55 protein-coding genes and 1 tRNA gene (2 of these 56 running past the window's edge) are annotated in these 57,671 nt (G+C 45.7%); 27 read left to right on the plus strand and 29 right to left on the minus strand.

Annotation, left to right across the window (positions count from 1 at the left end; genetic code table 11):
• The 6 genes from AZI86_RS11345 to AZI86_RS11370 form a co-directional block, all read left to right on the plus strand.
• Nucleotides 1–704: the 3' end of a tail fiber domain-containing protein gene (locus AZI86_RS11345; RefSeq protein ID WP_061835304.1), read on the plus strand. The gene continues 3,427 nt to the left of window position 1, outside the view; only the last 704 of its 4,131 coding nucleotides appear in the window; its start codon lies off the left edge, out of view; it ends in the stop codon at nucleotides 702–704.
• A gap of 64 nt (nucleotides 705–768) precedes the next feature.
• Nucleotides 769–4,371: a tail fiber domain-containing protein gene (locus AZI86_RS11350; protein ID WP_081111899.1), complete on the plus strand. Its 3,603-nt coding sequence runs from the start codon at nucleotides 769–771 to the stop codon at nucleotides 4,369–4,371.
• Nucleotides 4,372–4,481: 110 nt separating this feature from the next.
• Entirely contained in the window at nucleotides 4,482–9,338 is a 4,857-nt protein-coding gene (locus AZI86_RS11355) for a tail fiber protein (RefSeq protein WP_061835306.1), read from the plus strand.
• 119 nt (nucleotides 9,339–9,457) lie between these two features.
• Nucleotides 9,458–11,386, plus strand: coding sequence for a hypothetical protein (locus AZI86_RS11360; protein WP_061835307.1), 1,929 nt, complete (start codon nucleotides 9,458–9,460; stop codon nucleotides 11,384–11,386).
• Nucleotides 11,387–11,540: 154 nt separating this feature from the next.
• On the plus strand, nucleotides 11,541–12,104 hold the full coding sequence (locus AZI86_RS11365) for a hypothetical protein (protein WP_061835308.1): 564 nt from the start codon (nucleotides 11,541–11,543) through the stop codon (nucleotides 12,102–12,104).
• Between the two features lie 14 nt (nucleotides 12,105–12,118).
• Nucleotides 12,119–14,911 (plus strand): hypothetical protein, encoded by a 2,793-nt coding sequence (locus AZI86_RS11370; RefSeq protein WP_061835309.1) that lies wholly within the window; start codon nucleotides 12,119–12,121, stop codon nucleotides 14,909–14,911.
• Nucleotides 14,912–14,993: 82 nt separating this feature from the next.
• Here the strand turns inward: AZI86_RS11370 and AZI86_RS11375 are convergent, their stop codons facing one another.
• Both AZI86_RS11375 and AZI86_RS11380 read right to left on the minus strand, forming a co-directional pair.
• A complete protein-coding gene (locus AZI86_RS11375; protein ID WP_061835310.1) occupies nucleotides 14,994–16,817 on the minus strand; it encodes a hypothetical protein in 1,824 nt (607 codons plus the stop codon).
• Between the two features lie 141 nt (nucleotides 16,818–16,958).
• Nucleotides 16,959–17,417, minus strand: coding sequence for a hypothetical protein (locus AZI86_RS11380; protein ID WP_061835311.1), 459 nt, complete (start codon nucleotides 17,415–17,417; stop codon nucleotides 16,959–16,961).
• A gap of 249 nt (nucleotides 17,418–17,666) precedes the next feature.
• Between AZI86_RS11380 and AZI86_RS11385 the strand changes: the two genes are divergently transcribed.
• On the plus strand, nucleotides 17,667–18,500 hold the full coding sequence (locus AZI86_RS11385) for a TIGR02147 family protein (protein ID WP_061835312.1): 834 nt from the start codon (nucleotides 17,667–17,669) through the stop codon (nucleotides 18,498–18,500).
• Nucleotides 18,501–18,555: 55 nt separating this feature from the next.
• Here AZI86_RS11385 and AZI86_RS11390 read toward each other — a convergent pair whose 3' ends face one another.
• Both AZI86_RS11390 and AZI86_RS11395 read right to left on the minus strand, forming a co-directional pair.
• Nucleotides 18,556–18,891 carry a hypothetical protein gene (locus AZI86_RS11390; RefSeq protein WP_061835313.1) on the minus strand — a complete coding sequence of 112 codons (336 nt, stop codon included), beginning with the start codon at nucleotides 18,889–18,891 and terminating at the stop codon, nucleotides 18,556–18,558.
• Between the two features lie 158 nt (nucleotides 18,892–19,049).
• Nucleotides 19,050–19,379: a KH domain-containing protein gene (locus tag AZI86_RS11395; protein WP_061835314.1), complete on the minus strand. Its 330-nt coding sequence runs from the start codon at nucleotides 19,377–19,379 to the stop codon at nucleotides 19,050–19,052.
• A gap of 191 nt (nucleotides 19,380–19,570) precedes the next feature.
• On the opposite strand from AZI86_RS11395, the gene AZI86_RS11400 reads away from it, so the two are divergent.
• The 3 genes from AZI86_RS11400 (at nucleotide 19,571) to AZI86_RS11410 (ending at nucleotide 20,949) form a co-directional block, all read left to right on the plus strand.
• Nucleotides 19,571–20,314 carry a cellulase family glycosylhydrolase gene (locus AZI86_RS11400; protein ID WP_061835315.1) on the plus strand — a complete coding sequence of 248 codons (744 nt, stop codon included), beginning with the start codon at nucleotides 19,571–19,573 and terminating at the stop codon, nucleotides 20,312–20,314.
• 42 nt (nucleotides 20,315–20,356) lie between these two features.
• A complete protein-coding gene (locus AZI86_RS19325) occupies nucleotides 20,357–20,563 on the plus strand; it encodes a hypothetical protein (protein ID WP_061835316.1) in 207 nt (68 codons plus the stop codon).
• Nucleotides 20,564–20,688: 125 nt separating this feature from the next.
• Nucleotides 20,689–20,949 (plus strand): hypothetical protein, encoded by a 261-nt coding sequence (locus tag AZI86_RS11410; protein ID WP_061835317.1) that lies wholly within the window; start codon nucleotides 20,689–20,691, stop codon nucleotides 20,947–20,949.
• Between the two features lie 218 nt (nucleotides 20,950–21,167).
• Here the strand turns inward: AZI86_RS11410 and AZI86_RS11415 are convergent, their stop codons facing one another.
• Complete coding sequence (locus AZI86_RS11415) at nucleotides 21,168–21,962, minus strand: YrzE family protein (protein WP_061835318.1); 795 nt, start codon at nucleotides 21,960–21,962, stop codon at nucleotides 21,168–21,170.
• 279 nt (nucleotides 21,963–22,241) lie between these two features.
• Here AZI86_RS11415 and AZI86_RS11420 point away from each other — a divergent pair, with 279 nt between their 5' ends.
• The 3 genes from AZI86_RS11420 (at nucleotide 22,242) to AZI86_RS11430 (ending at nucleotide 25,614) form a co-directional block, all read left to right on the plus strand.
• A complete protein-coding gene (locus AZI86_RS11420) occupies nucleotides 22,242–23,702 on the plus strand; it encodes a methyl-accepting chemotaxis protein (RefSeq protein ID WP_061835319.1) in 1,461 nt (486 codons plus the stop codon).
• Nucleotides 23,703–23,929: 227 nt separating this feature from the next.
• Nucleotides 23,930–24,793: a TIGR02147 family protein gene (locus AZI86_RS11425; protein ID WP_061835320.1), complete on the plus strand. Its 864-nt coding sequence runs from the start codon at nucleotides 23,930–23,932 to the stop codon at nucleotides 24,791–24,793.
• Nucleotides 24,794–25,026: 233 nt separating this feature from the next.
• A complete protein-coding gene (locus AZI86_RS11430) occupies nucleotides 25,027–25,614 on the plus strand; it encodes a hypothetical protein (protein ID WP_061835321.1) in 588 nt (195 codons plus the stop codon).
• A gap of 15 nt (nucleotides 25,615–25,629) precedes the next feature.
• On the opposite strand, the gene AZI86_RS11435 is transcribed toward AZI86_RS11430, so the two are convergent.
• From AZI86_RS11435 to AZI86_RS11445, 3 genes are all read right to left on the minus strand, one after another.
• Nucleotides 25,630–28,158, minus strand: coding sequence for a response regulator (locus tag AZI86_RS11435; RefSeq protein WP_367613531.1), 2,529 nt, complete (start codon nucleotides 28,156–28,158; stop codon nucleotides 25,630–25,632).
• 59 nt (nucleotides 28,159–28,217) lie between these two features.
• Entirely contained in the window at nucleotides 28,218–28,523 is a 306-nt protein-coding gene (locus AZI86_RS11440; RefSeq protein ID WP_061835323.1) for a hypothetical protein, read from the minus strand.
• 790 nt (nucleotides 28,524–29,313) lie between these two features.
• Nucleotides 29,314–30,300, minus strand: coding sequence for a trypsin-like serine protease (locus AZI86_RS11445; protein ID WP_061835324.1), 987 nt, complete (start codon nucleotides 30,298–30,300; stop codon nucleotides 29,314–29,316).
• Between the two features lie 210 nt (nucleotides 30,301–30,510).
• Between AZI86_RS11445 and AZI86_RS11450 the strand changes: the two genes are divergently transcribed.
• Entirely contained in the window at nucleotides 30,511–30,867 is a 357-nt protein-coding gene (locus AZI86_RS11450) for a nuclear transport factor 2 family protein (RefSeq protein WP_061835325.1), read from the plus strand.
• A gap of 124 nt (nucleotides 30,868–30,991) precedes the next feature.
• On the opposite strand, the gene AZI86_RS11455 is transcribed toward AZI86_RS11450, so the two are convergent.
• The 5 genes from AZI86_RS11455 to pheS form a co-directional block, all read right to left on the minus strand.
• A tRNA-Pro gene (locus tag AZI86_RS11455) sits at nucleotides 30,992–31,068 on the minus strand.
• Nucleotides 31,069–31,084: 16 nt separating this feature from the next.
• On the minus strand, nucleotides 31,085–31,651 hold the full coding sequence (locus tag AZI86_RS11460; protein WP_253715898.1) for a MerR family transcriptional regulator: 567 nt from the start codon (nucleotides 31,649–31,651) through the stop codon (nucleotides 31,085–31,087).
• Nucleotides 31,626–31,961, minus strand: a complete 336-nt coding sequence (locus tag AZI86_RS11465; RefSeq protein WP_041869158.1) for an integration host factor subunit alpha — start codon at nucleotides 31,959–31,961, stop codon at nucleotides 31,626–31,628. The genes AZI86_RS11460 and AZI86_RS11465 overlap by 26 nt, the downstream gene beginning before the upstream one ends.
• Nucleotides 31,962–32,050: 89 nt before the next feature.
• A complete protein-coding gene (gene pheT, locus AZI86_RS11470) occupies nucleotides 32,051–34,492 on the minus strand; it encodes a phenylalanine--tRNA ligase subunit beta (protein WP_061835327.1) in 2,442 nt (813 codons plus the stop codon).
• Entirely contained in the window at nucleotides 34,489–35,514 is a 1,026-nt protein-coding gene (gene pheS / locus AZI86_RS11475) for a phenylalanine--tRNA ligase subunit alpha (RefSeq protein WP_061835328.1), read from the minus strand. Before pheS ends, pheT begins: the two co-directional genes overlap by 4 nt.
• Before the next feature lie 113 nt (nucleotides 35,515–35,627).
• Here pheS and AZI86_RS11480 point away from each other — a divergent pair, with 113 nt between their 5' ends.
• The 5 genes from AZI86_RS11480 to AZI86_RS11500 are packed head-to-tail and all read left to right on the plus strand — an operon-like array spanning nucleotide 35,628 to nucleotide 39,228.
• Complete coding sequence (locus AZI86_RS11480; RefSeq protein ID WP_061835329.1) at nucleotides 35,628–36,512, plus strand: 16S rRNA (guanine(527)-N(7))-methyltransferase RsmG; 885 nt, start codon at nucleotides 35,628–35,630, stop codon at nucleotides 36,510–36,512.
• Nucleotides 36,509–37,636 (plus strand): winged helix-turn-helix domain-containing protein, encoded by a 1,128-nt coding sequence (locus tag AZI86_RS11485; protein WP_061835330.1) that lies wholly within the window; start codon nucleotides 36,509–36,511, stop codon nucleotides 37,634–37,636. The genes AZI86_RS11480 and AZI86_RS11485 overlap by 4 nt, the downstream gene beginning before the upstream one ends.
• Nucleotides 37,633–38,079 carry a hypothetical protein gene (locus AZI86_RS11490; protein ID WP_061835331.1) on the plus strand — a complete coding sequence of 149 codons (447 nt, stop codon included), beginning with the start codon at nucleotides 37,633–37,635 and terminating at the stop codon, nucleotides 38,077–38,079. Before AZI86_RS11485 ends, AZI86_RS11490 begins: the two co-directional genes overlap by 4 nt.
• Complete coding sequence (locus AZI86_RS11495; RefSeq protein WP_061835332.1) at nucleotides 38,076–38,840, plus strand: TrmH family RNA methyltransferase; 765 nt, start codon at nucleotides 38,076–38,078, stop codon at nucleotides 38,838–38,840. The genes AZI86_RS11490 and AZI86_RS11495 overlap by 4 nt, the downstream gene beginning before the upstream one ends.
• 25 nt (nucleotides 38,841–38,865) lie before the next feature.
• On the plus strand, nucleotides 38,866–39,228 hold the full coding sequence (locus AZI86_RS11500) for a hypothetical protein (RefSeq protein WP_061835333.1): 363 nt from the start codon (nucleotides 38,866–38,868) through the stop codon (nucleotides 39,226–39,228).
• Between the two features lies 1 nt (nucleotide 39,229).
• Here AZI86_RS11500 and AZI86_RS11505 read toward each other — a convergent pair whose 3' ends face one another.
• Together AZI86_RS11505 and AZI86_RS11510 are read right to left on the minus strand one after the other, a co-directional pair.
• On the minus strand, nucleotides 39,230–40,162 hold the full coding sequence (locus AZI86_RS11505; RefSeq protein ID WP_157684692.1) for a methyltransferase: 933 nt from the start codon (nucleotides 40,160–40,162) through the stop codon (nucleotides 39,230–39,232).
• Between the two features lie 12 nt (nucleotides 40,163–40,174).
• Complete coding sequence (locus tag AZI86_RS11510; RefSeq protein ID WP_061835335.1) at nucleotides 40,175–41,134, minus strand: dimethylarginine dimethylaminohydrolase family protein; 960 nt, start codon at nucleotides 41,132–41,134, stop codon at nucleotides 40,175–40,177.
• Nucleotides 41,135–41,278: 144 nt separating this feature from the next.
• Between AZI86_RS11510 and AZI86_RS11515 the strand changes: the two genes are divergently transcribed.
• On the plus strand, nucleotides 41,279–42,220 hold the full coding sequence (locus AZI86_RS11515; protein ID WP_081111910.1) for an iron-containing redox enzyme family protein: 942 nt from the start codon (nucleotides 41,279–41,281) through the stop codon (nucleotides 42,218–42,220).
• 18 nt (nucleotides 42,221–42,238) lie between these two features.
• Here AZI86_RS11515 and AZI86_RS11520 read toward each other — a convergent pair whose 3' ends face one another.
• Nucleotides 42,239–42,916 carry an RBBP9/YdeN family alpha/beta hydrolase gene (locus AZI86_RS11520; protein ID WP_061835336.1) on the minus strand — a complete coding sequence of 226 codons (678 nt, stop codon included), beginning with the start codon at nucleotides 42,914–42,916 and terminating at the stop codon, nucleotides 42,239–42,241.
• Nucleotides 42,917–43,143: 227 nt separating this feature from the next.
• Here AZI86_RS11520 and AZI86_RS11525 point away from each other — a divergent pair, with 227 nt between their 5' ends.
• Together AZI86_RS11525 and AZI86_RS11530 are read left to right on the plus strand one after the other, a co-directional pair.
• Complete coding sequence (locus tag AZI86_RS11525; RefSeq protein ID WP_061835337.1) at nucleotides 43,144–43,386, plus strand: DUF4258 domain-containing protein; 243 nt, start codon at nucleotides 43,144–43,146, stop codon at nucleotides 43,384–43,386.
• 10 nt (nucleotides 43,387–43,396) lie between these two features.
• Nucleotides 43,397–43,837: a hypothetical protein gene (locus tag AZI86_RS11530; RefSeq protein ID WP_061835338.1), complete on the plus strand. Its 441-nt coding sequence runs from the start codon at nucleotides 43,397–43,399 to the stop codon at nucleotides 43,835–43,837.
• A gap of 44 nt (nucleotides 43,838–43,881) precedes the next feature.
• On the opposite strand, the gene AZI86_RS11535 is transcribed toward AZI86_RS11530, so the two are convergent.
• Genes AZI86_RS11535 through AZI86_RS11545 form a run of 3 tightly spaced genes read right to left on the minus strand, consistent with a single transcriptional unit; the run spans nucleotide 43,882 to nucleotide 45,145 of the window.
• Nucleotides 43,882–44,256, minus strand: a complete 375-nt coding sequence (locus tag AZI86_RS11535; RefSeq protein WP_157684693.1) for a hypothetical protein — start codon at nucleotides 44,254–44,256, stop codon at nucleotides 43,882–43,884.
• Between the two features lie 58 nt (nucleotides 44,257–44,314).
• Nucleotides 44,315–44,767, minus strand: coding sequence for a GyrI-like domain-containing protein (locus tag AZI86_RS11540; protein ID WP_061835340.1), 453 nt, complete (start codon nucleotides 44,765–44,767; stop codon nucleotides 44,315–44,317).
• 18 nt (nucleotides 44,768–44,785) lie between these two features.
• Nucleotides 44,786–45,145 carry a hypothetical protein gene (locus AZI86_RS11545; RefSeq protein WP_061835341.1) on the minus strand — a complete coding sequence of 120 codons (360 nt, stop codon included), beginning with the start codon at nucleotides 45,143–45,145 and terminating at the stop codon, nucleotides 44,786–44,788.
• 434 nt (nucleotides 45,146–45,579) lie between these two features.
• Here AZI86_RS11545 and AZI86_RS11550 point away from each other — a divergent pair, with 434 nt between their 5' ends.
• The gene (locus AZI86_RS11550; protein WP_061835342.1) at nucleotides 45,580–46,524 is read left to right on the plus strand and encodes a glycoside hydrolase family 16 protein; all 945 of its coding nucleotides are present in this window, start codon (nucleotides 45,580–45,582) and stop codon (nucleotides 46,522–46,524) included.
• Between the two features lie 183 nt (nucleotides 46,525–46,707).
• Complete coding sequence (locus AZI86_RS11555) at nucleotides 46,708–47,202, plus strand: GNAT family N-acetyltransferase (RefSeq protein WP_061835343.1); 495 nt, start codon at nucleotides 46,708–46,710, stop codon at nucleotides 47,200–47,202.
• Nucleotides 47,203–47,227: 25 nt separating this feature from the next.
• Here the strand turns inward: AZI86_RS11555 and AZI86_RS11560 are convergent, their stop codons facing one another.
• Genes AZI86_RS11560 through rpmI form a run of 8 tightly spaced genes read right to left on the minus strand, consistent with a single transcriptional unit; the run spans nucleotide 47,228 to nucleotide 53,850 of the window.
• Nucleotides 47,228–48,055, minus strand: a complete 828-nt coding sequence (locus AZI86_RS11560; RefSeq protein WP_061835344.1) for a hypothetical protein — start codon at nucleotides 48,053–48,055, stop codon at nucleotides 47,228–47,230.
• 35 nt (nucleotides 48,056–48,090) lie between these two features.
• A complete protein-coding gene (locus AZI86_RS11565; RefSeq protein ID WP_061835345.1) occupies nucleotides 48,091–48,975 on the minus strand; it encodes a mevalonate kinase family protein in 885 nt (294 codons plus the stop codon).
• Complete coding sequence (gene mvaD, locus AZI86_RS11570; protein ID WP_061835346.1) at nucleotides 48,975–49,955, minus strand: diphosphomevalonate decarboxylase; 981 nt, start codon at nucleotides 49,953–49,955, stop codon at nucleotides 48,975–48,977. The genes AZI86_RS11565 and mvaD overlap by 1 nt, the downstream gene beginning before the upstream one ends.
• Nucleotides 49,952–50,851 (minus strand): hypothetical protein, encoded by a 900-nt coding sequence (locus AZI86_RS11575; protein ID WP_061835347.1) that lies wholly within the window; start codon nucleotides 50,849–50,851, stop codon nucleotides 49,952–49,954. Before AZI86_RS11575 ends, mvaD begins: the two co-directional genes overlap by 4 nt.
• Before the next feature lie 11 nt (nucleotides 50,852–50,862).
• On the minus strand, nucleotides 50,863–52,173 hold the full coding sequence (locus AZI86_RS11580) for a hydroxymethylglutaryl-CoA reductase, degradative (protein ID WP_061835348.1): 1,311 nt from the start codon (nucleotides 52,171–52,173) through the stop codon (nucleotides 50,863–50,865).
• Nucleotides 52,170–53,243 (minus strand): type 2 isopentenyl-diphosphate Delta-isomerase, encoded by a 1,074-nt coding sequence (gene fni / locus AZI86_RS11585; RefSeq protein ID WP_061835349.1) that lies wholly within the window; start codon nucleotides 53,241–53,243, stop codon nucleotides 52,170–52,172. Before fni ends, AZI86_RS11580 begins: the two co-directional genes overlap by 4 nt.
• A gap of 16 nt (nucleotides 53,244–53,259) precedes the next feature.
• Nucleotides 53,260–53,607 (minus strand): 50S ribosomal protein L20, encoded by a 348-nt coding sequence (gene rplT / locus AZI86_RS11590; RefSeq protein ID WP_061835350.1) that lies wholly within the window; start codon nucleotides 53,605–53,607, stop codon nucleotides 53,260–53,262.
• A 51-nt stretch (nucleotides 53,608–53,658) separates the two neighbouring features.
• Nucleotides 53,659–53,850 (minus strand): 50S ribosomal protein L35, encoded by a 192-nt coding sequence (gene rpmI / locus AZI86_RS11595; RefSeq protein WP_061835351.1) that lies wholly within the window; start codon nucleotides 53,848–53,850, stop codon nucleotides 53,659–53,661.
• Nucleotides 53,851–54,033: 183 nt separating this feature from the next.
• On the opposite strand from rpmI, the gene AZI86_RS11600 reads away from it, so the two are divergent.
• The gene (locus AZI86_RS11600; protein ID WP_061835352.1) at nucleotides 54,034–55,074 is read left to right on the plus strand and encodes an alpha/beta hydrolase; all 1,041 of its coding nucleotides are present in this window, start codon (nucleotides 54,034–54,036) and stop codon (nucleotides 55,072–55,074) included.
• Here AZI86_RS11600 and AZI86_RS11605 read toward each other — a convergent pair.
• Both AZI86_RS11605 and AZI86_RS11610 read right to left on the minus strand, forming a co-directional pair.
• The gene (locus AZI86_RS11605; protein ID WP_061835353.1) at nucleotides 55,051–55,809 is read right to left on the minus strand and encodes a beta-sandwich domain-containing protein; all 759 of its coding nucleotides are present in this window, start codon (nucleotides 55,807–55,809) and stop codon (nucleotides 55,051–55,053) included. The two genes, AZI86_RS11600 and AZI86_RS11605, sit on opposite strands and share 24 nt — an antisense overlap.
• Nucleotides 55,810–55,943: 134 nt before the next feature.
• A complete protein-coding gene (locus AZI86_RS11610) occupies nucleotides 55,944–56,135 on the minus strand; it encodes a hypothetical protein (protein WP_061835354.1) in 192 nt (63 codons plus the stop codon).
• A 251-nt stretch (nucleotides 56,136–56,386) separates the two neighbouring features.
• Between AZI86_RS11610 and AZI86_RS11615 the strand changes: the two genes are divergently transcribed.
• Nucleotides 56,387–57,157, plus strand: coding sequence for a TIGR02147 family protein (locus AZI86_RS11615; RefSeq protein WP_061835355.1), 771 nt, complete (start codon nucleotides 56,387–56,389; stop codon nucleotides 57,155–57,157).
• Nucleotides 57,154–57,671: the 5' portion of a hypothetical protein gene (locus AZI86_RS11620; protein ID WP_061835356.1), read on the plus strand. 505 nt of this gene lie beyond the right edge of the window; the window shows 518 of its 1,023 coding nt (coding positions 1–518); the start codon lies at nucleotides 57,154–57,156; its stop codon lies off the right edge, out of view. Before AZI86_RS11615 ends, AZI86_RS11620 begins: the two co-directional genes overlap by 4 nt.

Below are 57,671 nucleotides of genomic sequence, written 5' to 3' on the forward strand. Positions count from 1 at the left end.
ATAATTTTGTCATCGACAGTTATTTAGCCGGCGCCAATCAGCTTCTTAGACTGCGCAGTACGACTAATAATTCTATTCTTAATTTATCTAAAACTGGGAACGTAGGTTTTGGTACGGCCACACCCAAAACCCGCATGCACCTGAAACAAGTCGCTGATAACTATACCGGCGGATTTGTGATGGAGGCCAGTGGATCTTCATCCGGCTGGAATATGTTTAGCAATGGCGCAGGGACATCCTTAATATTTAGTTACGCCGGTGACGTATCTAACATAGATAACTTCGCAGGACAGCACAAAATGTATGTCACCACCGGTGGCAATATGTGGATCGCGGGAACTTTAAGCCAAGCCTCGGACATCAGACTTAAAAAAGATATTACTCCGATCAGTGATGCCTTAAATAAAATCACGCAGCTCAACGGTGTCACTTACAACTGGAAAAACCCGGCCGCGGATCAAGACCTCCAAATGGGTCTTATCGCCCAAGAAGTGCAAAAAGTATTTCCGGAGGCGGTGAAGGAAAATAGTGACGGCTTCTTATCCGTGAGTTATTCAAATTTAGTGGCGCCGATTATTCAAAGTATCAAAGAGCTTTTCAGTCGCTCTCAAGAGCAAGAACGTGAAATCGCCTCCCTTAAAGAGGATAATAAGGAAATGAAGAAAGCCTTGTGTGAGTTAGGCAAAACTGCGTTCTGCAAATAGACTCTCGTATTGTTTATGTGCCCTAAACATAATAGGTCTCATATATCGACAACGCCCCTGTATTATGACTCAAAAAATACCGATAAGTTCTTTGATGGGACGTCTTCTGATCACTCTTATTTTTGTTCTAAACGTGTCACATGCCTTCGCCACGCCGGGGACTTTAACATATCAAGGTCGTATCGTGAGATCCGACGGTATTCCTCTTGAACACTCTAGCGTCTCTTTTGAATTTAGAATCACGAATCCTAGCGGCTCGTGCGTAATTTATCGCGAACAAAAAAATGGTTTGGATATGACTAACTCCAAAGGAGTGTTCGACACCCCGATTGGGGATGGCACTGTTTTATACCCGACCGATCCCAGTTTTAATTTACAAAAATCTTTTGAGAATAGCGGGACCTTAAACTGTGAAGGTGGCACGACGTACTCGCCTGTTAATACCGACGGGCGACTTCTTCGCGTCAAATTTCATGATGGTTCTGGTTGGAAATCCATTTCACCGGACAACATCATTCGCACGGTCCCCTATGCCGCTTATTCCGCCAAAGCGGTATCGGCCACCTTACTGGGCACCAAGGCTGAAACTGATTTCGTTTTAAAAACCGGCATCCCTACTTGCGGCACAGGTTATGTCTTAACTTCCACATCGGCGGGAGTATTAACTTGTACTTTGGATACGGGCGGCTCGTTGAGTACCGTGAACTCGATCACGGGCGTGCCACCTCTTTCTGCTGTCGACTTAGGGGCCGGGGCTTACTCGATCTCTGCAAGCATCGGGACGTCCGCAGGAACTTTAGCCGCAGGCAATGACACACGCATCGTGAATGCCTTGCAAAGTGGCGCGACAGCCGGTGGGGATCTTTCAGGAACTTATCCAAATCCCTCGGTGGCAAAAATTCAGAATGTCGGAATAGACTTTTCAACGGCACCCACGACCGGCCAATTTTTAAAATTTGATGGTACAAATTGGGTGGCTAGCAGTACGCTGCCTAATTCTATTAGTAATAATCTTTGGAGTGGGAACGGCACGAATATTTATCGCGCAACGGGTTTGGTAGGTATCGGAACCAACTCCCCCACTGAGACCCTTGACGTCCACCAAAACATTGGCAACACACCTTTAAGCGCGACTTTTGCCAATGATGCCACAGGAGCCACCGCCCACAGCGTTTTATTTCTTAAAACGGCAAGTTCTGGTGGTGATACTTTTATCCGCTACCAGCCCGATGATGCCAGTCATATTTGGACGACGGGTGTGGATGTCAGCGATGGCGGTAAATTTAAAATCGCGGCCGATTCGTCTAATATCGGCCCGGGTTTCGGGGATATTTTAACGGTCACCACCGCAGGAAGTGTCGGCATCGGCACGACCACTCCCAGTGCCAAGCTTCATGTCGCAGGATCGGTGATCGTCGGTAACGGCGGGGAAACTTGTTCAGCCTCTTTAGCCGGCGCTCTTCGCTATTCTTCTAGTTCGATCCAATTTTGTAACGCTTCGACTTGGGTGACACTTGGTACGGGCTCTTCAAGCGGAACAGTGACTTCCGTGACTGCGGGCACAGGTCTTAATGGCGGAAATATCACGACCTCGGGGACGATTTCCATTGCGGACGGCGGCGTTGGCACCACTCAACTGGCGGATGGTGCTGTGACTTCGGCAAAACTTGAAACCGTGTCCGGGCTCTCCGCGGGAAGTTACGGCAGTGCCACAGCTGTACCGGCCATCACGGTGGATGCCAAAGGACGCGTGACGGCGATTTCCACTAACGCGATCACCGGTTTGCCGACCGCCAGTGGTGTCAGCGGGAAATTTTTAAAATCAAATGGAACTATCTGGTCCGGACAAGACATTTTATTTAGTGATATCAAAAATTCTGTCGGTGGTTCGGCGTTTAACGTGGCCACGTGTGCCGCCAACCAAACCGTCGCTTGGTCTTCACTGACGGATTCATTCACTTGCCAAAATATCGGGTTGTTGAACGCTTCAACCATCACCGCCGGAACTTTAGACATCGCTCGCTTACCATCTTCCGTGACTGACGGCATCTGGAGTGGTTCTAGTGGCAACGTCTATCGCACCAGCGGCAACGTGGGTATTGGCATCTCTGCCCCCACCCGTCGTCTGCATATTATTGGCGACGGAACTGATTACGGCGACGATCTATTTTTCGAAGGCACTAATTCCGAAACGGCCGTTCCTCAAATTAACCTTGTGCGCGCTCGCGGAACAACAACCACTCGCAACGCGGTTCAGGCCGGAGATGATTTAGGCGTTGTCGCCTTCCGGGGATACGATGGGACCACCCACGCCTATGGCAGCCGCATCTCAGGAAGTGCCGAGACGACATTTTCGACGGCAGTGAATGGCTCTTTAAGATTTCTAACCACCGCCGCGGGCACCGAAGCGGAGCGCATGAGACTTTCTTCCACCGGAAATCTCGGTATTGGCACGACAACTCCTCAAGTGAAACTGGAAGTGTCGGACGATGTTTCTGGCGGCACAGGCGGAAAGTTTCTTTTAAGAAATCCGTCCGAAGCCGTGAATTCAAGCTCGACGCTTTATTTTGGCACGGGAATTGGTGGGCCCACGGTCAATAATCTTCAAGCCTTTATTCGCGGCACGGTCGTTCAAGCCGATCCCAATCCGCTTAAAGGGGAGCTTCAATTTTGGATTAATGGTGGAGATTCCACCGCGCAAGCGATGACCATCAAGGACAACGGGAATGTTGGTATTGGCACGACAACAGCCCCCTCTCCGTTAACGGTGGCTACGGGCTCAGCTCAGTTCACCTCAGGAATTTCCATCATGCCCAGCACACATTCCACATCACGACGCTCTTCGATCTTGCTGGATGATTGGAACATAGGCCAAGACCTCCAAGGCAACGGAACCAAAGATTTATACTTCTGGCAAGGCTCTACCGGTGTAACGCGGTTTATGATTAATCCGAGCGGTAACGTCGGCATCGGGACGGCAAGTCCCCTCTCTAAGTTACATGTTACCGGTGGATCCATCACTCTAGATACCGGGCAAGGAATTCAGATTGGCAACTGGTCCGCGTTCGCCGCAAGTTCCAACACCGCTTTTGTTCGCGGTGACAATATCGCCTTTCAAAGCAGTGCCGCGAACTCGACATATATGTATATGAACAGTGCGGGGAATATCGGCGTGGGCACTATTTCTCCGGGCTATAAACTCGATGTCATTGGCAACATGCGTGCGTATGGAATCACGGATTCTTCAGACGTTCGTTTGAAGCGTGACATTCAACCGCTGACAAATGATTTAGATAAAATTCTAAATCTTCAAGGGGTCAGCTATTTTTGGAAAGACAATGAGACACACGGGTCTCGGAAACAAATTGGGGTTATCGCCCAAGATATTGAGAAAGAATATCCAGAGCTCGTTGAAACCGACAAAGAAGGTATGAAATCGGTCAACTATTCACATTTCATTGCTCCTTTGATTGAGTCTATTAAAACGCTCTACAAACAGGTCGTCGGCATTAAAGACCATCAGGTGACTTTAGAGCGACAAATCGCTTCTAAGGCTGACCAGAGCGAAATAGACGCCCTTAAAGCTAAAAATCTGGAGCTTGAAAAACAGAACGCGGAACTGAAAATTCGACTGGATAAGATCGAAGAAATGCTCAAATCAAAATAGGTTTTCATTCGCAGCCTAAAGATTTTTTTCGTTTATGCGAGATAAACGAATCATCTTTACTTTACGTCAAATTTGCTAAAACTTTCTCAAAGTAAGCCGATAAGTAAAGCATGGAATGTTCTGGGTTTTCGTTCTATTTTTTCGTCCTTTCGGCATTGCTCTCTTTGCTAGGTCCTCAGAGGGCTTCAGCTTCTCCACCGACATTTTCTTATCAAGGTCGCATTTTAAAATCTGACGGCGCTCCCCTTCAATATAACAACGTATCCTTTGAATTTCGTATCACCAGTCCCGATGGATCTTGCATCCTTTATCGCGAACAAAAAAATGGCGTTGATATGACCAACTCCAAAGGGATCTTTGACACACCGATTGGCGCTGGCACTAAACTTTTTCCGGCCGATCCTCTTTTTACTTTGATTGACGCTTTTGAAAACTCAGGAACTTTGAACTGTGAAGGTGGCGCGACTTACAATCCCATTAATACCGATGGCCGCCTTTTAAGAGTGCAATTCCATGACGGCGGAGGATGGAAATCTATTTCGCCGGATAATATCATTCGTTCGGTTCCATTTTCTTCTTACGCCGCCAAAGCCGCTACGTCCAAACGCTTGGGAACGAAAACGGAAACGGATTTTGTTTTAAAAAGTGCGATTCCTGTTTGCGGCACCGGTTACGTTTTAACTTCAACAACCTCCGGCGTTTTAACATGCGCGCTAGACGGCGGAACTCAACTTGCTGACGGTGCAGTCACCCCAAACAAACTTGAAACCGTCTCGGGCCTCACCGCGGGAAGTTATGGTAACTCATCCACGGTTCCGGTGATCACTGTTGATACCAAAGGACGTATCACCGCAATTTCCACAAACACAGTCACAGGCTTGCCTGTGGCCAGTGGTGTTAGCGGAAAATTTCTAAAATCAAATGGCACTGCGTGGTCAGGCCAGGATATTTTATTTAGCGATATTAAAAATTCCTCCGGGACATCGGCTTTCAATGTGGCTGCTTGCGGAGCGAATCAAACTGTCGCTTGGGCTTCTTTGACAGACTCATTTACGTGTCAGAGTATCGGGTCATTAGATGCTTCGGCTATTTCATCCGGAACGCTCAATGTCGCCCGTCTTCCCTCCTCTCTCACCAATGGCGCATGGAACGGCGATGGTACCAATGTCTATCGCACCACGGGCCGAGTCGGTGTCGGAACAAACACTCCGTCACAAGAATTAGATGTCGTCGGTAAAGTGAACGCCACCGAGTTTTGTATTGCCGGATCTTGTATTAGTTCTTGGCCTTCGGGCGGAGGTGGTACGGTCACAAATATCGCGACTGGCACGGGCTTAACCGGCGGACCGATCACGGCCACCGGAACCATCTCAATTGCCAATGGCGGTGTCGGCACAACTCAGATCGCCGATGGTGCGGTCACTCAAAACAAACTTGAAACCGTGACGGGACTTACTGCAGGTGCTTATGGCAGTGCGACGGCTGTTCCTTCAATTACCGTTGATGCCAAGGGTCGCGTGACGGCTATTTCTACAAATTCGATCACAGGTTTACCCGCGGCCAGTGGTGTGAGCGGGACATTCTTAAAATCAAACGGCACGACGTGGTCAGGGCAAAATATTTTATTTAGTGATATCAAAAATTCTGTCGGTGGGTCAGCCTTTAATGTGGGTTCTTGTGCTGCGAACCAAACTGTCGCTTGGTCTTCACTCACGGATTCATTCACTTGCCAAAACATTGGGTCCTTAGATGCTTCAGCCATCACCGCGGGAACTTTAGATATCGCCCGTCTTCCATCGGCTGTGACCGACGGGATGTGGGGAGCTTCCACCGGAAACGTCTATCGTTCCACGGGCAACGTGGGAATCGGCACCTCGTCGCCGGCCTTAAAATTAAGTGTTAATGGTGAAGTGCAATTAAGCTCCACCGGTGCAGTTTGTAATAGCACTAACGCCGGCGCTTTGCAGTACGCTTCGGGAACTCTGCAGCTGTGTAACGGAACAAATTGGACCTCACTCAGTGGCGCGCCTGCGGGTTTAGTGAGTGCTTTTTCAGTGAACACCTGCCCTGCGGGATGGCTTGAAGCCAACGGCGCGACTGTGTCTCGCACGACGTACTCGGCTTTGTTTTCTGCAGTCGGAACGACTTTTGGTGCCGGTGATGGATCCACCACGTTCCAACTGCCCGATCTGCGCGGCGAATTTATTCGTGGTTGGGATCATGGACGTGGTGTCGACAGTGGTCGCACATTTGGTTCATGGCAAGTCGGAAGTTACTTTATCCAACGTGACGCTAATAATGCTGGGAACGGCATTCAGCCTGAATTTTCTGACGATGCTTTCGGCAGCAATGCCAGCTGGGATGGTGGTGGTGGACGTGTGAGCGCACCGTACACCATTCCCGGAACTTCGATTACAATTGCGGCCCGTGCGGCCACCGCGTTATCAACCCAAGGAGCTACTGTTGCCACCAACAATCTTCTGGTGATGAGAGGCGCGCGTCCCCGTAATATCTCGCTGATCTATTGTGTTAGCACCGCCACAAATACTTCAAGCACGGTGGCAAGTACGGGAACCGGAACCACAAATTACATTCCGAAGTGGACTAGCACCACAGGACTTGGCAACAGCATTTTATTTGATGCCGGAACAGGTATCGGGATTGGCACGACCACTCCCTCTCAAGCTCTAGATGTTGCGGGTAAAGTGAATGCCACAGAGTATTGCATCGCCGGATCTTGTATCAACTCTTGGCCATCCGGTGGCGGCAGTGGCACGGTCACAAATATTGCAACCGGCACAGGCTTAACCGGCGGACCTATCACGGCCACGGGAACTATTGCAATTGCCAATGGGGGTGTGGGCACGACCCAACTTGCAGATGGCGCCGTCACTCAAAGCAAACTTGAAACAGTAAGTGGTCTTACCGCAGGTGCTTATGGAAGTGCGACGGCTATTCCGTCAATCACAGTTGATACCAAAGGTCGCGTCACCGCCATTTCAACAAACACCATCACAGGGCTGCCTTCTGCGGGTACGAGTGGTAAATTTTTAAAATCCAATGGCACCACTTGGTCCGGCCAAGATATTTTATTTAGTGATATCAAAAATTCTGTCGGCGGCTCCGCCTTTAACGTGGCTTCTTGTGCCGCAAACCAAACTGTCGCTTGGTCGTCGCTGACGGATTCATTCACTTGCCAAAACATTGGGTCTTTAGATGCGTCTGCCATCACCGCAGGAACTTTGGATGTAGCTCGCCTCCCCGCTGCGGTGACCGACGGTCTGTGGAGCAGCACTAGCGGAAATGCGTATCGTTCTACGGGCAACGTGGGCGTGGGCACGACAAGTCCCGTCCAGCTTATGCAACTGCATAAATCAACGGCGGCGTCGTCATTAACGGCTTACACAAACTCGAGCACGGGGGCTACTTTGTCCGATGGTTCCGTGGTGGGTATTGATGCCACAGGAAATATGTGGCTTTGGAATCAAGAAAATTTACCGGTCTTGTTTGGAACCAATAATGGCGAGCGCATGCGTATTGCCGCTAATGGCAATGTTGGGATTGGCACAACCTCCCCATCTGCAAAACTTGAGATCGGCGGAACACCCGGCACGGATGGTATTAGATTTCCGGATGGAACATTGCAAACGACGGCGGCCTCGACGATTGGGGTTAATAACACCTTTGTCAGCAACTGGCCGGATGTGATTTATTGTAATGACGGCAGCGAATATTCAATTCTTCACATAGACACGAAAGAATCTGCAGCCACCCGAGTATGGTATACCAAGGCCGCTGGCGGAGGCGCTCACTACATCCGCTTTAATTCGAGCAACGGTGCTTTCGTGGATACGACCTCCTTCACGGGTTATTCTGCTTGTAACAACAAAAGCATTTCTACCCTTACCAGCGAAGGGCGAACTCATAATATCGCTAAAGGCCCAGCGGCTCAGTGGCTGCAATCCGGTAACGATGCTTATTACAATGCAGGCAAAGTGGGTATCGGGACATCCTCTCCGACGGCTCCTTTGACTCTGGCCACCGCCTCAGCGGTGAACGGACCGCTTGCTTATTTCTCGACTCCGAATACGGCCGGCAACTGGAGTTACGTGCAAGTCGATCGTGGCACTTACAAAAGCACTTTCGGTATTGATCCAAACGGCAATGCCCATGTTTTTGCGGGCCCGGGGCAAGCAACGACCTTCTGGGCTAACGGAACTCAGCACGCCATCTTAAACACCTCAGGAAATTTCGGTGTGGGAACTGGAAGTCCGCAAGGACGTTTTGATTCAAATATCACGGATGGTGTTTGGGCGTACGCGGTCAGTCGTTCCGGAACTATGCTTGGGGGATTGCACGGAAACTCAGGCGTTCTGAACTTAACTGCTCTCGCTGGCAACCCTTTAACTCTGCAAGGAAATGGCGGAAAAGTCGGCATCGGCATGACCAACCCAAGCCAAGCCCTCGAGGTGAACGGAAGAATTAAAACAGCCTCGTCAGCCACGGACTGTGTCGGCGGCTGGGACTGCACGGCCTATTTCTGGGATATGTCGGTAGCTTCTATTTATTATTCAGGCCTTACGCAAAGATCGGATCGCCGACTTAAAGAAAATATCACACCGCTAAAAGACGAATATTTAGATCGCTTAGAATACTTGAACCCAGTGACTTACACTTGGAAAGATCCAAAAAATGGACATGGTACTAAGTTTGGTCTTATCGCTCAAGAAGTTGAAAGCGTATGGCCTGAAATCGTATCCACGGCCGATGATGAAATGAAAACAAAGTCTGTCGATTACACTCAATTGATTTCGCCACTTTTACGACAAGCGCAAGAATCTAGAAAATTTAATCGCGAAGTGCAATCCGTGATCGAATCTTTAGAACAAAGCAACCGCGACAAAGACAAAGAAATCGCAGAGCTTAAAGCGCGTCTAGAAAAAATCGAAAAAGCCCTTGGCAAATAGTTCAACCCTAAGAGTCCCATAAGATCAGACTCCCATACATTCGTATATTATTTGTAAACTCTTAAGCATGCGAAAAACGTCCCGATAAGATCCTTTGGAACTTTTGGAAAGGTTTTTTTATGAAACTAAGACTGGCATGCTTAGTATTATTACTTCCGCTTCTCAACGGCTGCTCAGGCTGCAGCAGTTTTGAACTTCTTAATACCTCCTCCTCTTCATCCGGCGGCAACACCACCTCACCAACCCCTTCCACGTTTGTTCCTGAAATCGACACTCTTTCATTGAATTACTTAAAAACCATTCAAGATCAATACACCAGCTCGACGTCTTCGTTTTACGTTTTTAAAGATTCTCTGTCCCCCGCAAATCATTTCAATCTTGGCGCCACCTATAATGGCAATGGCGGAAGTATTAGCTATGACGATAAGTCCTGCACTTCAACGCAAAGCTACACTGGCGATTCTTGCATCAAATTCACCTATTCTGCGACGGGGGCCATTGGTGATGGCGGTTATGCGGGATGGGATTTGCTTAACGGAGCTTTTCCTAACGGAGCCGGAAGTCCCCAAATCAACTACGGCACCATTGCTAACGCCGGGTGGAATTTAACGGGTGCGACGTCTTTAACTTTTTGGGCCAAGGGACAAAGTGGCGGTGAAAAAGTAAAATTTTATGCGCTGGGTGCCGGCTATAGCGTTGAGGCCAATCCCGACTCAAATCCCGAAGTTCATGTGATCGGGGCTGACGGCAGTGGCTTCATCACGCTGACCACGACATGGACCCAATATACGATGGATCTTAGTGCAGCGAACCTTTCTTATGTTTTGCGCGGCTTTGGTGCTGTCACAAGTTCCGCAGATTTAAATTCCACCAATGGTGTTTTTTACGTCGATGAAATTAAATTTAACGGCATCACCAATTCCCAAAGCCTTGGCTTTTTACAAAGTTACGAATCCCCCGCTTACACCAATCCCGACGGATACTGGCGACAATCGGCGTATTCATATGACAACGCCTTAGCATTAATTGCTTTTGTCGGAGCCGAAGAATATGTGCGCGCAAAAAAGATCGCCGATTCTTTTTTATATGCCTTAAGTAAAGATCCCACTTTCACGGATGGACGCGTTCGCAATGCCTATACCGCCGGGGATTTAAAAATGGCCCCCGGCTGGGAAAATACGGGAGTCAGTCAAGCAGTGCAAATGCCTTTGATTTACGATTCAGGAACCGGATTGGTGAATTCAGATTCATACAGTTACGGAACTGCGACCGGAAACGTGGCCTGGGCGTTGTTAGGAATTTTATCCTATTACGAAAATTACGGAAAAAACCAAGCCGGTGCGAGTAATTATCTCACCGCCGCAAGAAGCATGGCTGATTGGATTCACAATGAAATGACGGACTCTCGAGGGGCCGGCGGATTTAAAGGGGGCTATGCAGGTTTTGACGGCGCACAAACAACCGATGATTGGAAATCGGTGGAACACAACTTAGATATTTATGCCGCCTTCCAACGATTGTGTTCAATAACGGGAGTAAACACTTATTGCACCGATGCGGCAAAAGCCAAAACGTTTATTCTTTCTATGTGGAATGCTTCGTCGGGATGTTTTTGGCCCGGAACTGGGACAGATGGCGTGACCACCAATACCGCGGCCTATGCTCTGGATGTGCAGGCCTGGTCGGTTTTGGCCCTTAAAGACAGTAATTACTATCAGGCTCTTAACTGCGCTGATACGAAAATGAAAACATCCTCGGGAGCTTACTCTTTTGACGATGGCAACAGTCTTGGACACGATTGGTATGAGGGCACCGCGCAAATGCTTTCAGCCAATATTCTGGTCGCGAAAGCTTCAGAAGCCCAACGCATTTCGAATGTCTTAAAATCCGTCCGCAGAGTCGATGGAGCCATCGTCGCCACCCAGAGCACGCACTTTTCGACTTCTTTTGGAAACGGCTATTACAACCGAGCCCACGTCGGAGCCACCGCGTGGTATCTCATTGCCCAGATGGGGATCAATCCTTTTTGGCATGGGCATCAACCATGATTATAGGCTATAAACATTCGGCAATTCCTGTCATGACGTACCGAGTTCGACAGAAAGCCCCTCCGTTTATCCCGCTAAATCCCTAAGGAATTCACTTTAACGAAATTTTCTCTGGCATCATCCCTGCAATGCTAATCGAAAAAGGGAGAAGCTAGTGAAAAATGTTTTAGCGATTATTTTAGTATCCATGATGGTGACTTCTACCATGGCTGCGGCGTCTCAAAATGAGACATCACTTTATTCCCCTCTAGCTTCAAGTCTCCTCAGCTCTGCTTCTGCAGAGTCGCTCACCTATTGGAATGAACAAAACTTAAGAGCAAATTCCAGCTGCTTACTGAGCATTGTGCGATCAAAAATGAATAGCACCAAGGCTTCAGCTTTGCCCGAGTTAAAATTTTCAAGCTCAACTTCATTGGAAGAATTTCAGGCCGCCATTGAACAATGGTGGGGCTTTCGCCCCGAAAAGTTTGTCAATGTTTACAACGCTAATACGAACACTTTGTATTTAAATAATAATAAAGCTTCTTACAAAAATTCACGCACCCCGGTGGATTCTTTGGTGCATGAGCTGGTCCATTTTGTCCAAAGCAAAGACTTCAACGCGTCTCACGAAGACGGTGAATATTTAGAAGATCAAGCGGTTCAAGTGCAAACCTGGTTTCGAGATAACTATGGTTTACACATCCAAAACGAAGACTATCAAGGTCCTTGTAAATAGCGATGGAGAATCAGATGAAAAAATCATGGGTCCTAGCATTCTTATTGGGAACAACTTTGGCCTCATCGCTGGCCATAGCTGCGCCGCTAGCTAAAAAAACTCAAGTGTGCTCAGTAACTATCAATTCATCTGATGAAATTGAAGTCTTTAAAAAAAATCTTAATCCCGCCACCCACGATTTTATCGAACTGACGACGTTACAGGAAAAAGACAGTGATGAAACTGAGGCGAATGCCAATTGGTTTCCTCTTGCCTGTAAGAAAAAGGTTCAGTGCGATATTTTACTTATCTCCGGACATTTTGGGGGCTCTTTCTTTGGCAGCTCCGGGCTAAATCTTCCCGTGGAAGAACTTGAAAAAAAATCTTGCGATACGAGCTGTGATGGCGTTTTGCAGGCACCAAAGGAAGTCTTTCTTTTTGGATGTAATACTTTAGCAGGAAAAAACGCGGATCGCCGCACACCTGAAGAGTATCGCCGTGTCCTTATTGCTGATGGATTTTCCACCGAAGAAGCCGAACAGGTTGTGTCTTTCCGCTATTCTCCATTAGGAAATAGTTTTGGGGAGCGCATGCGACGTATTTTCCGTGGTGCTCCTCGCATCTATGGATTTGATTCCATCGCGCCATCGGGAAAAAATGTGCGCGGTCTTTTAGATAATTACTTTAAAAAAGTTCCAAAACAATATTACACCCCGGCCCATTTGAACAAAATCTCAAGTGATCGTAACGATATCCTGGCCCAAGCGCTAAAAGTGACGGCCCTTACCCAAGTCGCGGGTGCCAGCGAGCTGAAACGTGAACAGATTCCTGCGTGTTTTCTTAATAACGAAAACGTCGGTTTTTATAAAAAACTTCACTGGGTGAAGTCGGCCCTGAATTCAGATCAAAGCTTTCAGTCCCTGCCAGCCATCAATGAGTGGTTGATCAGTCTGACGGATCAAAATTATCAATGGCGCGACAAGGAATTCGAAGTCCTAGAGCAGGTCATGGCCAACACCACCTTGCGCGATCGCCTGGCGGCCATCATCAAAACCAAAGACACTTCCATGCTAGGAATGCAGCTAAAAATTCTTAGCTTTATGAAATTTTTTGGCTGGGTGTATGCCAAAGATTACTCAACAAAGCTGCAAAATCTTCTTTTAGGAGACATCAATCAAGATTATACGATCGAACATAAGGATCAAGTGTGTTCGTACGCGGAAAATCTGGGGATTAAAATAGACATGACGTCCGATATGATCCCTGCAGCGCGCTGGCAAGATCCAGAATTCTTGGACGTTTTAGCCTGCACTTCTATGTATCGCCCGGATGTCTTTAGAAAAGCCATGACACAATATTTAGAGTTGCCACAGAATTCCCCAGTGGGCGCATCCAGTCTGAACTTGATGCTCTCCTATAAGGTTCCGACAGCAGATCAGGCAGATATCTTCAAAACTCTGGTGGGAACTGGGACTTCCCCTATCTCTGAAAAAGCCAAAGGTTACCTATGCTCTTACAGAGTCGAGGGAAAAATGACTTTAGCTTTACCGGAAATCCCACCGGCCCTTTTAAACGACAAAAACTATCTGGACTCAGCGCCTTGTTTTATCAAATTCAATCAACGCATTTTTGAGCAGCTTTTTACCGAGTACACTCAAGCCATCAGAAACAAAAATAAAGATCGCCAGACGCTGATGTTTGACGTCCTGCGCGACTATTCATCGAAGTCTTCAGATATTTCTAATAATACGGCTCAGCTCATGTTAAATGCAGCAGACAGTTCAGATGCCAAAATTTCTCAAGATATGGAATGGCTCATGATATACTACTTCGAAAATACTTCTTCAAAGTTTTCGCCGTCTATTGTTCAGCAGATCGCAAAAAAGGCTTTGAAAAAGTTTGATCAGCTTCAGTATCAAGAGAGCTATGAAACAAACCTTGTACAAATCATGATGAATCAAAATAAAGAATATGGATGTTCTGTATTAAAAGAAAAGGCCCTTCAGGAAATCCCCAAAAACATCGCCGTTGCGGCACAAACTCTGAACTTCGCTGTCGATCATTGTCGCGAGAGTTTCAATGACGACACTTTGGCCACGTTTTTATCAACCTTAGCAAAGAAAAAGTCGACAGTACTGCGAGCCGGAAATCTTAAGAATTTAACAACCGCCATCAGTTTAAACTCCAACTATAACGGTCCGAATGAATATATCAGAATCCGTGACTGGAAGGAGCTATTGGCTCTGACAAGCCTTCTTGCGGAATCTTTTGAAAAAGGCGGCGAAGTTTTAGAACCAGAGGATATGCTTAAAGTCACCGACATGACCGTGGTTCGTCCACAAATTATCGAACAAGCTCTAAAAGGAAATGCGTCCGCTTTTGGTTTGATTAAGACTTTTTCCATCCAGGATGCCCGACTTAAAGAAGCGCTGGTCGCACAGATAAAGAAATCAACATTAAAACATGCTGATGATTCTGGTAAACTCTCCGTCCTAATGACTTTAGATTCGTCCGCGGGCACAAAATTGCTTATGGAGCTATCGTTAAAGGATTCTAAATCAGCGCAAGAAATTTCTTGGATCAGTGTGGATCACAAAACATTTTGGCAACACCTTAAAGCCACCTTAGGCCGTGCGGATCTTAATGACAACGCGAAGGCGGAATATCTTAAAGCCGTCACCAAATTTTATATTGATGGCGCGGTGAAGGCCTCCATCCAAGAGGTCGATAAGCTGCTTAAAACTCAACAGCCGCGTGCGGTTCAACAGTTATTAAAAGCGTTAAAGGAACAATTAACGGAACGCGCGGCTGATGAAGAAATAATTTAGGATGCGACCGTACTGAGCAGGCATATAAACACGGAGCCCGCAAGTGGGCTCCGAAGATAGAAGAGAACTAAAAATTTCATATCTATTTAAATCCTAAAGGTGCTTCCACAGGATATTCATAAGGCTTCAAATCATCAAAATTATGATTATTGAGTCCTTCATCCCACGGAAGATGCGGTCCTTTCGGAATACCACTATCACCCAGCTCGCTACGAGCTTTTCGGATCGCCGCCACCGCTTTATCTTTTCTTTCTAAGAACTCTTTACGTTCTTGAACGGTCAAATCTTTGGTGACCATTTTCCATTCGGCCAAAGAAGTCTTTTCTAACTTTTCCGCAGCGTGTTTTGTAAGACCCAGACCACCGAAGTTGGCGACTTCATATTTTTGCTCATTTTTTAAATGGCGAAGTTGTTCTTCCAATTTCTTTAACTTAGAACCTTGAAACACTCCTTGAGATTTTGCAATCTCCGCATTTGTTTCAGCAATCTGCTTATCAAGTGAGGCCTTTCTTTCTAGGATCATGTTCACGCGATCCGGGAAATTCGGGCCCTCGTATCTTCTTTCCTTGCTAAAGGATAGTCTATGGCCAAAGGCAATCGGTCGACCTTCATGGTAAAAGAAATTATCAACATCACGCCCGGGGTTCATAGTCAGATAATCTTGAAGAAGCAAAAAGTCTGGATTGTTAAAGTTACCCCAAGTCGGAGCACTTCGTGTGTTTTCAACAAAAAACTGAATAGATCCATCTTGATCTCCCAATTTCTTTTTTACCGTGAGCGGAACCTGGTTTAAGCCTAAGTGCTTATTGACGTTATAAGTTGCCACTTCACGAGACGCTCGGCCTTTTATATTGGGCTTCCAAATCCCTTGCATGCCATTATCTAAAGTCACTAGCTGCGCTCCACCGGGCGAAACTTCTTTGGCACTGCTAGGGATGATTTTTGCTTTGCTAAAATCGGCAATCAGTTTTTGCTCAATCTTATCAGCAGCCGCCACCTTCCCTCGCTCGCGCAGTCGCCACGCGGCGACTTGAGGATTCGGAACTGAAGCGGTCACAATTTTTTTAGGCCCAATAGAAGTCACTGCCGCGACTTCAGAGACTTCGCCTGCTTTTCTTGCTTTCAATGCAAGACTGGCCCATTTACTACCTTTGATGACCACACCTGGTGCGGCAGCAATGATCGTGGGATCGACAATACTCGCCACAGCGTAACACGCCATATGCGCATAACCAGCCGAATTATAACAGGCATATTTCACGCCCAACTCTTTCATTTTGGCTTCGGCCATGGCCTTTAAAGCTGATGCTGAAAAGTCAAAGCCTCGTCCATCGCTTTTTGGCATTTGATAGCCCGCTTTTTCAATTTCTTCGCGGTAAGACTTATCTTGAAGTGCTAAGGCGCGAACCTTGTCGCGTTTTCTTGCCAGATCCCCGGCATAAACGTCTTCCAGTTGCTTAGTATCGACACACGGATATTGAATGCTGCCGTCTTTGTTTTTACATGAAAAGAAAGCTTCTTTAGCCAGGTTGCGTTTACATTCCATATCCGCATCACAAGCCTCGATGGCTTTAGCACTGTAAGTAAGAAGATCTAAAATTTCGGTCCAATTTTCAATACCCGCTTCTTTACAAGCTTGCATCCACGTGACCTTTTCAGCTTCTGGTTTGCTGCAGTCCTTGGCATATTTAAGGTCGTCAGGATTTTCCTTAAACCAGGCCTGGCATTCCTGGGTCATCTTCTGCGCATCACAACCAAACTCTGCAATTTCTTGGATCGCCGATTTTTTGGATGAGGTTAGACAATTAAGACAGATACCGCCTTCAGATTCTGTGGCATTCGCCGTAAAGCCCTGAAGAGCCAAAGTACCAAAAACAAAAATGATTTTAAGTAGAGATTGTTTCATGCCCCTGTATCGGCAAGAGACTTCCTCACCTTAATGACAGGTAACCGGACACCCGCTAAAAACGCTTCAATGTTTATAAACGGTAAACAATTAGCAAGCCCTAGGTAGGGCGCCACGCGATCGGTGACGCCCTCTAAATGACTATTTTGCCAGGCAAGAAATCTTAACGGACTGGGATCTGTAAGATTTTGCTTCTAGCTCGCATTGAAGAAGAACTGAAGAAAAACGAGCCGTATTTGAACGATATTCGTTATTTTCGTCAAAGTTCGTTGATTGCCCTTCGAGATAAGGAATGACCACTAAAAAAGCACGACTTTCGAAGCTATCCACGGGATGGCCATTGATGACCTGGTCTGTCTGCACAACCTGGATGGCGTCTAAAGACGTGACTTGCATATTTTCTAGCGCTTTTTGGATCGTACTTCCCTTGATGTGGCTTTGCTTAACGACGTAGGTCTTCACTGACTCTGCTCTTAATCTTTCGATCGCATCTATACTGTTTTCAGAGGAACCAATCTGCCCCGGACCAGCAAAAACAACGCTTGCCGTTAACATCGCGACAGCCATCACAAGACATTTTGTTTGATTTAGGATTTTCATAAAATCTCCATTCTTATCAGATTAATGAAGTCTGTCTCACCTTGGTGGAAACTTCCTTTACTATGGAAGCGATCATTGCAACCCTTAGTCCGTCTAAAAACTGATTAGGAAACCTCTGGCCAGAGATATTCTGTTTAAGTTATCGTCATAATCTCTCTTTTTGGGGCCTCGTGCAGCGGGAGCTGCACACGAGAACTCTTTGACCTCTTTATTTTCTAGTGTTGGAATTCTTTTGAAAAGGACTATGACATGAAAGAATCCACCCTAAAAGTGCCTGTGGTCTTTGACTATCTTGATGTGCTTGCCTATTTAAAGGCTTATTACAGCTTCCGCAAAAAAAACCAAAAGCAGTTTTCTTATCAAACGTGGAGCACGGAGCTTAATTTTAAGAGTCGATCTTTTTTGCGAATGATCGTAACTGGCAAAAAGAAAGTCACTCCAAAGCTGGCAGAAAGTATCGCGCAAAATAATTTCCAAACCAAAGCCGAGAAGGACTATTTTCATTACTTAGTAAAGCACTCTCAAAGCGCTTCTGCCCGTGAACGGGATCTGTATGCCCAGAAAATGATTGAACTCATCCGCAAACAAACACGTTCGGAAGTGATCAAAGATTCCGATGACTTTATCTCGCATCCTATTTTACCGCGAATGTTGTCTTTATTTAGCTATAAAGACTTTGAACCTACCGCCACCAATTTCGCCAGAGTTTTGAATATAAATATAGCCGACACGCTGGTAGCCCTGGAACTCTTGCAACGCATGGGCCTTGCCAAAAATGAGGGGGATCGCTGGCTCTCTCACGTGGTGACCTTCAAAGTTCCCGACAACTTCGGCAGCTTTAATCTCACAAAATTTCATGAAAAAAGCCTGGCCGAAGCAATGAAGGCTTTCGAACTTCCGACGGAAGTTCGCCGTTATAAGAGTCTTCTTTTACCGATGGATACCGAGGGACTTAAAAAATATTTTGAGCTTTTAGATAATTTTTCTGCTGAACAAATGTCCCGTTTTAACTCCGCGACCTGCCAGGGTAAAAGAGTTTTCCAAGCGAACTTTAATATTTATCCGGTGACGGAGACTCTATAAACATAATCAGATGTAGTCCCCGCCCTGGAGCAAGGCCCTCATGGGCCTTGCTTTATTAGTCACCAATCTGAACGTCATCGACCAGTTCGGCAAATTTAGAACCGTTCGGCAGATTTTTAATGCATACGTATACTTGATAAAGTGCGGAGCCGTGATAGCTTGGCTTGTTGGCATAAGCTGTCACAAGAACCGGGCAAGACGCCGAGGTCTCATTTAAATATTTATAGCCCCAGATATCATCAGGGGTCATATCGAAGCGATCATCACCCTGCCCTTGCGAGTAGATTTTGATAACTTCTTCTTGAACTAAAATCTGATCTTGGGATGAAACTTGAGCTTGGGCGATATTCACTAAAAATATCAATCCTAAAAAAGCGGAGACGAATTTCATATTTTTTCCTTTGCGTTAATGGAATGGCGTCAATCTAAACAACTCCATTTCAAAAATCGAGTCAGGATTCGGTCTAAGGAATAAAACAATCGTAACAGGGAAATAAATTCAGCTTAACGTCTGAAACTTAGACGTTTAATTCTTATAAACAGTTTTCATTAAAAAAATCTGTCTTCATCCTTAATCGAGATGATCGCGCGAAACCCCCGTACAGAGGCCATCGCCCCCACCAGAGTGCGAAGCGCGCCAATATTTTTTCCTTTAGATCCGAGCAATCGGCCAAAATGTTGTTGTTGCGCAATATCCACAAGGTACAGCGTGGTTTTTTCGCCCAACTTGATTTCGACAGAATATCCTTCGGAAGCACCAATGACCAATCCAATACTTCGCTCTAACGCCTCTCGAATTTCTTCGCGCACTTTCGACAGATCTTCGGAGACACTGGGCGATTTAACAATTCGAACGACTTTGACGGCGGACTCACTCATTACGACCTCTCACTTATTTTTAAGCTTGCTGAATAGTTGGCGTAAAATACACAAAAGAAAATGGCCCTGATCTTCATAGTGATTATTTTTTATAAACGTAAAGCTCGGTCGGCTGCCGACCAAAGAAATCACGAAAATCTTTATTCGTCGTCATTGAATTCCGAAGAATATTATCGAACGGAGCGCTGTTTATGAAAAATCACGTTTTGGGACTCTTAGCTTCAGTCCTTATTTACTGCGGCTTGGGATTTTTATCGGGCTGTAACTCGGGTTACTCTTCGTTTTTAAAGGGATCCATCGCTGAACTAACACCAACACCACCTCCGTCGGAAGAAGAAGAACTCCCCTCTGTCACTTACGCCAAACTTCCTCGTTTCGGGGTTGTCACCAGAGATTTTCGCGGAAACAATACATCCACTCCCATCACCCCTGAACAAAATCTGCAAATGCTCCACGATATTGGAGCCCAAATGGTTCGTCTCGACGTCGCATGGGCCGTTGTTGAAAAAAGCGTGGGCGTTTATGATTTCTCAAACTTAGACCGCTCCTTTTTACCTATGCGAGCTAAAGGCCTTAAGCTGATGCTAATCTTAGACTATGGCCATCCTACTCACACAGGTGCGTGGAACGCTCCTCCAAAAACAGCCGCGCAATTAGCAAAATGGTCGGCCTATGTGACCGCTGTGGCAGAGCACTATCATGGTGACGACATCATGTACGAAGTTTGGAATGAACCCAATTTATCAGGATATTGGGGAGGTTCCCCCAGCGCTGCGGAATACGTCGCCGTCTTAGATGCCGCCACGGCCGCAATTCGCGCCGTGCGCCCGGAGGCTTACATCATCACCGGGGGCCTTTCGCCCGCAGGTGAAGAAAATGCCCCCAACAGACCAGAAACTCTTCTGACCGTTAAAAACAGAATTAAAATTTTATAAATACAAATACTCGGAAGTATTCTTAGAGAGCTTGACGACTTGATGGCTCCTTATAACAAAATGAACTGTGGTGAGCTTGTAGCACAATACGACCGCGCCCAATTTCAACGAAAAGAGACTTGCAAGCAGATCATCGAAGCTCAAAAAGTGCAAATCCGTAACATTTCTGCCGGAAAATACTCAAGCATCTCAGAGGCCAATCGCAAGCTAGATGCTTTGTACAACCGTTATGATCGCGAATGTAAGTAAATAAAAAAGCTAAGGGGGCGGCGCCACCGCTCCCACCTTAAAGGCCGGGACTAGTTTTCGTGGTTTAACTGGTCTTTGCGTCCAATGTATTGGCATAATAGACCTATCCACCCAAAGTAGGTCAAATGAATGTAGATTGGGACTCTTGGCTTAAGCTCCTGTCCGTCAAAGGACATATTTACGTTGAAATTTTCGCTCATGATCATCGTTATTACTTTTTTAAATTAGAACGAAACGCCGCCATCACGAACGGCGCCGATCTATTAAAGATGATCGCGGATTATTATCCCCAAGCCAAGCCATCAAGCAGTCCCACCCGTGGCATCAACCCCACGCTGGTACTAAAAGAATCAGATCTTTTTATTTTCCGCCGCTCTGCGAGTTAAAGTAAAAAAAAGCCATGCAGTCTCCGCGCATGGCTTTCTTCTAAGTTAATTTTTTAAATCTATTCGGACTATGTTCCGCCGCGAATCAAGAATAGGATGATCAAGATCGGAACTGGAATGCCCAGTGCCCATAAAAGAATCCATCCGATAGCGCCTTTAGTATTATTCACAACATCTAGAGCTTTCATGGCTCCTCCTTCATTATTAAAATCTTTAATTTAAACTTTTCTGCGATAGTCAGGAGAATCTAATTGGCAACGCTTATTACAAACAGCACCCAACATTCCACCTAAAACAGAGCCGATCATTGCTAGCACGATGCCGACAAATAAACTCCAACCCACGGCTTTAAGCGTTGTTGCCGCTGCTTTGCGAGTTTCTTCCATCGCTTGATCCATTTTAGCTTTAGCCGCCGCGATTTTTTGATCTGCTTCTTGTGGCGAAATGCCCGCTTGATATGCTAGATAATTTTTAGCACTCTCTTGATCGCCGCGAATCAGTCTTGAAGCCACACCACGAACAACGTCTTTGGCGTCAGACTTCAGTTTAAGATCGCCCATATTATCCGTGACGATATCTTCCACCAACGGACTTTGAGTTGCAGCAGCTGCCCCAGCCCCTGCCACGGCCACAGAAGCACCCAAAGCACTTCCAGCAACTTTACCGATCGTTCCAAGGCCCGACATTGTTTGGCAAAGAACAATAATTAAAAATAAAGCCCCCACCAAAAGACCTTGCATCACCCCCACAACATCCACCACACGGCGAGAGATACGCGAAGAGTAATAACCACCCACAAAGGTCGCTAGCACCAATGCTACGATAATGCTCACACCCGCAAAGATGCCTGCATTTTTAGCTGAAGCTCCGTCGTCCAAGCCAATTCCACCAAACGCCATTGACAAAGCTAGCACGCCTGCAAAGGTGATGATGGAAATCGCCAGACCCGCTAAAGCCGAACGCCAGCAAACAAGATGTTTATGTGTATGTTCTGTCGAAGAATCGTAGACCATTTTTGTGAATCCTTTTTAAGAGTTAAAAAGCTAATCATTAGCCAAATAAACTCCAAAGCAAAAGGAAGGCCAGGGTGTTTCAGAGGGAGAAAGTACTAATAATCCCAGAAATGGGGCATAACTTCTAAAACTGAGGGACATAATTCCTATTTTTAAAAATTTTGTCTCACCCTGAAACAATCCCGATGACCTCTTCATTAAAACTTAACAATCAGCCTCCCGAAATATTTCGCAAGACCGAATAGTGGTTAGGACTTCTTTCACAGCCAAAGGAAAATCATGAACGTCGGTCTAAGTTTGAAAACAAAACTTCTTATCTTATGTATGTTTCTAACGCTAGTGGTTGTGGGAGTGGGCGTGATCGGTTACATGGGTATCCAAACGCTTTCAAAAGACACCGTGAAAATAGCCAAACAATCTTTGCCAAGCATCAGACTGTCAGACGAAATGTTTCTGAATTACCGACGCGTTCGCATTACGTTAAGAACGCTGGGTCTCCCGGGATTGTCTAAAACCGATGCAGATCACGCGGTGGCGGATGCCAAAGATGCTATCGAACAATATGAAGCCAAAGCCGCTGCCTACGCAGCCAAAGAGATGTCAAAGGAAGAGGCTGAGCTTTATAAACGAGTGACTGAGGCCTGGAGCAACTTTAAAAAAGTGGGTGGCGAGGTCCTTGAACTTTATGCGAAAGCGACCCCAGAAAGCCACGAGCAAATGATTGAAATCTTTAAGACCACCTGCCCTACCATGGCCCATGAATACACGGCCGCCATTGAAGGTCTGGTCACTTACCATCAAAACAACGCCGATCATTGGACCACTGAGGCCATCAATGACGCCAATCGCACAAATCAGATTACACTAATCATTATAGTTTTAGGGGCTTTCTTAGGAATGGGAGCCGGCTCCGTCTTTGCCAATCAAATATCTAAAATCATTATTAAGATTGCTTCTAAAATTCAAAATGGGGCCGAAAACGTTGCGGCCGCCTCAAGACAGATCTCAGAAAGTGCGGCGACTCTTTCAACCGCCACATCTCAACAAGCCGCTTCGGTCGAAGAAACCAGTGCCACGATGGAAGAATTGACCTCGATGGTGACTTTAAACTCTAATAATGCCAAAGAAGCCACTCGCCTTGCACAGGACACACAAAATATCGCTGTTCAAGGTGAAATAGAAATTAAACATCTGGTCGCCTCTATCCAAGAGATAGCTGCTGACTCTAAAAAAATTGAAGAGATCACATCCGTTATTGACGATATCGCATTTCAAACAAATCTTCTGGCCCTGAATGCCGCCGTTGAAGCCGCGCGCGCGGGCGAGCAAGGAAAAGGTTTCGCCGTCGTCGCTGATGCCGTCCGTACCCTCGCTCAAAGAAGTGGTGTTGCAGCCAAAGACATCTCCACTCTCATTCATACAAGTGTCGCAAAAATTGAAGCCGGGAGCGCCAAAGCATCTCAGAGCGGTGTAGTTCTAACGAACATCGTTCAAGCGGTAAAAAAAGTGACAGATCTTAACGGCGAAATATCTAACGCCAGCCAAGAGCAAGCTAACGGCATCGCCCAAATCAGCACCGCCGTAAATCAGCTTGATCATGTGACCCAGGAAAACTCTGCTGCGGCGACAGAAGCAGCAAGCTCGTCAGAGCAACTGGATCTTCAAGCCCAAAATTTACGCGAGGGCGTCGCGAATCTGCATCAGATCATTACGGGAAGCCCCCTTAAAGAGTCAGCTTAAAATCACGGAACTGAAGCGCTGACAAGTCTTCCTCGGCCCTCTTAGCCAGGAAGACACGCACAGACTGGTATTGTAACCACTAACCGCGCATTCCGGAAAGAACACCAGATCCGTCCCGCGTGCAGCTAAAGCTCTTAAAGCTCTCAAAGAGTCCAGTTTTATTACCGTGCTCTGCTGGGAGCACAGCATTGAGTTAACAAACAAAAGATAAACGTAAATAATTTGGCATGACTCAAGAAAAAGTAAAGCTGCCGGATGTATTTGGATATTTAAGCCTTCTTAAATTTCTTCAAGACTATTATCAAGCCCGCAAATCCGCCGAACCAGGATTTTCTTATGACGTGTGGGCGACGGAACTGGGTTTTCAAAGTCGATCTTATCTGCGCATGGTCCTTATCGGCCGAAAAAAAGTGTCCGAGGGGTTTATCGAAAAATTCAACGGTGCCCAAGGTTGGTCCCAGGCAGAAGCTTCTTACTTTTCCATTTTAGCAAAATACAATCAAAGCACCCTGGCCTCTGAAAAACAGCTTTACGGCAACAAGCTCATTCAAATTCTAAAAAGTTTCTCTGAACGAAAAACTGTTAAGGACGCGGTCGAATTTTTATCTAAACCTTTGTATGCCCGTCTTTTAGTGATGTTAAGCTTTGAGGACATCACCCCCACGGACACCACTTTTGCCCGACTGCTTGGTACCAGTGTCGAGGAAATCAACTCAGCCTTGCAAGTATTAGAGTCTTTGAAGCTAGCAACTGCTTCTAATGTTGATACAGAGGTTCACTGGCGCCCCAACCAAACAAACTTCGATGTTCCAGATTCCGTAGGCAGTGTTCCCCTAATGCATTTTCATAAAACGAGCCTGCAGGATTCTATGGAAGCTTTTGATCAGCCCAAAGACTTACGCCGATTTAAAAGTTTGCTATTACCTTTATCGGCGGAAGAAATGATACTTTTTCATCAAATGACAGACGAATTTATTTCTCAGCTTTCTGCCCGATTTCAGTCCAATACCTACTCTTCTCGCCGGCTTTTCCAGGTCAATTTGAACGTGTTTTCAGTGGCCGAACCCCGGGATAAAAAAGAAGCCCCCTAATCTCCAATCTCGCTCGCCAAATGTGCTCCTCTGGGGGCACAATGATCCTTCTTGAGACCTAATTAGACATCTCCGTAAAAAAACTACTCAGAACGCTGATGCCTAAACCAATCTAATCGCCTTGAGGCACGGCATTACCATTGCACTCTGCCCTCTTCAAACTTTGAGACTTCGAACCTCCGCATGACTTTTGCGTGTTGGCGACCTCTCGCAAACAAACAAAGGAACTTTTTATGAAAGTTATGAAGACATTGCTATTAGCGCCCCTGTTTATTTTGGCTACCCACGTCGCCCTAGCGGGTAACGGCACCATTGGTTCATTTTCAAGGTCAGCTCCGTCTCAAAATGCCAAGCTGCCGGTAAAAATGGGAGTTAGATCTTTGCCCGTTCGCCAGGTTGAAAGTGATGGACTTGCAAGATCGGGCCAAATCGGCACTTCCGCTGAGCTTTTTTATATCAAAAACTCAGGATTTAAAAATTACTCTGAATATGAAGTTTATCTAAATCTAAGTCCCAAATTTAAATCCGAAAAAATCCGTTGCGACAGAGAAGACGATTTTTGCAATGCGCACTTTTACGTCTCTGGAAATAAAGTCATTGCGTGGATCACTAAATCTAATTACGACAACGGAAAATCAGAACAGGCCAACGTTCAGATTGGTACAATCAACCGCGCCGGAGATGTGACACTCATCCGCCCCATCGTCGAAGCTAAGCTCAACAAACCCACAAGTGCAAATGCCTTAAGAGGCATGATCACTGGCTTCGGCCCCGGCATGGGCGGTGGTTCACCGGGTTCTTTAAGCGTTTACATCAAATAAACCGCGAGGCTTATCTCATCGCAGCCGTCTTAAGACGTCAAATAACGAAGTTCGATTGATCGGCTTAGCCAAAAAATCAGAAAAACCAGATTGAAGAGCGCGCTCGCGCTCTTCAATCATGGCGTGAGCCGTCAAAGCAACGATAGGTCCGGCATAACCTTGAGCCCTTAAGGCTTGAGTCACTTCGTGGCCGTCCATTTTGGGCATCTGAATGTCCATTAAAATAAAATCAAATCGAGTTTCTAAGGCTTTTACCATGCCCTCTTGCCCGTCAATGGCGCGTTCTATGGCAGCCCCGGCGTTACGCAAGTATAAATTAAAAAGTGTCTGGTTATCTTCAGAATCATCGACCACTAAAATCCGCGTGCCGTCCAGCCATAGCTCAGAATTTATCAAAGGAACGGGGGCGGCCAATTCCGAATTAAAAGACCCCGGGGCCGCTAATTCGTTAACGACCTCGGGACAAATAGACACTTTGAAAGTGCTCCCTTGACCAGGAATGCTTTCAATCAAGTCAAATGTTCCTCCCAGGGCTTCGGCCAACCTTCGTGTGAGGACCAGCCCCAAGCCGGTGCCGCCAAATTTTCGAGTGGTCGAAACATCGGCCTGATGAAAGGCTTGAAACAGATGCTCTTTTTGTTCTGAAGAAATTCCCACACCCGTATCTGCAACAAGAAATTCTAAATTTCCTTTTTCAAATTGCACCCGAACTTTGACTTCCCCTTTGTCCGTAAACTTAATGGCATTGCCAACGACGTTGTTTAAGATCTGTCTTAATCTTGTCGGATCACTCTTAATGGCCCCTGGGATTTTATCTGATTGCAGTTCAAAACAAATCCCCTTTTCCTTGGCTCGGAATTCCATCAACGAGCTAAAGTCCGCCAGCAGATCGGGCAAAGAAAATTCGATATGTTCAATCAACATTTTACCAGCTTCAACTTTGGATAAATCCAAGATGTCGTCGATGATTCGCAACAAATGACTTGAATTGCGATCAATGACATTAAGATACTCGTCCATTTCTTCCTTGGTAAAGTCTTCGGATCTTAACAATTCACAAAATCCCATGATAGCCCCTAAGGGCGAGCGGATCTCATGGGACATATTCGCTAAAAACGCGCTCTTAGCACTGTTGGCCTTGTGGGCTTCGTCTTTAGACTCCATGAGTTCTTTTTCTAACATCTTTCTTTCCGTTACATCCAGGGCGGTGGCCACAATCCCATAAATCTTACCGTTAGAATCTTGCAAGGCTTGATAAGAAAAACGCACGTAAAAAAGTTTCTTCCGCCCATCGGGCTGCACGAACTCTAACGGTGTATCACCTGAATAAAAGGGTTCTCCGCTTTGATAAACTTGATCTAAAAGCTTAATTAACCCTTGTGCCGCGGCTTCGGGAACAGCTTCCGCCACGGATCTGCCGCGATGATCTGTTCTCCCCCCTAACAATTTATCATGGGCTTCGTTGGTAAATGCATATTTGTGATCAGGGCCCTCAAAAAGTGCGACCCCCACGGGCATCAAGGTCAGCGACGACTCCAAACGATAGCGGGCATCGGCAACAATTTGATTGGCATTGACCACCGTCTGACGGTGAATGACTTGTTCCGTGACGTCATGGGCTGCGACTAAGATGCCTTCTATATTTCCATCCACGTCGCGGGTGGCTTGATAGGAAAAATTTAAAAAAAATGGCTTTAAAGATCCATCTTTCTGGGTCAATTGGACCTTGGTTTCATTCCCATGATAAGGTTGACCCGTTTGAAAAACGCCATCCAGAATTTTACCAAAACCTTGTTCCACGGTTTCAGGCAAAACTTCAGCCAAAGTTTTTCCCACGACCTTTTTGCCGCCGACAAGATTTTTATACGCGGTATTTGCAAAACGGAAGGTGTGATCTTGACCCGTTAAAATGGCAATCGGCTCTGGCGTTTGCTCTAAGATGCGCATAAAGGTTTCACGTTCCAAAGAAGCCAGCTCGTCCGCGGCAACCTTTGCAATTTCTAAATCCTTTTGTGCCTGCAAAGCTTTTTCTGATTTTTTTGAAAGCACGCGCATTTCAAGCAAGGTCATCACTTGTTCGGCTAAAATACCAAGAGCTGATTCCTGATCTGGAGTCAGCTTTCTGGGAGCGTGATCGATCACGCACAATGTTCCGATCTGTTCCCCTGAAGGGGACTTTAGCAGGGCGCCCGCATAAAATAAAAATTTAGATTCGATCACCAGGGGATTATCCGCAAAGCGCGCATCTTGGCTCGCATCGGGGATTTCAAAAACTTTTTTTTGCTGTAAAATAGCGTGACCACAAAAGGAAATTTCACGTGAAGTTTCCTTTGCTTCGATACCCACGCGGGATTTAAACCATTGCCGTTTTTCATCGACCAAAGAAACCAAAGCAATGGGGGTTCCACAGATCATAGAAGCCAGGCTTGTGATATTATCAAAAAGCTTTTCGCCCTCCGTGTCTAGGATATCATAGGACTTTAAAGCTTCAATTCTTTGCTGTTCATTGGGGGGAAACTTAGGCGGCTGAATAAAGACTCCGATTTTTAGCGCATCATAGTGATGATTCTAAAACAGTCAATGAATACGTAAATGGCAGCGGATTAATCAACCTTAACAATTTTAAATAAATCTATATTTAAACACACGACCTCTTCGGCGTCACCAAAGCCATCCAATCTTGCCGACAAGGACTTAATAAAGTCCTGCAGTTCGGATCTAAAGACCTCAAGACCTTTTTTAGAGACTGAAAAGGGAGCCGTGAACATCAATTCCTCATCCCCGATATTTCCCGCTCGATCCATGGCGCGTAAACGCCAATTTTTATGGTGTGACGGCAAATAAACGGATCCTTTTGGAACAAAGGTACGACGCGTGCCCATAAAGTAGCCAACTCTCAATAACTTCATAACTTCCGGAAGTAATTATAACCAAATCTCATTCTCTTCAACCGGGCGCCACACCGCCCGGTTTGTTTTTCAAAAACTCTGGTCGCAAAATTTTAAAAACCTCAAGTCCAAAAATCAGGAGGCAGATTTCTTGGCCAGTTTAAATTAGATGTGAATGGCAAACTGGGCAGGTCTTCATTTGGAAAACTATTCGCATCGCCCTTCATTAGTGCAACGATATCCCGGAGAACAAGATGAATAGTGGCAGTCCCCCGCAGTCGTGCCAATGCGTTCGCACTTTCCACCTACGCACTGATGCTCGCTCAAACAATGGTAGTTCCCTGAGCATTCCGGAGCTCTATTATTTGCCTGACGGTCCAAACATAGTCTATACGACCGAGCATACGCACGCATTTCTTGAAGATAGTAATCCTGGGATTTGGAAACATATTTTCGAGCATGATTTATAAGTTTTTGTGGACTAGAATATTCATCAGAGACTTTTTGCCAAATCGGTCGAGCTTCTTCTGGAGACATCTTTGAAATGCTTAACATTAAGCTATAACCTTCGCGGATTTTTTGGTCACTGAGTGGAGCTCGGCCGCAGTCAGCTTGGGAACTGATAGAAAGAAGAAGCAGGAGCCCCATTAACAATCCTGAAATATAATTCATAAAATCTCCTCGCGTTAATGGAGGGACGTATATCAGCTCAAGGGGAAAAGCGAAAGAATAGAGCACCCTGGGGGTATTCGGTTAGTAATAAATACTCCATCCAACTCCCCCTTAGAATACAGCGCAGTCCGAAAGATCGCTACTGCCCGTTTTTCGCAAGTTCAGTCTTTATCCATTTAACATAAAATGGAACATAGATGTTCGTGCTCTCGTAATATTTATTAAAAATAGAATGAGGGGGTTCACCGCAAGGCTGATTGGTTCCTGACGAAATAACCCCGATGACCGTAAGGTTTCCTGCGCCATCGCGTAGGTAGGTAGGACCGCCAGAGTCACCTTTGCAAGTTGTATTTCTAGAATAATATATCAACTTAGCTAAGTCGCCATCTAGGCGTGGGTAGAGCCGTCCTTTTGCCTGAGTGTACAGAAGGGGTTTAAAAAACATAAATTGCTCAAGGTACTCCTCGATCTCTTGCTTCTGAGTTGCATTCAAATTTTTACTTTTAAGCTTCTGCATCAAGGGACCCGCTTCAGGATCCGTTTTCATATAGTCATAGTTTGAAATTCCGTTTTCACCAAATCCACTGACCCAAAGAAGATCTTTTTCGGTGACGACAAGCTTTTCTGACGGCAAGCGCACCGGTTTTGCTCCCGCGATGGGACTTTCCAAAAATGCCACCGCAATATCCCCTTGAATTTTACTGTAGGTATTTACAGAACCTCGGGCATTCTGAACCTTGAATCTGTCACTCTTAACGACCTTGACTATTTTTTTAATAATGTATTTTCCGTGTTCCTTAGAAAAAAAACGCACTCCCACGGAGTCAAATCGAGAAGGCTCATCACTAAAGCAGTGCGCGGCCGTGAGTATTGCGCGAGGAGCAATGACGGTCCCCGTGCAACCCGGGTTCATCCATGACGGATCTTCCTGATTATAACTCACGACGCTGAAAGTGGACTTCGATATAGGATTATCGGGTTTGACGGCGTTTCCCTGATATACAACGGAGTGAGCCATGCTTTCAGATTGTTGAGGTTCTAACTTAATGTTGGGTACGACCATAGCATGAGCTACAAAACTTTTACTCAACAGTACCGCCAACAAAATCACCAATGATCGACTCATTTTAGGCTCCTCATTCGACGCCACTATATCAAAAGCTCACCTCAAGTTCGCCTGTTACTTTTCTGACGTTGTGACGATCTTCGGCTCTCCAGATTCAATCTATAGGACCTGGCTTCGGCGGTAGGATTCTGTGACAAAAGGCAGCGACCTCAAAGATGCTCTTCAATAAAAACCGAGGTACATTAAGGCCATCGAATTTTCGGAGGAAGCATGAACGACAACAAAGCCACCCTTGAAGAAGCGAACGCAGCCATCTCTAAAGGAAACTTTGAAGGGTTTTTGGAATTTTGCGTGGACGATATTATCTGGAATATGATTGGCGATGAATACCTTAAGGGAAAAGAACAAGTCCGTGCTTGGATGAAAAAGACTTACTCTTCACCGCCTGACTTTAATGCGGCCTCCTGGATCATCCAAGGGGATGTACTGGCAGTCGAAGGTGACATTACAATTAAAGACACAAATGGAAAGTCTGTTCATTCGAAGTACTGTGACGTTTGGCGATTCAGGGGTGGGAAAATGGCAGAGCTCAATGCTTATGCCGTCGAGATCAAGCATTTAGCATAGGAGGTTTTAATGGCTAATCAAAATCCGCGACAAGAAAACACTCGTTAGCCTAGTCTCACCTTTTCGTCAGAGATGAGCTTTAAAAAAGGATCCTGTGTTATCTCTTCGGGAGTCGACCTTTAGATGGTCTGCGCGACTGGATTTGAACCAGCGACCTCTTGCACCCCAAGCAAGTGCTCTACCAAGCTGAGCCACGCGCAGATCGTTTTATAATTTATTAATCAAACATATGACGAATGCGGCGAATATCACTGATCAGATTTTCAACCGAGTCGTTCATGTTATCTAGCTTATGAATCACTTGGCTCATGTCTTTTTCTTTGCGGACATGGGCTTTGAGTTCTTTCATTGCGTTTCGAGCACCTTCAATCGAAAAACGATCACGGTGCAAAAGTTTGCGGATCAAAAGCGCATTTTCCACGTCTTTACGCGTGTACATGCGTTGATTATTAGAAGCTTTTTTAGGCTTAAGAATATCAAACTCGGTTTCCCAATAACGAAGAACGTATTGTTTGATACCAAGAATTTCGGCCACATCGCCGATTTTAAATCCCATCTTATCCGGAATAGCGTTGATCTCTTCCAACAGCTTGTCATCACAAAGCATCGCGGGAATAGAAAGAGGCGCCGAAGCTGTCAAAGGCATTTCCTTTTCCGCTTCTTCGATGAAATCCAAGTGACTGTCCCCTAAAGCTAGCTCCATTTGGGCGCCGTCAGAATCTGACGACGTTTCAAGATCTGCTTCGAGGACTTCAGGATTATTCATTGTCGTCGTAATCGTCATCGTCATCATCCTCATCTTTTAAGTGAGCATACTCTTCACCATTCAACATCGCCTTCAAGACTTGAGACGGACGGAACGTAAGAACGCGACGAGCGGAGATTTTGATTTGCTCACCCGTTTGCGGGTTGCGACCAATTCTTTCGTTTTTTCCACGAACGACAAAGTTACCAAAGCCCGAGATTTTAACTTTATCCCCGTTTTGCAAAACGTCTTTTAAAGTGTCAAAGCAAAGCTCAACAAGTTCAGACGCTTCCTTTTTCGAGAAACCGATCTTTTGATAGACGTTCTCTACGATATCGGCCTTAGTCACAGTTGATTTACCTAAGTTTTGGCCCGCCATAATTAGTTTACTCCGTTATATAAGCAAAGCGTATCAACATATTGATACTTATCAAGAATTTATCGCACCGAAAGATTAAAATTCTTCTTTAAGCTTTCAAGCACCTTTCCTGTCGTCTCATTGATCTGCGCATCCTGCAGTGTGGCATTTTTGTCTTGCAACCAGATACGGATAGCGACGGACTTCTTATCCGCTTCCATCTTTTCACCTTCATACAAGTCAAAAACATCCACATTCACCAATAACGGCGCTCCCGCCTTGCGAATGTCTTTTAAAACATCGCCGACCTTCAATGATTTCGGCATCACAAACGCGAAATCACGCTCCACCACTTGGAACTTAGAAATACTTTGAATGCGATACGGACGAGGTTGACCCTTATAAAGTTGATCTAAATCAAGCTCTGCCAAAGCGGCAGGCACACGGATTTTATTGTCATCCAGTAACACCGGATGAAGAGTTCCGATAAAACCCACTTTTTTACCTTCAACCAAAAGCTGCGCGAACTGACCTTGATGCAAGAATCCTGGAACTTCAGCTTTATTGGCCGGCATCACCCAGGTGTACGATCCAATATTTAAAGACTTCAACAAAACTTCAACCGTTGCTTTAAGTTCAAACACCAACGGAGTTTCTAAAGACTTCGTCCAAAGATTTTCAGATCTTCCCCAAGCAATCATCGCCAAACGAGAGTTTTCTAAATACCCGCCATCTTCTTTGATTGAAAAAGCATTGCCGATCTCAAACAAGCGACCCGCCATATTGCCAGCGTGGAAGTTGTAGTTCATGTTTTTAAATAAACCAAAACTTAAAGACGTGCGCATCACGTCCATTTCTTCGTTTAAAGGATTCATCAAACGAATCTCTTTAGCCGAAGCCGTTAAACCGGCGGCTTTAAGTGATTCCAATGAACCCAAGAATGCTTTTTCCGCTTTAGATCCCACAAACGCAAAGTTAAACGCTTGCTGGAAGCCTTCGGCACGAACCAGTTCACTGGTCGTCCGATTGAGCATAAAGGCTTTATCATGAGCCGAAGGCATTTCTTTAAATTCAGGCAGAGCTTCTGGAATATGCTCATAGCCATTTAAGCGCGCATATTCTTCGACCAAATCCATGTCTTGTTCCAAGTCAAAACGGAAGGTCGGTGGCAAAACTGAAAAACCGTTGCCGGATTTTTCAACCTGACACCCTAAACGCTTCATAAAATCGACAAACTTAAGTTCTTCAGCCTCATAACCTAAGCGGTCACTGACTGTTTGGATATCGATACTGACCTTGGCTTTTTTCACGGGATTTGGATAGAAATCATGAGGGTCGCCAAAGGCTTCCCCGCCCGCGACTTGCAAAATCAACTGCGTCGCACGGTTTAAACCGCGCAAAGCCCCGTCTGGATCCACGCCCCGAGAAAAGCGGTATCCCGAATCCGTATCAATTCCGTGAGAACGCGAAGTTTTTCGCGCACTCATTGGCAAAAAGTAAGCGGCTTCCAAAAACACATTGGTAGTTGCTTCAGAAACGCCCGAGTTTTTGCCACCCACAACGCCCGCTAAACACACCGGACGATTCGCATCGCGAATGGTCAGCTCTTCGCCCGTTAAAGTGATATCTGTCCCATCCAGCGTGGTGAATTTCTCGCCTTTCACGGCTTTATCAACGATGATTTTCTTTCCACCGATATCGGCAGAATTAAACGCATGCAAAGGCTGCCCCAATTCCATCATCACGTAATTAGTCACGTCGACGATGTTATTGATAGAATTCATGCCCACACTTTCTAAGCGTTTCACCAGCCACGATGGCGAAGGACCGACTTTGACTCCCTTGATGTATCTGCCCGTGTAACGAGGACACATATCAAAAGCTTTTACTTCTAAAGCGATTTCTTTTTTGGTCGAGCCTGAAGATGTTTTTGGCTCTACAACCGGAGATTTTAATTCCTTACCAAACAAGCACGCCACTTCGCGGGCTAAGCCAAAATGACTTAAACAATCCGCGCGATTCGGCGTTACTTTTAATTCAAAAGTAATGTCATCATAACCCGCGTATTCCGCGTAAGGTTTTCCAACCGGCGCATCCGCAGGCAGGATCGCAATCCCGTCAGATTCTTTCGCTAAGCCCAGCTCTTTTAAAGAGCACAGCATTCCCGCAGAATCAACACCACGCACGGCTGCTTTTTTAATCGCAAAATTCCCGGGCAAAACCGCCCCTGGTAAAGCCACGATCACGCGATCCCCGGTTTTGTGATTTTGCGCTCCGCAAACGATTTGGTGAACAACACCTTCGCCCGTGGACACACGACACAAAGAAAGTTTATCGGCGTTAGGATGTTTATCTTTTTCTAAGATATGCCCCACCACCACGTGATGAAAATCCTTCGCGCGATTGGTGATTTCTTCAACCTCTAAGCCTCCCCGAGTTAAAGCTTCCGCTAAAACATCCGGGTTTTGGAAGAACTCCGTCACATCTACATAATCTTGAAGCCACTTTAAGCTGATTTTCATTTTACAAACTGCCTTAAAAATCTAACATCATTTTCGGGGAATAAACGAATATCTTCGATGCCGTATTTAATGATCGCCATGCGCTCAATTCCAAAACCAAACGCAAAACCTTGCCACTTTGGATATTCAATTTTCGCCGCTTGGAACACTTTGGGATTTACCAAACCACAACCACCGATCTCGATCCAACCTGATTGTTTACACAAAGAACACCCTTTGCCTTTGCAAATCGGACAAGAGCAGTCCACTTCGGCTGAAGGTTCAGTGAACGGGAAAAAGCTCGGGCGGAAACGAGTTTTCAGACCTGGCCCAAAAAACTCTCGCACAAAAAAGCTGATCGTCCCTTTAAGATCCGCCATAGAGACTTTCTCATCCACGCACAAAGCTTCAATCTGATGAAAGTTCGGCAAGTGAGAGATATCACTGTCTGAACGAAACACCGGCCCTGTACCAATCACGCGCAGGGGAAGTTTTTCGGTTTCTAACGAATGAATCTGGATGGGGGATGTGTGCGTACGCAAAACATGCGATTTATCGATATAAAATGTGTCTTGCATATCACGCGCGGGATGGTCCGCCGGGATATTGAGAGCTTCAAAGTTATAATAGTCCTTTTCGATCAGGGGTCCGGTGCGGATGCTGTACCCAAGGCGCGCCATCACGGTGAAGATCTCTTCGGTCACGATGTGCACGGGGTGCTGAGTGCCCTTAAAACGGCTCATCGCTGGCAAAGTCATGTCGATTTCTTCAGCGGCCATTTTGCTTGAAATCTCTTTTTTCTTTAAAGCTTCTTCAGCCTCTGTATAGGCCTGCTCTAAAAGGGCCTTCACCTCATTCACTTTTTTTCCAAAAAGGGGTTTCTCTTCCTTAGGAAGAGAGGCCATCTCTTTCATGATTTCGGTTAAGGAACCGCTTTTTCCCAGGTATTGGACCTTCAGGTCATAGAGTTCTTTAGAGCTAGGAGCCGCTTTAATGGCTGTCAGTGCTGCGTCTTTGATAGATTCTAGTTTGGTCGTCGACATAGGGTCTCATAATCACCCCAGAACCTCGTATTTTCAAGGTTTTAGCTTTTACACACGGTGCAGAAAAAAGCTTGAGCTTTCATATCTTTAGTCCTATGGTGACCCGGCTCTTTATGGCGCATAAGAATAAAACCAATTACAGTCCCTACAAAGCTCGTCAAGAGGCCAAACACAAGGCCATGGGCACTGATCCGTCCCTACTCCGGCAGAGCCGGAGTGAATCAGGCCAAGGACGCCATAAAAAACCTGAAACCATCTATGAACTGCCAGAAGCCAATGACCGACTTGCTGATGTTTTCCGCAATCATGGGTTTGATATGGTTTCCCATTCGCAACGCCAACAATTAGCGCACTTTTATCGCCTTTTGATGTTGAATCAGGAAAAAGAGAACTTCACGCGTTTGCTCAAACTTCGCGATGTCGCCATTAAACACTTTATCGACTCGATCATCATTTTAAAACACACTGAACTGCAGTTCCCATTGCTAGATGTTGGCACCGGCCCGGGCTTTCCGGGGATTCCGCTTAAAATCATGTTCCCTGAAGAACAAATTCTTTTAGGAGAAGGTGTGCAGCGCCGTGTGGAGTTCTTAAAGCATGTACGCTCTGAAATGGGTCTAAAAAATCTTGATATTTTGGGCCGCAATATCAATCGTCACTGTGTCTACCCGATTCGCGGGGCGATCACGCGTGCGGTGGAAGACATCGGCAATACCTTGGGTAATGTGATCAACGGCCTGCAAATTGGCGGGCGCGTTTATTTCATGAAAGGCCCCGGGGTTGATCCAGAAATTGCCGCCGCAAAAAAAGAGTGGTCTGAATACTATAAACTTGTTCAAGACGTGGCTTACACTTTGCCAGAGACTCCGCATGAACGTCGCCTTGTCGTGTATGAAAAGATCAAACACCAAGAACTGCCGTTAGAGGACGAAGGCGAAGAGCTTTTGATGGATGAACTTTCGGGTGAAGAAAAACGCCGTTGGAGCCAGTACAAATGAGCTCTTCGGCATTAAGCATTTCTTTAGAAATCATTCGTTTGCTTATTCGCAAAGGCGACTTGCACGAAGCCCGCGTCAAAGCGGAAGACGCGATGAAAGACGCGCTGATATTAAAAGACCGCGCGCAGTGGCTCGAGGCCACGAGATTATTTTTCCAATGCTGCCAAGAACTTGAAGAGCTAGGCTTAGCACAAATTCCAATGGAAGCCGTGATCAGCTTCTTAGTTTCCGCGCAAGACACCAAACTCCAAGCTCAAGCGGAAACTTTAATCAGCTCTTGGTTACTAGCCTTAGGCAAAAAAGAAGAATGCCACGACTATGTTCAGTCGGCGATCAACAAAGCCACCGGCATTCAAGATTTTGACACGTTAGCGCGGGCTCTAACAATCTATGCTGCTTCCTTGCTGTATGACGCTCAGAATTTTAAGACCGCTCTTATTCAATTAGATAAACTCAACACGATCCTCGATGGCCTGCAACAGCCAGAAATGCAGCTGACCGCAAATCTTTTGCGCAGTTATATTTACACCCAAAGAGGCCAAACTGATTTAGCCTTGCCCCTTTTATGGGCGACTTACGAGCAAGCCAAGGTTCACGGTTTTCACCTTTTGATTTCTTCAATCTTAGCGCAAATTGCTCGCGTCTATCGCGATCAAAAACAGCTTGAAGAATATCGTATTTACGCTGATGTTGCCTTACGAGGCCTAGACAGAGCTAAAACCCCGCGCGTGTACAAATTGGTTCATGCCTCCTGCCCGCCGCTCAAAGAGCAAAAAGCGTCGCTTTATGATTTCCATATTGATGAGAAATCGCGCACCGTGCGTGAGCGCAGCAAAGGCAAAATTGATTTTAAAAATCAGCACATCCTTTTTGAAATGGCTTTGTTATTTATTAAAAATCCAGGTCATCGTTTCAACAAGGAAGAGTTATCAAAATCTATCTGGAATCAAACATATTCCCCAGATCTTCACGATAACCTGATTTACGTTTCCATTAAAAGATTGAGAACATTGCTGGAACCCGATCTTGAAAGTCCAAAATACATCTTAAGAGATCGCAAAGGTTATTATTTTAATCCCCAATCAATTGTTCAATTTAGAACTTCTGAGGAGGTCACGTTATGAAATCCTTAATCCTGGCACTTTTCCTAGTAGGATTCACTCCGGCGCTTGCTGGTCCGGGTGACGACCCCATCTTTCCTTGGCCAACCGGCATTGAAACAAGACAGCTGATTGCGGAAGATATCACCGGTGACTGGGTGGCTTATGCTTATTCGGGCATGGATACGTTTTATATTCACTTTGAATCTGAAGCGAGCAGCCCTCACCGCATCCAAGTTTTAGTCAAACCCGCAAATAAATCTTATGAGGATGGCAAACCTCGTCTGGGTATCGGCTACTGGGGCCGCCACCTTTTCTGGGGCCATATTTCGATGGATGGGGAACGTTACACGCGCATGGTGATTTATCGTGAACATGGTGTCCTAAAAATGCGTATCGAAAAACCTTTCAAACAAGGTTATTACGATTTACGTCTTGAAAGATGGCCCTGGGGTAAACCTCTGTGATCGAAATAAGCTCTAAAAGCAACGATCACTTTAAGCGTTGGGTCGATATTTCTTCGGCCCGCGGAATTAAAAAACACGGCGAATTCATCTTGATGGGTGAAAAGCTGATCGAAGAATTTTTAAAAAATCCACACATCAAAGTTAAAGGCGAAATCCTGCACGAAGACCTCAAATCTGTGTGCATGGTCACCCCGGCTTTTAAGGGCCAACGCATCCCCATTTACAAGCTTCCCAAAGCGATGTTTAATGAAGTCGATGTTGTGGGAACTCACTATAATCTTTTGGTGTTAGAAGCCGCCCCCATTGAATCCCTTGCCTCTTCACAAAAAGTGGAAGGTTTAGAAGTTGTCGCTCCGTTAGGAGATCCCGCCAATCTGGGTGCGATGGCGCGTTCGGCTTTGGCTTTTGGCGCTAGCAAATTGATTTTGACGGAAGAAACCTGCAATCCCTATCACCCGAAAGCGATTAAAGCTTCCGCTGGCGCCTTATTAAAATTGCCACTTTACAAAACATCCTCATTTTCTAGCTTCTTGCAGAGCAACGAAGAGCTTTTTGCCTTAGACATGAAGGGCGAAAATGTAGGAAACTTTAAATGGCCCAAAGACTTACGTTTAGCCGTAGGTGAAGAAGGTCCCGGTTTTAGTGGAATGAAAGGTTTAAAACGTCTTTCAGTTCCGACGTTGGATGTAGAGTCGTTAAACGCCACCGTCGCTGCCAGTATCGCGTTTTTTACGTATGCTTCTCAGCACTCAAAGGTCTGAAAACTTTCAAGCGAAAGGATACCTTATGAAGTCTCTTTTTATCGCTCTAGTCATGATAGGCTCTGTTGCACACGCAAAAAATATCGAATGCTCCCGCAGCCAAGCGCTCAATATGGTGAAGGCTTCTCAGCCAAAACTCTATAACGACTACCTTGAAATGACCCATCAGCAGGAAGAAGAGATCCTCTCTTTCGGTGACTTTAAAAAGGAAACGGAGACTCTTGCCTCTCGTTGTGCGGATGCGGACTGTAAAACCCATGGTTTTTCCAGCCGCTCTTTTGCCGAGCACTCTTGCCAAGCTTATGTGAACTGCCGCTTTTACGTGGACGTGAATTCCTGCGGCCCTAACGATAAAGCCGCTATTTATTTTGAGATTGATCCGGAATAGATCAACTTTTTCTCAAGACCAATCCCACAGCCGCGATTCTTTCCACCTCGCGGTAGGGCTCTTGGGACATTTCTTCTCCAAATATATCAGGATCAATTTCTTCATAACTTAATTGATATCCCGTCGGGGGTATTATGTTTTTGACCTCATTTAAAAACATATCTTTTCCGTTGACGATGCAGCTGCCGGTGTAAAGGGCCAGGATGCCGTCGTGATTTAGACGATTTAGATATCCAAGACTTTCCTGCACGATTTTTAAGGCGATCTCGGCCCCGTACTGGCCGCCGCCATCACGATATTTTCTTTTTTGTTCATCCATAATGAAGGGTGGATTGGCAATAAGGACATCGGCACCGTGGGGCGCATTTTTTAAAACGTCGGACTGATAAAACTCGACATTCGGGCACGCATTTAAAATCGCGTTGGCTTTGGCAAAAACCAGGGCTGATTCGCTGACATCACAAAGGGCTTGGGCGTCGATACGATCACTCAGCGACAAGGCCCCCACGCCCGATCCACAGCCAATGTCTAAAACTTTGTTACCCGAGGTGATATGACGCTTTAAAAAACTCACAAACCTATAAGAATCAGGTCCGAAAAACACCGACGTTTCTTGATCCGTGGGAAAAGAAGAGTGAGCGTAAATATTTTTATCCAAAGTTGAAAAGCGAAGGCGGCTTTTTATTTTCCCGTTTTCAGAATCTAATAAATCTGAGTTTCGTAAAATTGACACAAGCTCCATCGGCAAGACATCAGGCTTTACACTTCGGTTCCATCCGAAAAATTCTCTCAATGCCAGCTTTGGGTCTTCAAGATTCATTTTGTTAAAAGGACGCGCCAACACACGACGATGCGTTTCTGGCGTCACGGTCGTAAATTCATAACCTTGCGCGCGCAGATATTCACCCACTTGAATGACGATTTGAGGATTCATCAAAGTCATCATTTACGAGCTTAGTACGATATCCTGGCAGTGGCGAACTTCAAAACCTGCGCTTTGATTGTAAACAAGGCGAGTGTCAAAGTCATGAATCCGCGAGACCAGACAAGCGGCACTTCCCCCCGCTAATTGGAATTGATCTAACGGTGAATAGATGACTTTTTTACCCAAGGCTTCAAGAATGCTTTTTAAGCGTGGCAGATAACTACCCATAACGATGGTGTCATCGACTTCGACCCAATTTAAACCAAACTTCATGGTCTCTTCTTTATGGACCGGAATTAAGGAGTGGATGCCGCTGTGACGAAGCGCTTGCCAAGACTCATCCGTGAAAGCTTCTCGACACGCAAATGCGGTCCCGTCGCTTAACACAGATAAGGCGACATCGAGGTGATAGAAGTGCGGATCCTTTAATTGCAACGGAATGACCGTGGCATCAAAAAAATGGGAAAGCTCTAAAGAGGCTTTTCGCTCCGTGCGAAAACCGTAACCCATAAAGACTTTGTTTTCTGCGGGAAATACGACAACATCACCACCTTCAAGATGGCTGCGACTTTGCCCTGCAATCTCGACACCCCATTTTTTTAAGTTAAAACGTCTTTGCTCGGATTCTAGCTTACGCTCCGAATGAACAGGTTGCGCAATCAGCGCCGAAAGTCCCTGAGAGCTGCGTTTTACGATCGCGCTGTCTTTGATAAAAACCGAATCATAAGCACCATGGACGAACGGAAGCATAATCACCTGAGCCCCGGCTTCGCGCAAAGACTGCGCAAAACGCGTGTGTTGGCTCAGAGCTTTCGCGGGACACGCAGCCCCCACCTTCATGTGAGGATTAATACTCCACGCCACCTGAAAAACGCATTCGTCGTTAAAATACCCTTTATGTGAATGCACGTGCTGCTGCTCGCAGCTTGATGGACAACAGGGGGCACTTAACAAAAATGTCGGTTGACGGTGAAATTTCACGATTCCTCCTTGAAGCGTTGGTTTTTACAAATGACAAACAGGCTTATAAGCATATTCGGGGCCAATTAAAAAATGGCACAAAGACTGCAACTTGATAAAACCGAGAGTGATTTATTATTTCTATTTTTTCATTCGGAGGAAAAGATGCAGAGCCTAGAAATTTTTGAAAAATCAAACGACAAAGAAGGACTGGATTTAGGCGCCTCGCCTGCACAAAGCTTTTCTGATTTAACGGAAATTCACATGCAATTAGCGCGATTTAACCATCATCGTTTGGATCCCCAAGTTCCTTGTGCCCTGTGGACTTCAGAGCTAAAAATCGAATCCGCGATGCGCGTTTTGGAAAATAAAATGTTAGAAAAAGAAATCTCTTTTATCAAACCACTGACGGTTGATTTACCCACTAACGCCAAACTATTCATGCACTGGTTTGAGGAATTGCGCCACAGTGGTCCGGGGCAAAACGACACTCTTTTTGATTGGCTGGAGGAGGCGGCAAACCATGACGAAATGACGTGGTTCATCCGTCAAGAAGTCGCCGGTGAAGCGGGCTTTGAAGATTTAACTGCGTTAACACAAATCAAGATGCCCACGCGCCCGAAATTAGAACTGGCAAGAAACTATTGGGACGAGATGGGACGCGGAAACGAAAAAGGCATGCATGGACCGATGCTTTCAAATTTAGCCAAAGAATTAAATATCGAACCGCCGTCACTAGAAGAAACGACGGCAGAGGCCGCAGCCTTGGGCAACATCATGATGGCCATGGCCATGAATCGTCGTTATGCTTATCATTCAGCGGGAGCACTAGGAGTCATCGAACTGACAGCTCCGGGCCGTGCTTTAAAGGTCTATCACGGACTTAAACGTTTAGGCTTAAGCCCCGAAGCGCAACGCTATTATTTGATTCATTCAAGTCTTGATATCAAACATTCAGAAGCTTGGAATGCCGAGGTGTTATTACCCCTGGTCACGGAAAATCCCGCACTCGCCTTGCCCATTGCGGAAGGTGCGCTTTTACGATTGAACGCCGGTCGCCGATGTTTTGAAAGATATCGTAAAGAGCTGTGGGGACCGGCGCACTAGCGCCAGCACGCGGGATCTTTAGTTCTCTATCATTTTCTTAAGCTCGGAAAAGACTAATGGAAACTCCGTGAATCCATCCGAATCCAAAAAGTGGCCGCCTTTTTTTATGCGATGAAGAGGCGCCTCTAATTCTTTTGAAAGTCTTGCGGTAATTTCTGGCGCCACGATTTGGTCGTCCTCTGCGACGATCACCACACGTTGAGCCGCGATCTTTTTAAGACGGTTCACATCATATTTTTTTGCCGTAAACTCATTGAGCAACGTCAAATTAGGCAATGATTCTGAAAATCCAGAAACACAGATGATACCGCCAATACGCGTACTTTCAGGAAGTGAGGAAAGATAATTCAAAAGGTTGATGCAGCCAAGGCTGTGCCCCACAAAGTAAGTGTGCTCATTCGGAGTTTTGATTTCCTTTTTTAGGACTTCATTCCAAGCCGGGGCCTTGGGGCTATTTGTTTCAGGCATTTGCAACACATCGACCTGCCCACCCTCTTTTTCGATTTGTTTTTTTAACCACGGAAACCAGTGGCTATCAGGTGACGCCATATAACCATGATTGATAAATACTTTCGCTTGTTTCATTTTTTCGCTCTTATTTGCCGACAGCTGTTTAGATTTTGCGATACCCAGATTTGGAATGATGAACAGACCGAGGGTGATAATAAGGGTGGAAAGCTTGCGTTGAATCTTCATTAGACAATTCTTTCACGAAGCCCGCGGTTCACGCAACCCTCGCCGCTTGCAGCCATATACATCGAAACTACGGCCCGGACGAATTCTTTAAAAGCCGGATATGGCATACCTTTTATGCACCCTAAAGCCAGCACCAATAGTGATAGGCCCTATTATATCAGTAAAAATGCACAAATTTTCATTAATAAAGTTAATGACTTTTTTAATGACTTAGTATAGGATTTTAAATGTCTATTATTGACATCATCAAGGATGACCTCGTCTCTGGTAACTTTAGACTTACCCTTCACGCTCGACAACGCATGGATCAGCGCCGGGTTACTTTGCAGGATATTCGCATCTGTGCAAAAGATGGCGAGATCTTTGTAGATGGGGATGAGTTTAATCTTATCGGATTAGATTTGGAGGATCGTGATCTTACGGTCGTGTGTGCTTACCGTCACGGAACTTTGATCGTCACGGTTAAATAGGAGAGAAAATATGGCGCAGGCAAAAAAACATACTATTCGAATCGAAAATTTTTGTGGTTTTGAATATCTTATTGCTGAAAACGTCCCGGCTTATGAGGATAAAAAATACGGCACCGTCATTAACATGGACCCTGCAGACATGGAGATAATTGCTGCCACAGCCATCATCGAAAATAACTATCCTATTCGCGGCAAAGAAGTTCATCTTTTCCGCAGCGTTCTGGATTTATCACTGGAGCGCTTCGCAGGTATCTTTGGGCTTTCCGGCGCGGGTGTTCTTAAATGGGAAAAGTCCCCTTTAAAACGCCTTGATCTTGCCAACGAATGGATGATTCGCTCGTTCATGTCAGAAAAACTAAATCTAAAAAAGCAGTGCCTATTTTCCGAAGCCATGAAGGTGGAAGACTCTAAAGTCAAGCAATCCCATTCGATCAAGCTTCGCGCTTCCTAAGGGCGCATTATCGCTTACAACTTACCATCCTGAACCGGAGGGCCCTATTTATTGGAAAAACGCTTCATTGCTTTTCTGGAACCTTGAACACACCCTGTTCTCACTCGTTGAGTAACACACTCGTCATTTGAACACACACTGGCCCATGCATTAATAAAGATATTTCTATTTCTACAGTTAGGGGTGTCAAAAGCGAGGACCACCTCAAGAGCATCCGTTTTATTTACCTCGTCATAGCTTCGTTTAACGTCAAAGGAGCGAATTTTATAAAAGTCATCCTCTTCCATAAACTCCACCAAAGATTGAACGGCCCACTGTTTCGCCACTGAATCAGTAAGCCAACTAGGGAAGTGAGGACCCGCGCTTGAGTGCGCCGATGCAGAAAATAATAAAACGAATACGGATAAAAGCACTTTCATCAACCCTCCAAGTCTTATGATTTTTGTCACCATCTTAACCCCGTCTCATACCTGAGCGCTACTTAACCGCGACGAAGATATTCACCGCGCCCCCTGGTTGCTCTGGATACAACTCAAAATCAAAAGAGTATTTTCTTTGAATCTCGCTAGATTTTTCTAAAGCCCAGATTTGTTGCCAACCTTGAACAACAACTTCGGGCATAGCCCCGACAGCGCAAGGAAAAACTTGGTACTTTTGTTCCGGAATTTGAATGACCTCTAACCCCCCAGGCACATCCGTCGCTTTAGAAACTTTCATTCCCAACATCACCGAATACGGGCCTGAGGAATCTGTTTCATAGTCATGGTAAACGCTTAAAATTTCGCCAGAAAGTTTATTAGGAATCTTTTCAGCAATATTATTTGCAAAAAACTGATTCCATAACGAAGCGATGCGAGCCACCCCGTTCATTTCATCAACGTTTGAAGTGCGTGTTTTAATTCCGACAACGGTAAAGCTTTTTTCGTTCATGAACTCAAGTCGCCTTCTTTAGAATTTCAATGTCTCAATTTTTTGCTGCAGTTCTGACAACCGCCTCCATTCTTCTGCGGTGAATGTCTCACTTAAATTTAATGAGTTCTTTTCTCCGCATTTTCCATGACTATTTTTGACGAGGTCGAAATATTTTTGGGCTTCATTATGGCCCGAGTTTCTCATCGCCAAAAGATAGCCGTGCACTTGACCAAGAAACCAGCACGTTGCTGGGCCATTTTTATCTTCGATCGCGGGCTTCATAAATTTAGAAAGAGCTTGCGCGGTACTCATTTTTAGCTCACTTTTCGATTCAGCCGCGAACACTAAAGATGCAGAACACAGCAGAGTCGCCAAAAAACAAATGACTTTATTCACAAAACATCTCCGTCCTTAAAATCTTGAATCTAGTTACGCACTTCTTCACAACCTTGGGCGATGTGCTCTTTACTGAACACTATAACGGGCCAATCGAAAGAATATTTTATTAAACATCCCCATGAAGACTCAATGGTATTGGTCCACGTGGGAGCTATCAATAAGCAAATACTTTAGAACACCGCAAAATCAGAATAGAACGCCAGGGATTTGGCTCATCAAATCTGGAGTTTTTAGGTTACCCAGAGAACGAGGTGTCGAAGCATTGGACAGCTGCGCCACCCCTATCATCATACCCTCTGGGTCTCTCGACGAGCCGTTTCTAAAATATAAACACCCCCATTTTTTGATGCAGTCCCATGATTCATCAAGAAAGCAAAGAAGCATCCGAAAAGACCTAAATCGCCAATGATATTTTTAGCACGGAGTTTTTTATGAAATTGAAAATGCCTTCACCAAAATCTTTGCTAGCGGGCTCCGGGGCCTTGTGCATGATCGTTTTATTTAATAACTGCAGCGGGGGATATCAAACGCAAGACACCTCGTCCCTCTCATCATCCAATTCGACATCGGAAACTCAATGCACCGATCCTACCGGTTTTAAAGAAACCAAAGGTCAGAACGTCGCTCCCTCAAAACCTGATGCCGATGGGTATATGATGGTTTGGCGCGATGAGTTTGATGGATCCGAACTGAATTTGAAATACTGGGAGTACGAAATTGACGGCGACGGCGGCGGAAACAACGAGCTGCAATACTACACTGACAGCCCTAAAAATACTTCGGTGAAAAATGGCCTGCTTACCTTGAAGCTGATTAAAGAAGATGTGAATCGATTCGGAAAAATCTATTCTCACTCCTCGTCCCGTATTCGCAGCAAAGGCCGGGCGTCGTGGCGTTACGGCAAGTTTGAAATTCGCGCCAAAATTTCAAAAGGAGTGGGCGTTTGGCCAGCGATTTGGATGCTTCCAGAAAGCGAAGTTTACGGTTCTTGGCCCTTAAGCGGAGAAATTGACATCTTAGAAATCAGAGGCCGAGAGCCTCAAACTTTGATGGGTACTTTGCACTTTGGACAGCCTTGGCCCAACAACCAATGGACCGACGGTCGATACTCCCTTAGCGGGACGGATTTTAGCGAAGGCTTCCATGTGTTCAGCGTGGTTTGGGAGCCCGAACTTATCAAGTGGTATGTGGACGGTGTATTATACTCAACCAAAACACCGGCCGATCTTCGCGGACAACCTTGGCGTTTTGATCAGAATTTTTATTTAATCTTGAATCTCGCTTTTGGTGGCGGATTCGATAACAATCAGGCGGATCTTGCAATCACTGAGTCAAACCTTTACATCGACTATGTGCGAGTCTACCAGAAAAAATAAATTTGTTAGCAAGAGGCCGGCGCATGCGCGCCCCTCATCTTTCACAGTAAAAGCCTTAACAGCTCATTCACTTGCCCCGCACTCAATCCGGTGGCGCGACTTACTTGAAATGTTTCTAAACGCGAGAGATGCCCGCACCTTGGATGAATTGCCTAGGATAACTTACTGTGTTAACTAGTATAAATGGACTTCGGCAGTTTAGTTTTGTCTCCAATAAAATCCACAGACATCAACGACCTTTTTCAAGTCTGCCAGGATGATAATCTTCGCAAATTCCTTATGGAAGGCATGGAAATGTCCATGGACGACTGCGAACAGCTAATAGCTTCGAACGACCTGTTTTTAACAAAAAATCCAATCGGTTTATATCTGGTAAGACTGAATGACAAAACCATCGGCTATGGCGGCTTTAAAGAGACTTTTCCTCAAAGTGAAAACGTGGATTTTATGTATGCTCTGACGGGCGAATTTTTCGGAAAAGGCTTAGGCTCAGAAATCGCCCAAAGACTCTTAGGTCTTTATAAAAACTCTGGCAGCCCAAAAAAGATAACGGCCGTGGTGAACGCCGAAAATAAAGCCTCAATAAGAATTTTAGAAAAGAATAACTTTATTCACCAGGGTAAAGCCCCTGGTGAACTGAGCCACTTAGAGTATTATATTAATGCCAAAAATCCCTAAAAATGATCTTGAGAAAAGATTTGTTTCAGTTGCTAGACGGATCATTACCACAAACTAACTTCTGACAATCTTTTTCATTAAGGCCTTTTTTCAATTCACCTTTTTGAATCATTTGTAAACACTCTTGCCGACACTGCTCTGTAACAACGACCGGTTTTAGCTCAGCCAATTTATAGGCTTTCGCAATTTGCTCAGCTTCAAGTGGATCATCACCGTAGGGGTAACTCCCATACCAATGCCCCCATGAATCTTTATGTAAGCCCGATGCTTCCTGACTCCACCCAGCTATTCTTTGCATAGTTTCCAACGAAAAAAGTCGTACACCTTCAGTTGCACTTACAATATTAGCTTTAGCAACCGCTTCCGACTGAGGGGGACCGACAATCTTCTTGGTTCCCCTATTTATAATTTTTAACCCATTCACAGAGTCTGTTTTTTTATAGACTTGTTCCGCCGAAATAACAGAATGCTCGATCTCCAAGACAGCCAATTCTTTCCATCTTAATTTTATTTCCGGCGTACCAGTAACAACAAGGACATCGACTTCTTTTGAGCCATCTAGCAGAAAAACCCTGGTGGCATAGTCAACTGTGGCACCACAGTTTCTGACTTCTGCTTTGGCCGTAAACTTCCCATTGGGAGCAGCTACGCTGCTGATTGGATCAACAATGCAGACTCCCGCGGGACTCGTTTTTTTACCTTTCAGGGTGAGCATCAAATTCTTCGGGTCGCTTTCCTCATGGAAATACCCGACGACCTTACCCGAAGCATCTTTTGCCTCGACCCGTTTATTCTGTGCATAGGAATAGATGAACCCGAACGAACAGATGAAAAATCCGATGGCAAACTTCATAAGATGACTCCAACTTCAGACCGCAATGGCGGTCTTTAACAAGGAATTAACTGCGGCAAAACACTCGCTGGCGGAGTCGTGCTCCACAGCGACAGAACATACCCGCCGCCGCCAGAACCGGTGGGCTTTACCGCGGCAGCGCCTTGATCTTTTAGCCACTGGATGTGTTTGGCGGGCTCGCCTTCGTTTAAGTTCCATTCTTCAAAACAAGAGGCAGCAAGTTCAATAGCTTTTACTAATTGTCCAAAGCCTTCTTTTTCATTCGTATGTAAAGCACGATCGGCGATTTGTACGGCTTCGGCCATGCGGGCGTCGATCTTTTGCCCCTTTTCGGGGTTAGCAGCTAATAAGCCTTTTACTTTATTTACGGCATCTAAGGTGACGCCGCGTTTTCCGGAATAAGAAATATACCACTTCGGTTGCCATGAGGGATTGATCGGCGTTCTTTCGCCACTACGAGTGAACTTAATGCCCTGGCCTGAAAGGGCGACAGCAATATCCACCCCACTGCTTTCACCGTGAAAGATATTTTCTAATTGGCGCGAGAACTCATAAAATTCGGATTCTGCCACATAACCTAAAAACCCCAGCCAGCGCACCAAGGCCACACAAAGTGCGGCGGACGCCCCCATCCCCGCGCCCACAGGCAGTGAGGATTCCAAAGTCAACTGGCCCTTTAAGGACGCTTTATCAACGCCTTTCATTTCACAGGCTTTATCCAAAACGGTCCATACCAGAAGTTTTAACTCCACACCGTGATCACCGTTTAATTGCACATCAAGATTTGTGTTCGTTTGATTGTATGTCAGATTTAAAGAACGATTTAAGATTGGCACAACGAGCGCGGGCGACCCACGCAAAACCGCGTGTTCGCCCAACAAGATGCATTTACCAAAAGCCTGACATTCAAAAGTGGCCACTAGTGCACGCCCGCTTTCACGCCTTCAAAAGCCAAAGTTTTATATTCCTTGCTAAAAAGATCGCGGTACATTTCAAAAGATTTTTTCTGATCATTACGGAAAAGCATATGCACATTGGCGCCGGCATCCATGGTTACTAACGGCCCGTCTTGCCATTTTTTCCACAAGGCTTCGCAGTCTGCTAAAACTTTCTTAGAGGCGTCGGTCATATAACTAAATGCCGGCTGACTTGTTTCAAAAAGACGGTGCATGTCAATAAACTCATCCCACACAATTTGGCGAGCCATGTGCCAGTCATCAAAACACAAAGATTGAATCAGATCTCGTAAGCGCATTTCCGCACGTTCCACCCGACCGTCAAATCTTGGACTGGTGGTCACCAGTTTATGAGCTTCGGAACTTGAAACTTCTTTTTTTGACGCCTCAACCACGACGACAATGTGGTGCATATCTGCATGAGGGATATTCATCGGTTGCGCGTACTCTTCTTGCCACAATGACCAGGGGCTAAATAAGGAACGACAGGAAGAGCCCGATCCTTGACGAGAAAGCTCTGACAAAACACGCTTATCTGTTCCCCACCCATGAGGTTTGATTTGTTGAAACATTTCTGCCGCCGCCAAAGTCAAAGCCGCAAAACTGGAAGCCGAACTGGCAAGACCGCAGTCCGAAGGAAAATTGTTTCCGGATTCAATCAAGAAACTGCCGGTGACTTCCCATTTTGATTTCAAATTTTGGAAATGTTTTAAAAAGCGTTGCTGTCCTTTTTCAGACAGTTCTAATTTTTCTAAATCTTCGCGCACCAAGGGCTTCCACTGATCCGCGGGACCCTCGATAGGTGTCACGCGCACAAAGGTTCTTAAATTTTCTAAGGTATAAGACAAAGAGGCGTTTGTGGGTTTATTGCCACTGTTTTCAATCTTTCCCATGTATTTGATAAGCGCGATATTTGACGGGGCAGAGACTAAAACAGGTTTCATAGGTTTCCTCGAACTTGCAGACCAGCGGCGATATCTTTATTTGAAGCAAGCATTTTCAGGCCATTAATTTCACAGTACTGCTTCACACCCTGGCTAAAATCTTTTTTGGTAATAACTAACACAACATCCGCCCCCAAAGCGCCGCAACCTTTGGCCGCGCGCACCCCGGGAATGCTTTGTAAATCACTTAATAAGTTTAAAGTCGGTTCACAGGTAAAATTTAAATCTTTTAGCGCTTTTGCATAAGACTTAATCCCATCAATGAACTGATTTTCATTGGCGGAATCAAATGACTCTTTGATTTTACTAAAAGCGAATTCCAAATTTGCGGTGTCGAATTTCTTAAGCATTCTCAAATGCTCATGGGTCGCCACCTTATTGCCCGTGTGAATCAAATAAAAATCTAAGCCCGTGAACGGCCAGCTTTTGACATTAATCAACCCCTGACGCTTTTCAAAAAACGTCAAAGACCCTTTCAGCTGCCCAACGACATCCGCCCCGCTAGGGCGCAATCCTTGCCCATTCCAAGCGACTTGATAGTACTCTTCAAGGATGTGCTTAAAGTCCAAGATTTTTTCCATATCTTGCTGAGCAGCCTCTTTATAAAGCCATAAAGCATACACCGACAAAAACTGCGCCGTCGATGCACCGAAGCCGCCAATCCCCTTATGAGGATCTTGAAAAGCGATATCCAGCTTTGCAAAATAATCGGTGTGCTTGCGGATAAACAAACCCGCCGGAGAATTTTGATGAAGTCCTTCAACTTCCCCCTTGCCCGGTTTTGCGGTCAGCTCAAAACAAGGTTGCGACAAGAATAATAGCGCCGGTCCCTCGTTTAAGGCTAAGTACTCACCCGCTAAAAATGTTTTTCCAGGGACAGCAAAGACCAGTGACACGACCGGTCCCTTTACTGAGGATGAGAAGACGCGCGCGTTGCAGAGTCGCGAAGCTCTTTAAGCACGTCAATCGCGTTGCTTAAAGAAATGCGCTTACGAACGGCTAAGATTTCTTCTAATTTCTTTTGCACCATGGGGATTTCACGTTCTTCAGCGCCCGCACCTAAAGCTAAATTCTTAGTGTGCAGTTTCATGTGGCCTTCGATAATTCCAACCGTCGTTAAGGCTTTTAAAGCTCCAAGGTTTTGTACCAAACCCACCGCGGCAATCACGCGTGAAAGTTCATTTGCCGACTTAGTGCCTAACATTTTCATGCACATCATGGCGGTCGGATGAAGAGTGGTGACACCACCCACAGTTCCAACAATCAAAGGAGCTTCAAAGACACCTTTAAGTCCCCCCTCACCATCTCGGAACCAACGAGTGATCGAACGATATTGACCATCACGAGCCGCATAGGCGTGAATACCCGCTTCCACTGCGCGCCAGTCGTTGCCGGTCGCAATCAAGATAGGATCAATGCCGTTTAAAACACCTTTATTGTTTGTGGCCGCACGATACGGATCTTGCTGCGCAAACAAAGAGGCTTCTTCAATTTTTTCCGCCAAATCGGCATCAATAGTTTTAATGTGCACAACGGCACGCGTGATTTTTGAATCCACCAGATTTGAAAGAATGCACATCGTGACTTTTTCAGATGTGAATTGTTCAATCGGTTCTTTTAAGAACTCACAAACCTGGTTCATGATGTTCGCACCCATCGCATCGCACGGATCCATCAATACGTGCACGACGGCCATATCTGTCCCGTCACCGCGAGGAACTCGGCGCACTTGAATGTCTTTAACCCCACCACCGCGACGAACAAGGCCAAAGGCCACTTCGCGATTGGCGATTTCAATCATAAAGTTTTTTTGCGATAAAAGCTGTTTTTCAAATTTCGCGAAGTCTTTAACCTTCGCGCATTGAATTTGGCCGATGATATCACTGCCCACCACTTCCGTGGTAATGCTGCCGGTTTCACGAATCCATTTCGCCGATTTACAAACCGCCGCCACGATCGAAGTTTCTTCCACCGCCATCGGGATCACAAAGTCTTTGCCATCAATATTGAAATTGGTTGCTACGCCCAACGGCAGCTGAAAATAACCGATCACATTTTCGATAAATTTTTCACCCAAAGTGGTGTCTTTAAGACCGCCACGCGAAAGATAGTCGGCTTCAGAAGAAGTTAAAGCACCGACTTCTTGCAGAGCTTGCAAACGCTCTTCTTTTGAAAGTTTTGAAAATCCTTTGAAGATGCCTTGAAGTTCTTTATTCATGATAGGACCTTCCCGCGTGAAAGTTCAGCCAGATTTTTCGAACCAGTACAGAACAGCGCTATCTTAAGCTCAAGTTCCAACTTTTGCAAAAGCTCTTCCAGAGCGCGATCGCCTTTTAAAGCCGCTTCCAAGAAGGGTTTTGCTAATCCTACTTTAACTGCGCCTAGAGCAATTAGTTTAGCGGCATCCAAACCATTTCTAACGCCTCCAGAAGCCCATACTTCATATGAAACGCGAGCTTCTTTGGCATTTAGCATCGCTTGAGTCGTGCTAACACCCCAGTTTGCAAAAGTTTGTCCGACTTTGTGAAGCACTTGATCTTCTTCAGATCGGTAAGCTTCAACTCGTCCCCAGTGAGTACCACCTTTGCCACTGACATCGACAGCAAAAACGCCAGTGCTATCCAAACGTTTCAATGTTTCGACTGAAAAGCCACAGCCTACTTCTTTGACGATCACCGGAACCCCGATGATGCGTACCAGATTTTCTATGGCTTCTAAGCTATTTTTAAAATCCGTGGTGCCTTCCGGCTGTAAGGCTTCTTGCAACGGATTGACGTGAACAAACAGTCCCAGCGCTTCGGTGGAGTCCACCAAACGACGAACCGAATCAATAGGTGATTTAATTAATTGCGCAATCCCGATATTGCCAATCAGGCGCGCCTTAGGGGCTTGTTTACGAACACGACTCCACTCTTCCGCGGCAGAGGTGTCGACCAGCTCGCGACGTTGAGACCCAACCCCCATAAGAATTTGACGGCTGTCGCTTAAGCGCGCCAAAGCTTCATTGATCTGGTGCCCGTTTTCATGGCCCGCAGTCATTGACGAAATAAAGATGGGAGAAGAAAGAGAAACAGATGTCTTATTAAAAACAAAAGAGGTCGAAATATCGACCTCTTTAAAATTCAAGTTAGGCAAAGCCTCATGAATCAATTCGACCGAGTCTAGTCCGTTTTGTCCCAAAGTTTGTGATCTTGGATCCAGCGCGATCCTAATATGATCACGCTTTCTTTGTTCAAATAACCTTGTTTGCACTCCGACTTCGTCGGAGTAAGGACCAGACTCTTTCATCTGATGAGCCTTATGCTTACGCTAGAGCGTGTTTGCAAAGAGCTGCGAATGCTGCTGCATCATTAACTGCAAGGTCCGCCATGATCTTACGATCAACTTGGATCCCCGCTTTAATCAAGCCACCGATCAAACGAGAATATGTAGTTCCGTTCAAACGAGCTGCTGCATTGATACGTTGATTCCACAAAGTGCGGAAAGTACGTTTTTTAACTTTACGGTCACGGTAGGCGAAAGCCATACCACGGTCATTTTTCTCTACCGCGTGGATGTACGCGCGAGAACCTGCTGAATAGTAACCTTTTGCTCTTTTAAGAACTTTTTTGTGACGAGCACGATTTGTTTTACCACTTTTTACACGAGCCATTTTCGATACCTCTAAATATTTACGAGAAAGACGTTATTTTTAAAATTGAAATTAGAATACTAAGCAACGACGAACTTGAAGCATGTTTGCATCTTCAACGTATGATGTTTTGCCTAGTTGTCTTTTCGTTTTAGAGCTCATGTGAGAGTTCAAGTGACGCATGCGAGTGCTTTTCTTTTTCACTTTACCGCTCGCAGTAAGTTTCATGCGTTTTTTGGCGCCTGAATGAGTGCGCATTTTCATATTAAATACCTTCCACCAATAAGGCGTCGGCTCCACTCTTGGATCCGCTCTTAACCATTGCCTTTGTCAGTCGTTTGTACGGACTCATGGTTTTAGGTGCAAGCGGGGTCAAAATCAAGCTTTTTTAAGGGTTTAGATCTTTCCCGGTAGACTCTTCCAAACGATTATATAAGACTTGGGCTGATGAAACACGAAATCACCCCCGAAATTTTAGAAAATTTCCGCGCCTACGACATGAATCACTTTAAAATCCAAACCCTGGTGCTGGAAAGTGAGGTTCTAAAACACAACCCACTTTGCGACCCGTCGCGTCGATACAATCCGGTCTTAGTACCCAAGGTGACGGGCCCCTGGCCGGTGGTGGTGGTCTTAGCCGGATTTTCCTCAAACGCCCCTTTTTATCTGAACGGTAAATTTAACGAAGCCAATGCGGTTCAAGTGATTGATCAAGCGGTCGCTCGCGGTGAAGCCCCTGAGGCTTTGTACATTTTTGTGGATGCATTGACGTCTTGGGGCGGATCGCAATTTATCAATTCAGCGGCGACCGGTCGTTACGAAGACTATATTATGACGGAACTGGTCCCGGCGATTCAGGGAAAATACGCCGTTTCCGACAAACCCGCGGACTGGTGTGTAACGGGCGGATCTAGCGGTGGCTACGGGGCCCTTTATTTGGGCAGCAAGCATCCAGAAGTTTTTGGAAAAATAGGTGCCATTGCCCCTGATTCGTTTTTTGAAGCAAGCCTTTTGCCTGACATTTATCAGGCCTTACCGCTGTGGGAAAAGTACCAAGAGTCGGGACTCAAAGCCCTCGAAGAGCTGCGCAATGGGCGCTTGATGAAAAATAAAAACTGGCACAACCTTCTTAATGCCTTCGGGATGGCGGCTTGTTATGCGGCGAAAGGCACGCATGGAGATTTTGAATTTCCAGTCCATGCGAAAACGGGAGAAAGAAATCCCGAAATCTGGCAGCGTTACCTCGAAAAAGACCCTGTGCACTTCTTACCGCAACGAATAGGTCATTTAAAAAAGCTTTCGGGGATTTATCTGGATGTCGGCACTCGCGATAATTTTCACTTACAATATGGCGTAAGACAGATCGTCAATATCCTTAAGAAAAACTCGATAGATCACGACATCGTCGAATTTGACGGCACTCATTTTGATATTTCAGAGCGCCGTTTAGAAGTTTGGAAATGGCTAGTAAGTATATGGCGCAATTAAGGGGCGCTGTAACTGCGACGTCTTAACGATTTTACGAATGCCACGCTGTATAAGCACCACGCGACCGTCCCGGTTGATTTCAACAAGCTTTCCGCGGTTACGCATATAAATGACGACATCACCAATGCAAAACCCGTTCACGCAGTTGCCCTGGCGAACGGCGGTCGGCTGCGCTTGTACGGAGCGATCCATTTCATAACTTGACGTGGCGGAGGCATTTACCTCGACCGGCGCTTTCCATAAAGTCAGTTTCGGCAAAACATTTTCACTGACCGCGGTGACGATAATCTCGGCATCATCAGAAAAAGCTTCGCCCAGCAATTGAACTTCTTTGATGTTTTCATTCAAACTGAAGTTTTCCGAACTATAAAGTGTCGACGCTTCTAAAACACCGGTGGCACGATATTTTGAGATCTCGATGCGGTTTCCGGATTCAGTCACGAGCCACGCTTCACGCACACGCGCTTTTCCAAACGCCATCCTTAGATCCATTTTTTGCAAGCGCGCCACAGGCTCTAAAAGCACGCGGTATTGGGTGCCCTCTTCTTTGCGTGACATTCGTCCCAAACGTAAAGACCCCGCATACTGAACGTCGGACATATCAAACGGAAGGACTTGCGCTGGAGTGATGGAAGCTCCACCCCCTGGTTCTGGCAAATCATAAACTTGCGCATAAGCCCAGCCTTGAGTCAGACTGATCGCGACAAGACTGCTGATAATAACGGATGTTTTCATGCCTGTATTAGTACCGCTAAAGCTAAGAATGAATCCATAAAGGAATCTCTCATCCGAAGATTTTTCTTAACTGTCAAAACTTTGAACGAATTCAAATTTAAAGGCCACGCATTGCGTGGCCTTTAAAGTCTTTCCTAAGCTTTACTGCTTTTGCTCGAGGAAGAAGAGGATGACGGGTTTTTCTCCACACTCACCTCTTCTGATTGCGAGTCGTGTTTAGGATTGAGCTGATGATTGTGCGCCTGCTGACGTTGCGCCTTTAGATCACCGGCATAGCGTTTACTTGTTTGGCTGAATCCTTTGTTTTTATTATGGCCTGAAGACATAATTTCCTCCTTGGTTTCATGTGCCTAGCAACAAGGAGATATTTTGCAAAACAAACGCCAGTCCCAAGGCCTCACCTATTACAGCTCAAATGATTGATTGACTGGTCCGGGGGCATTTCTCCTCTAAAAGATGCCCCAAACGCGACACGAATTATAATATATTATATCTTTCCGGGCCGATCGGGGTTACCGAACCATTGACACTTACTTAGGCGGTCCAATAATCCCACCAGTCATGGGGGATTAAAAAAATGAAATGGCATGCGGAACTCATCGAGATCATTCGAAAGGATTTCGCGGATCGTAAAGAAAAGAATCCGCGTTTTTCCCTTCGTTCTTATGCGCAGCGCTTAGGTTTGTCTTCGGGTTCTTTATCAGACCTGCTGAACGAAAAGCGCAACTGGCAAGTCTCTAAACTTAGAGCCGCCGAAATCACCGAGAAACTTTCTTTAAGTGAAAAAGCTCGCAATAAGCTTTTACTTAAAATGGATTTACAACCGAAGTTTCAAAAAAGCGAGATCACAAAAGAAAATTACGACATGTTAACTGACTGGACGTATTATCCCATTCTGTTTTCTTTTGATCTGCCCGCCGAGCATCGCACCCCTGAAATCATCGCCCGCAAATTAGGTGTCCCTGTACAAAAAGTTGAAAGCGTAATTGAAGACCTGATCCGACGTAAGTTCTTAATACGTAATCACTTGAACCAAGTTTGTCGTCCTGAGACCTTCTTAACCACAACGGACAGTGACCCCGAAGTCGCCCAAGCACCCCCGGGAGCCTTAGTTAGAAAACATCATGAAATCAGTCTGGATCTAGCCAAACGCGCATTAAATGAACAGCCTTCCGAAGTCCGCGACATCACCTCGCTGACTTTTGCTGGCAATAAACAGCAGCTTTTGGCCTTACGTGAAGAAATCCGCAAGCTTTACGACAAAGCTTCGACCATCGCCACCTTAGAGCAAGAGCCCGACACGGTTTACCGACTTTCAGTTCAACTTTTCCCAGTGGAGTTCCCATGATCCGTACCAGCTTGAGCTTAATTTCGTTTTTATTTTCGTCTTTTGCCTTTGCCAATGGTTTTGTAGGTAATGCGGGAAGTGGCATCGCCATCAATGGTGCGATATTTGTGCAAGACCTTTATTCAGTCAGCGCGCATTTAAATCCTTATATTGGCCCTTCCGTGGACTTGCGTTTGGCGGGACTTAAAAGATTTTCGTTTCCCGTTCCTGAAAAACTGCTTTTACAAAAGTTGACGGATTTAAATAAGGCCGTTCCTCGCCTAGGGGACGTTTTAATTCTGGCCATGAATGAATATGACTGGATTTTGGTAGACGAAGAGCTTGTCCTTTTAAATGAAGGCGATGATCCGGTGGCTCTTCCTGCAGGGGCCGAACGTGTTCAATTGGCCAATCGTCTTCAAGGTTTGATTCGAATCAATAGCCACGGCTGGAGCAAGCTTGACGAGGCCAACAAGGTGGCCTTGTTAATTCATGAAGCCGTCTATAGTCTATTAACACCGAACTTGATTCAGGG

This window comes from Bdellovibrio bacteriovorus (genome assembly GCF_001592735.1).
Taxonomy (GTDB): domain Bacteria; phylum Bdellovibrionota; class Bdellovibrionia; order Bdellovibrionales; family Bdellovibrionaceae; genus Bdellovibrio; species Bdellovibrio bacteriovorus_D.

Bases quoted from the DNA above. Each gene is read 5' to 3' on its own strand.
- AZI86_RS11410 (WP_061835317.1), top strand. From the start codon at position 20,689: ATGAATGTAGATTGGGACTCTTGGCTTAAGCTCCTGTCCGTCAAAGGA.
- AZI86_RS11520 (WP_061835336.1), bottom strand. From the start codon at position 42,916: ATGAAGATTCAACGCAAGCTTTCCACCCTTATTATCACCCTCGGTCTG.
- AZI86_RS11480 (WP_061835329.1), top strand. From the start codon at position 35,628: ATGGCGCATAAGAATAAAACCAATTACAGTCCCTACAAAGCTCGTCAA.
- rplT (WP_061835350.1), bottom strand. From the start codon at position 53,607: ATGGCTCGTGTAAAAAGTGGTAAAACAAATCGTGCTCGTCACAAAAAA.
- AZI86_RS11430 (WP_061835321.1), top strand. From the start codon at position 25,027: ATGAAAGTTATGAAGACATTGCTATTAGCGCCCCTGTTTATTTTGGCT.
- AZI86_RS11485 (WP_061835330.1), top strand. From the start codon at position 36,509: ATGAGCTCTTCGGCATTAAGCATTTCTTTAGAAATCATTCGTTTGCTT.
- AZI86_RS11460 (WP_253715898.1), bottom strand. From the start codon at position 31,651: ATGACGATTACGACGACAATGAATAATCCTGAAGTCCTCGAAGCAGAT.
- AZI86_RS11415 (WP_061835318.1), bottom strand. From the start codon at position 21,962: ATGGTCTACGATTCTTCGACAGAACATACACATAAACATCTTGTTTGC.
- AZI86_RS11505 (WP_157684692.1), bottom strand. From the start codon at position 40,162: ATGAATCCTCAAATCGTCATTCAAGTGGGTGAATATCTGCGCGCGCAA.
- AZI86_RS11560 (WP_061835344.1), bottom strand. From the start codon at position 48,055: ATGAAGTTTGCCATCGGATTTTTCATCTGTTCGTTCGGGTTCATCTAT.
- mvaD (WP_061835346.1), bottom strand. From the start codon at position 49,955: ATGAAACCTGTTTTAGTCTCTGCCCCGTCAAATATCGCGCTTATCAAA.
- AZI86_RS11615 (WP_061835355.1), top strand. From the start codon at position 56,387: ATGAAATGGCATGCGGAACTCATCGAGATCATTCGAAAGGATTTCGCG.
- fni (WP_061835349.1), bottom strand. From the start codon at position 53,243: ATGAAAGAGTCTGGTCCTTACTCCGACGAAGTCGGAGTGCAAACAAGG.
- AZI86_RS11555 (WP_061835343.1), top strand. From the start codon at position 46,708: ATGGACTTCGGCAGTTTAGTTTTGTCTCCAATAAAATCCACAGACATC.
- AZI86_RS11375 (WP_061835310.1), bottom strand. From the start codon at position 16,817: ATGAAACAATCTCTACTTAAAATCATTTTTGTTTTTGGTACTTTGGCT.
- AZI86_RS11440 (WP_061835323.1), bottom strand. From the start codon at position 28,523: ATGAAGTTATTGAGAGTTGGCTACTTTATGGGCACGCGTCGTACCTTT.
- AZI86_RS11370 (WP_061835309.1), top strand. From the start codon at position 12,119: ATGAAAAAATCATGGGTCCTAGCATTCTTATTGGGAACAACTTTGGCC.
- AZI86_RS11490 (WP_061835331.1), top strand. From the start codon at position 37,633: ATGAAATCCTTAATCCTGGCACTTTTCCTAGTAGGATTCACTCCGGCG.
- AZI86_RS11395 (WP_061835314.1), bottom strand. From the start codon at position 19,379: ATGAGTGAGTCCGCCGTCAAAGTCGTTCGAATTGTTAAATCGCCCAGT.
- AZI86_RS11550 (WP_061835342.1), top strand. From the start codon at position 45,580: ATGAAATTGAAAATGCCTTCACCAAAATCTTTGCTAGCGGGCTCCGGG.
- AZI86_RS11525 (WP_061835337.1), top strand. From the start codon at position 43,144: ATGTCTATTATTGACATCATCAAGGATGACCTCGTCTCTGGTAACTTT.
- AZI86_RS11355 (WP_061835306.1), top strand. From the start codon at position 4,482: ATGGAATGTTCTGGGTTTTCGTTCTATTTTTTCGTCCTTTCGGCATTG.
- AZI86_RS11600 (WP_061835352.1), top strand. From the start codon at position 54,034: ATGAAACACGAAATCACCCCCGAAATTTTAGAAAATTTCCGCGCCTAC.
- AZI86_RS11580 (WP_061835348.1), bottom strand. From the start codon at position 52,173: ATGAATAAAGAACTTCAAGGCATCTTCAAAGGATTTTCAAAACTTTCA.
- AZI86_RS11540 (WP_061835340.1), bottom strand. From the start codon at position 44,767: ATGAACGAAAAAAGCTTTACCGTTGTCGGAATTAAAACACGCACTTCA.
- AZI86_RS11610 (WP_061835354.1), bottom strand. From the start codon at position 56,135: ATGTCTTCAGGCCATAATAAAAACAAAGGATTCAGCCAAACAAGTAAA.
- AZI86_RS11450 (WP_061835325.1), top strand. From the start codon at position 30,511: ATGAACGACAACAAAGCCACCCTTGAAGAAGCGAACGCAGCCATCTCT.
- AZI86_RS11445 (WP_061835324.1), bottom strand. From the start codon at position 30,300: ATGAGTCGATCATTGGTGATTTTGTTGGCGGTACTGTTGAGTAAAAGT.
- AZI86_RS19325 (WP_061835316.1), top strand. From the start codon at position 20,357: ATGGCTCCTTATAACAAAATGAACTGTGGTGAGCTTGTAGCACAATAC.
- AZI86_RS11360 (WP_061835307.1), top strand. From the start codon at position 9,458: ATGAAACTAAGACTGGCATGCTTAGTATTATTACTTCCGCTTCTCAAC.
- AZI86_RS11420 (WP_061835319.1), top strand. From the start codon at position 22,242: ATGAACGTCGGTCTAAGTTTGAAAACAAAACTTCTTATCTTATGTATG.
- AZI86_RS11515 (WP_081111910.1), top strand. From the start codon at position 41,279: ATGCAGAGCCTAGAAATTTTTGAAAAATCAAACGACAAAGAAGGACTG.
- AZI86_RS11390 (WP_061835313.1), bottom strand. From the start codon at position 18,891: ATGAAATTCGTCTCCGCTTTTTTAGGATTGATATTTTTAGTGAATATC.
- AZI86_RS11425 (WP_061835320.1), top strand. From the start codon at position 23,930: ATGACTCAAGAAAAAGTAAAGCTGCCGGATGTATTTGGATATTTAAGC.
- AZI86_RS11385 (WP_061835312.1), top strand. From the start codon at position 17,667: ATGAAAGAATCCACCCTAAAAGTGCCTGTGGTCTTTGACTATCTTGAT.
- AZI86_RS11605 (WP_061835353.1), bottom strand. From the start codon at position 55,809: ATGAAAACATCCGTTATTATCAGCAGTCTTGTCGCGATCAGTCTGACT.
- AZI86_RS11350 (WP_081111899.1), top strand. From the start codon at position 769: ATGACTCAAAAAATACCGATAAGTTCTTTGATGGGACGTCTTCTGATC.
- pheS (WP_061835328.1), bottom strand. From the start codon at position 35,514: ATGTCGACGACCAAACTAGAATCTATCAAAGACGCAGCACTGACAGCC.
- AZI86_RS11380 (WP_061835311.1), bottom strand. From the start codon at position 17,417: ATGAAAATCCTAAATCAAACAAAATGTCTTGTGATGGCTGTCGCGATG.
- AZI86_RS11500 (WP_061835333.1), top strand. From the start codon at position 38,866: ATGAAGTCTCTTTTTATCGCTCTAGTCATGATAGGCTCTGTTGCACAC.
- AZI86_RS11400 (WP_061835315.1), top strand. From the start codon at position 19,571: ATGAAAAATCACGTTTTGGGACTCTTAGCTTCAGTCCTTATTTACTGC.
- pheT (WP_061835327.1), bottom strand. From the start codon at position 34,492: ATGAAAATCAGCTTAAAGTGGCTTCAAGATTATGTAGATGTGACGGAG.
- rpmI (WP_061835351.1), bottom strand. From the start codon at position 53,850: ATGAAAATGCGCACTCATTCAGGCGCCAAAAAACGCATGAAACTTACT.
- AZI86_RS11530 (WP_061835338.1), top strand. From the start codon at position 43,397: ATGGCGCAGGCAAAAAAACATACTATTCGAATCGAAAATTTTTGTGGT.
- AZI86_RS11535 (WP_157684693.1), bottom strand. From the start codon at position 44,256: ATGAAAGTGCTTTTATCCGTATTCGTTTTATTATTTTCTGCATCGGCG.